The organism is Mangrovibrevibacter kandeliae (assembly GCF_024519155.1).
Classification (GTDB): Bacteria; Pseudomonadota; Alphaproteobacteria; order Rhizobiales; family Rhizobiaceae; genus Mangrovibrevibacter; species Mangrovibrevibacter kandeliae.
Genome location: NZ_JANIFJ010000009.1, coordinates 55692 through 110993, shown reverse-complemented (window position 1 = coordinate 110993; position 55302 = coordinate 55692). Strand labels below are relative to the sequence as shown.

Below are 55302 nucleotides of genomic sequence, written 5' to 3'. Positions count from 1 at the left end.
TCGCCGGGCAGGACATGGCGCGGGTCGGCCCCAACAAGCGACCGACCGCGCTGATCTTCCAGAACCTCGCGCTCTTCCCGCTGATGAGCGTCGCCGAGAACATCGCGTTTCCGCTGGAGGTGCGCGGCGTGTCGCGCAAGGGGCGGCGCAAGCGCGCCGACGCGCTGCTCGACCTGATCGCGCTGCCGGGCGTCGGGGACAAGAAGGTCTACGAGCTCTCCGGAGGCCAGCGCCAGCGCGTCGCCATCGCCCGGGCGCTCGCGGTCGAGCCGGACATCCTGCTCCTCGACGAGCCGCTGTCGGCGCTCGACCTCAAGCTGCGCCAGCACATGCGCACCGAGCTGAGGGCGATCCAGCAGCGGGTGGGGCTGACCTTCATCTACATCACCCACGACCAGGGCGAGGCGCTGACGATGTCGGACCGCGTCGCGGTGATGAACCGCGGCGTGATCGAGCAGGTGGACGCGCCGACGGCGATCTACGAGACGCCGCGCACCGCCTTCGTCGCCGCCTTCGTCGGCGAGACCAACGTCATCCCCGGCACCGTCCTCGCCCAGTCCGGCGTGCAGGTGCGGCTCGGCACGCCGCTCGGCCCGCTCGTCGGCACCGCGGCGGGCGGCCGGCGCTACCAGGCGGGGGAGGCGGTGCAGCTCTTCGTGCGGCCGGAGCAGCTGGTGATGGATGCCGAGGGGCCGATCGCGGCCACGGTGGAGAAGGAGGAGTTCGAGGGCGCCACCCGCCACGTCTTCGCCCGCGCTGGTCTGCAAGCCCTGCGCCTGTCGCGGGTGAACGCCGGCGCGGCAGGCGCGCTCGGGCCGGGCGCGCCGCTGCGCCTCGGCTACGACGCGGCCCGCGCGAGCGTGCTGCCGGCCAGCGACGGCGGCGGGGCGATCGACGCGGGGCTGACGGCATGAGCGCGCTCGCCGCGGGCCTGAAGGGCTTTGCCGGGCGCTATGGCCCGGGCGTCGCGCTCTTCGTCGGGATCGCGGTCACGGTGTGGGTGGTGCTCCTCATCACCCTGCCGCAACTCGCGATGATCGACATCTCGCTGCGCGGCAGCGGCGCGCTGCACGGCGGCACCGGGGCCGGCCACACCCTGTCGAACTACGCCTATTTCCTCTTCGGGCCGAACGGCCAGGGCAATCTCTTCGACGTCGCGATCCTCTTGCGCACCATCGTCGCGGCGGTCGCGGTGACGCTGATCGACGTCGTGATCTGCTACCCCGTCGCCTACATCCTCGCGCATGTGGCGAGCGGCGTCGGCGCGCGTCTGATGGTGCTCGGGCTGATCGTGCCGTTCTGGATCAACGAGATCCTGCGCGCCTTCGCCTTCCGCATCATCTTCGGCTCGACCGGGCTGATCAACGGGCTCGGCACCAGCCTCGGCTTCCTGGCGCATCCGGTGGACTTCATCGGCGCCGACGTCGCCCTCTATTCGAGCCTCGCCTATTCCTACATCCTCCTGATGATCTTCCCGATCTACAACGCGGTGGAGGCGCTCGACCGCAACCAGATCGAGGCGGCGCGGGACATGGGCGCGAGCTGGCCGCGCATCCACTGGCGGATCGTTCTGCCGGTCGCCAAGCCGGGCATCGCGTCCGGCGCCACCATCGTCTTCATGCTGACCGCCGGCGCGCTCGCCGCGCCGCAGATCCTCGGCGGCCCGTCCAGCCTGTGGTTCACCCAGCTCGTCTATCAGTGGTTCAACGAGGCCGGGAACTGGCCGCGCGGCGCGGCCTACGCGACCGTCCTCCTCGTCACCTGCCTCGGCTTCGTGCTCCTGATGATGAAGGTCTTCCGGGTGCCGATCGGGGCGATCGGCCGATGAGCGCGGCGAGCGCTGGCGGCGGCGGGCGCTGGGCCTCGACCGGCTACGGCGCGCTGTTCTACCTCTTCCTGTTCGGCCCGCTCCTGATCATGACGGGCACGGCCTTCAACTCGTCGAGCTTCCCGCGCCTCAGCCCCTGGGAGTGCTTCACCACCGACTGGTTCGGCGTCCTCCTGAACGACCGCCGGCTGATGGACGGGCTGTGGACCAGCGCCGGCATCGGCCTCGGCGTCGTGCTCATCGCCGTGCCGATGGGACTCGCCGGCGCGCTGGCGCTGAGCGAGATCGCGCCACGGCTGCGGGCCGCGCTCTACACGGTGCTGATCACGCCGGTGCTGGTGCCGGGCGTCGTGCTCGGCATCTCGACCATCGTCTTCTGGGGCCAGGTCGGGCGCGCCCTCGGCATGCCCACCACCGGGCTCTTCTTCGACGGGGTGTTCCTGACCATCGCGGGGCAGGTGACCTTCGTCTCGGCCTATGCGATGCTGATCTTCTCGGCCCGGCTGCAGCGCTTCGACCCGACGCTGACCGAGGCGGCGCTCGACCTCGGCGCGAGCCCCGGCCAGGCCTTCCGCAAGATCCTGCTGCCGTTCCTGCGCCCGGCCATCGCCTCGGCCGCCTTCCTGACACTGCTCGCCTCCTTCGAGAACTACAACACCACCGTCTTCACCATCCTCGCCGACGCCACCTTCACGACCGCGCTCGCCTCCAAGGTGCGCTACGGCATCGACCCCTCGCTGTCGGCGCTGGCGGTGATCATCATCGCGCTGACGCTGATCGGCGCCATCACCCACGAGGCGGTGATGCGCCGGCGGGCCGCGATCCTCTCAGGCCGGGCGGCGCGCTCGCGCCTCTACGGCCATCCGGCCGGCCGGCTGGCCGTGCATCCGGCGACGATCCTCGCGCTCCTCGTCGCGCTGGCCGGCCTCGCGGTCTGGCAGGGCAGCCGCTACGACTCATCGGCCTGCCGGGCCGGCGTGCTGGAGGAGCGGCGGGCGCTGCAGGAGAAGCTGATGCAGGAGCAGCGCGCGCGCATGCGCCAGACCGCGCCGGCGCCGGCCGTCCCGACCGAACCCCCGGCGCCCGGTGGCAACGGCTCGGGGTTCGGCGGCGCCTTCGGCTCGGGCCTGAGGCCAGGCGGTTCGAGCGCTGCCCCGGCGCCGACACCGGCCGCGCCATCTCCTGCGGCTCCGGGGTCTCCGCCGCCGGCGCCCGGTTCGAATCCTGCGCCGGCCACGCCCTTCGGTGGCGCCTTCCAGGGCATCCGGCCGCCCGGCGGCTGAGCGGGCGACGCCCGAACGCGACGTCGATGCGACCGCCTTGATCCGGCCGGGCCGGCGGGGCAGGGTGCCGCTCCCATGGCGCCCGCTGCAGCCGTTGCAGCCGTGCCCCACCGCTCAGGACCTCCTGCCGATGAAATTCACCGCCGCCCTCACGCTCCTCGCCGTCCTTGCCGGCTGCGCCGAGATCAACAAGCCGATCCGCCCGAACGACCCGTGGGGTGCCCAGGCCGAGATGCAGAACAACCCGGCGCTGCCGCAATAGGCCCGGGCGGGACGAACCGCTCCTGCCGCCGTGGAGGCGAGCGGCCGGGCGCGTGCTGCAACCGCGGGAGCCGGCGGCCGTTCTCCTCGCAAGCCCTTCGAGGAGACCGCCATGTTCCGCCCCGCCACCCTCGCTCTCGTCGCGCTCGCCGCCGCCAGCCTCGCGCCCTCCGCGGCGCTTGCCGGACGTTGCGGCGGCCAGAACAGCTCGACGCGCGAGGGCCAGGTGATCCTGTCGCCGCGCGAGGCCGCCCGCGCCCGGCCGGTGCAGCTCGCCGACGGCACGGTGGTGCGCCGGCCCGACAACCAGGGCATCCCGTTCCTGTTCGGCCTCGGCGATGCCGACGGGGTGCCCTCCGGCGCGCCGCTGATGGCCGGCGCGACGCCGAGTGTCGAAGCCTCGACGCCCTCCTGCGGCCTCGTGCCGGGCCAGGCGCCGGAGTAGGGGGCGCTGCCCGGTCGCAGCCGTCATCCTCGCGCTTCCACGGGATGAGATCTCGACCGTCTCCAGACAGCGAGACAGAGTCGGTCGATGCAGACGCAAGCCCGGTTCGACGTCGAGAAGAACGAGGCCGTGATCCGCCGGGCGAACGTGCTTTCGATGCCCCGGATCATCGGCTTCACCGCGGCTCTGGCGGGCCTCGTCTGCGTCGCCGGGCTGGTCGATGGCGGCGAGATCGCCCGCTATGCGCGCGCGGCCTTCTGGGTTGGCGTCCTGGTTCCGCTCGTTCTGCTCCCGCTCCATCTGATGGAACGCGACCCGCGGATCAACGCGTCGATCGGCATCGGTCCGACGGGGATGGCGCAGTCCGACCTCTGGTCGGCGACCTTTGTCGAATGGACCGACGTGCGGGTGCTGATCCTCCAGCCGCCGATGCTATACGGCCGGTATGGCCCCGCCCTCAGCGCGCTCGTCGCCTTCACAAGGGACGGCCGCAGGCAGAAGATCGTCCTTCCGCCGCTGGACGGGCAGGGGCCGAGACAGCTCCTGACCATCCTTCAGGCCATCACCGCGCGTCACGGCATCGAATTCGTGATGGCGCACACCGACGAGGGCGACCGGCGCGCGCGTCAGCTGGGCCTGTGAGGGGCTCGAGGTCGGGCTGCCGAGGCGGGACGCGTCGCGTCCGTGCGGACATGCGTCGGCGCTCTCGCGCTCGTCGAGCCGGGTTGTGATGTTCTCCTGCCGTCCAGATCCGTCGTCATCCCGACCGTGAGCCGGGATCCACGCCTCAGCGGTTCGGACGGCCGCATCGGACGCACTCGTAGGGGTGACAGTCGACCGACTTCGGGCTCCGCCGGCTTGGCATGGATCCCGGCTCAAGGCCGGGATGACGAGTCGGGAGGTTTCCGCCGGTCAGACACAACGGGGCGATCTCGCGCTCGTCGAGCCGGGTTGTGATGTTCTCCTGCCGTCCAGATCCTTCGTCATCCCGGCCGTGAGCCGGGATCCCCGCCTCAGCGGTTCGGACGGCCGCATCGGTGGCGGACGCACTCGTAGGAGCAACAGTCGCCCGACTTCGGGCTCCGCCGGCTTGGCATGGATCCCGGCTCGAGGCCGGGATGACGAGACCGGAGGGTTTCCGCCGGTCGGACACAACGGGGCGCTCTCGCGCTCGATGAGCCGAGGTGTGGTTTTCTGCCCCGCCCTTAGGCTTCGCCTTGCGGCTCGCTGGCGGGGCGGTTCTCTGCCCCGCCCTTAAGCGTCGCCTGACGGCTCGCTGGCGGGGCCCCGGGGGGCCGCCCGAGTGACGGGCGGCGGAACGCCGGAGGCAGACCCTCCGATATTGTTTTATGTTCGGTCCGCCTCCGGCGTTCCGCGCGGCGTTTTCCAAGACGCGCGCGAGGTCTCGTGTCCCGCGCTTCACCCGGCCTTCGCCGCGGGCCTTGCGGCCCGGGCTTCGGATCGCCGCCGGGAGGAGAACGACCTCCGAAGCCGGCGTTGCAACGTTGTCCGCCCTCCCCGCAGAACGGAGGGCAGGCCTGGTCCGTCCCGACCGCGCGCCGCTCCTCCGGACGGAGCGCCACACGGCCACCGCCCGCCGACCCCCGAATGATCCCGGTGATCAATCGTGCCCTTCGCAGGCCGGCGGTGAGGGGAGTATGGGGCGGCCGGAGCGGGCGGGGATAAAGTCTTGCAGACAAAGCGTGGAGCGCCAGTTTCTCATCCTAGATTACGCAACAGCACGATATCCACCACGTCTATGACGATGTCTGTAGTTAGGGCTATAATACCGATTCGTGGCTTTCTGGCTCCGACCTCTCCTTTCTGAGTCCTCTATGTTCTGAAAATTCCTGCCAATCGAGAATTCGATAGTCCAGCGCCAGAGTTATATGGTCATGGAAAATCTAAGGGGGCGCGCCTTTGAGAATATCATCAATTTCAATCTCTAACTTCCGCGGAATCCATTTTCTTGAGACAGGCAATCTAGGCGACACAATCATTATCGCCGGACAGAACGGATCAGGAAAATCATGTATATTTGATGCTATAAGGCTACTTAAGAGCGTTTACGGCGGCTATCAACAAAATGAGTGGCAACATTTTTTCAATGAATTTCAGATCCAGCTACATGGTGGTTCGAAGTACCTCCGGGGGTTGTTTAATGACTCTCTCTACCCTGTTGTAATAAAAGCTGAATTTCAGCTTAGGGACAGAGAGAAGAAATTTATCAGTAATAATGCTCCTCTACTGTTAGAAGAGACGGTATGGCAGTCGGTTCTTCCGGAGGCCTTTCAATACGGCGGATACCATAAGGCGATGTTCGCATCGCAATTCAGAGATCGACAGCCGGAGGTAAACGAGAAAGTTGCTTATATGCTTCCGGAGCTATTTAGCGATCTTTCTACAGAGAAGATAGTTGCTAAAGTCACAATAAATCCGCACGGCGATGTCGAAATTTCCCGATCTCAGTTGATTTCAGTAGTCTTCACAAACTACCGCCCGCGAGAGCTGGGGGTCATAGATTTTCATGGTGCGCAGCGTCACTACGGCCGAGAAAATGTCCAAGGTACAAACTTAAGTCTCGATCAAATAGATCAGAATAGAAGTCAAAGTTCCTTGTATAATTATAAGGCGAAATACAATAATGTTAAGAGCGAGATGGCCGGTAATTATGTTAAGGAGATATTGGCTGAGAAAGCCGGACCAATATCGGATGATGATCAGTACTCGTTATCTAATACGCTGAAGGAGTTGTTCACAGCATTTTTCCCTGACAAGGAATTCCTTGGGCCAAGGCCGACGACAGACGGAAGCCTGGCTTTTCCCGTCCGTACTCAAAACGGAACCGAACACGATTTGGATGAGCTTAGCTCGGGCGAAAAAGAGATTCTTTATGGGTATCTAAGGATTAGAAGCTCGGCTCCGAAAGACTCCATAATACTTTTAGATGAGCCTGAGCTTCATCTTAATCCGCGCCTTATTCGTGGTTTGCCTGAGTTTTATCGTACTCATTTGGGCGAAGCGCTAGAGAATCAGTTATGGCTGGTAACCCATTCGGACGCGTTGATCAGAGAGGCCGTAGGTAAGCCTGGCTTCAACGTTTTCCACATGTTGCCCTGTGGTGCTGAAGCGAAAGGCACGTCGCAGCTACGTTCACTTGCCACTAAAGATTTGGATCTTGTTCTTGCAGACTTGGTAGGGGATCTTGCCGCGTATAGGCCTGGCGGTAAAGGCGTTATATTTGAAGGTGGCGGCGACTCGGATTTCGATAAAACGTTGGCTAGCATTCTCTTCTCTGAGGAGGTCAGAGGCATTAATCTTATTTCTGGTTCTAATAAATCTAAGGTCAGGGCGCTCCATGAAGTTCTAAGGCGGGCACATTCGAAGGGCGATCTTCCAACTAAGTTTTATGCTGTAGTTGACAGGGATAGCGATAAGGAAATTGCAAATGCGGATGGGGTGACAGAATTTCAGTGGGATGTCTATCATATTGAAAATTATCTCCTACATCCCGGCTTTGTAGCTGAAACAGTGAATTCATTCACGCTGGGAGAGGCTATAACGCCTGACCAAGCTCATGCGAAATTAGCGTCCGCAGCACGTAACGTTGTGCCAGCCATTATACGTAAGCAGTTGCAGGAGTACGCTAATGATAAACTTGTCGGATCAATAAATCTCAAGTTTGATCCTTCTTCCGATAACGTCCCGTTCGAATTGCGGCAGGCTCTGGAGCGATCTTTCGATAAGGTGAGCGCATCACTATCCGACAGCCTGACGGAGTCCAATCTGCGTCAGAAGGAGGAAGAGTTTAAGAAGGATATAGAGGCGAGTTTCGGGAATGGATCATGGCTTTCTAAGCTGCCGGGGCGTGAGATACTTAAGCAATTTGTTAGTGTGGAGGGGGTTCCAACGAACTATGAAGCGTTTCGGAATCAGATCGCATCTCGGATGGCTGCAGCCGGTCACAAACCGGCAGGAATGGCTGCCATTCTGGATAAGATAAAGGCTGACTAATCCGCGGATATGTTCGGATAGCCTCTGCTAGATGCGTTGGCGTTGCGTGCTTCGGCTTAGAGTCAGCGTCTCTTGCGGCGCTTCATGAAGGGCGTTTAGGAGGCTTTTTGGGAGGGGCGATCCCTCAACGCGTCGTGATCCTCGTGCGCAGCACCGGGATTCATGCCGCTGCGGTGGCGTGACAGAGGCGGTGGAGGTCTGCGGGCGGCACGATCCGACGCGGGCGGGACGCGCGTCCGGCACTGGAGCGGCGGTGGAACGGGAGAGGCATGGATCCTCGACCTTGAGAGCGGGCCGCATCGTCAACACCTCGTCGGTCTCCGGCTTCGGCGGCGACTGGAACCACAGCTTCTATTGCGCGGCCAAGGGCGCGGTGACCCACTTCACCCGCGCGCTGGCGCTGGACGAGGCGGAGGCGGGGGTGCGCGTGAACGCGGTGAACCCGACGCTGGTTTATACGCCCTTCACCGCCGGCATGCAGGACCAGCCGGAGCTGGTGAAGGCCTTCGAGGAGCGCGTCCCGATGGGGCGCGGCGCCCAGCCGGAGGACATCACCGGCGCGATCCTGTTTCTCGCCAGCGAGGATGCGCATTTCGTCACCGGCGTGAACCTGCCGGTGGATGGCGGCCTTTCCGCCTCCAACGGCCAGCCAAAGCTGAGCTGAGGGCGGGCGTGCCTAAGGCGCGGCGGACGTAGGGCGGCTTACCGCCCCGGCGGTGACGATGGCTCGATTTCCTGGGTCATTCGCCTCTTGCGTCGCTTCGCCCGCCGGATGAGACGACCGATGCTGGCCAGGAGCAGGGTAACAGGAAGAAAGCTTGCCGCCATGCCCAGAAGAAAGAACCAGGCGACGGAGAGGTAGAAGCGAGGCTTCAGCGTGCATGCGTCCGGCGGCGCGCTGTCTCCATAGGCGCAGAACTCGCCCTGCGGATTGTGCTGGAGCATCATGATGCCGAAGAAGCAGGCGGTGCCCACGCCGATGACGACGGCGACGCCGAAGGCGAAGAGCGCGACGCGCCGCACCTACCGCCCCGGCCGTCCCGTCTTGGTCGGCCGGCGCTTGCGCTTGGCGTCGGACGGATCCTCGTAGGAGCCGAGGCCGATGCGCTCGCGCCGCACCGGGCGGGCGTCGTCGCCGTCGTCCCCGGTCCCCCTCATCCCCCTTCCGGGACCTTCTCCCCGCGGGGGAGAAGACGCAGCGTCGGACGTCGTGCCCGTGCCGGTCCCGTGGGGTTCGACAGGCTCACCCTGAGGGGCCCGAGCCTCACCCTTGGGGGCTTGAGGTCCACCCTGCGGAGCTTGAGGCTCGCTGCGAGGAGGCGTGCTCGACGTGGCGGCCGCTCCCTTGGCCGAGGCGTGGTCCGGCTTCTGTGGCAGCGGGCCGGCATGGCGTGGCTTTTCCGTGCGCCCGACCGTCATCTCGTCCAGGCTGTTCTTGCGGAAATAACTCGGTCCTTCCTGCCCGGACCCGCTGATCTCGCTCGGCGGGTCACCGCCTTCGGCGTCCGGGGCGGCGGTCGTGCGGACGGGCAAGCGCTCCCCTCGTTCTGCGAGGCCCGGTCCGGGCACCTCAGGATGAGTGGACGGGGCCGCGCTCTTTCGCGCCGGTACGGCCGTGTCGGTGCCGGGGCCCATGTCGTCGAGCGAGGGCTTGGCGAAGTAGGAGCTGCCGGCGCGGTCGTCTCCGGCGCTCGCGGCATTGCCGTTGTCCGGCCGCCCGAGGCGCGGCGCGCCGCGCCCGGCATCGCCGCCATCGGCGCCGCGCGGCTTCAGCGGTTCGCCGAGGGCGGAGAAGCGGGCATTGCCGCCGTCGCTGGCGCCGCGCCCGGCCTTGCCGCGCGCGCCGGCCCGGCCCTGGTTCGACCCGCCGCGCGCACCCGCGCTGCGACCGGTCGCCGGCCCCTCGGCGTCGGCCTCGGCGGCCAGCGCGTCGGCGCCGTATTCGAGCTCCTTGGCCTGCAGCTTCTTGATCTCGTCGCGCAGCCGCGCGGCGGTCTCGAAGTCGAGATCGGCGGCGGCGTCGCGCATCTGCTTCTCCAGATGCTCGAGATGGGCCTTGAGGTTGTTGCCGACCAGCGCGCCGGAATCGCCGGCGATGCTCTTCACGTCGACCCGGACGTGGTCCTTCTCGTAGTAGCTGTCGAGGATGTCGGCGATCTTGGCCTTCACCGAAGCCGGCGTGATGCCGTGCTCGGCATTGTAGGCCTCCTGCTTCTCGCGGCGCCGGTTGGTCTCGGCGATCGCCCGCTCCATCGAGCCGGTGACCTGGTCGGCATAGAGGAGGACGCGGCCGTCGACGTTGCGCGCGGCGCGGCCGATGGTCTGGATCAGCGAGGTCTCCGAGCGCAGGAACCCCTCCTTGTCGGCGTCGAGGATGGCGACGAGCCCGCATTCGGGGATGTCGAGGCCCTCGCGCAACAGGTTGATGCCGACCAGGACATCGAAGGCGCCGAGCCGGAGGTCGCGGATGATCTCGATGCGCTCCAGGGTGTCGATGTCGGAGTGCATGTAGCGCACGCGGATGCCCTGCTCGTGCAGGTATTCGGTGAGGTCCTCGGCCATGCGCTTGGTGAGCACGGTGGCGAGCACGCGGTAGCCGGCCGCGGTGGTCTCGCGGATCTCGCCGAGGAGGTCGTCGACCTGGGTCTTGGCCGGCCGGATCTCGACCGGGGGATCGGTGAGGCCGGTCGGGCGGATCACCTGCTCGGCGAAGACGCCGTTCGCCTGCTCCATCTCCCACGGGCCGGGGGTGGCCGAGACCGCGACGGTCTGCGGACGCATGGCGTTCCACTCCTCGAAGCGCAGCGGCCGGTTGTCCATGCAGGAGGGCAGGCGGAAGCCGTATTCGGCGAGCGTCGCCTTGCGGCGGAAGTCGCCGCGATACATCGCGCCGATCTGCGGCACGGTGACGTGGCTCTCGTCGATGAAGACGAGCGCGTTGTCGGGCAGGTACTCGAACAGGGTCGGCGGCGGGTGGCCGGGCTGGCGGCCGGTGAGGTAGCGCGAATAGTTCTCGATGCCGTTGCAGGCGCCGGTCGCCTCGATCATCTCGATGTCGTAGCGGGTGCGCTGCTCCAGCCGCTGGGCTTCGAGAAGGCGGCCTGCCTTTTCAAGCTCCTGCAGGCGCCACTTCAGCTCCTCCTTGATCGACTTGACGGCCTGGTTGAGGGTCGGACGCGGCGTCACGTAGTGCGAGTTGGCGTAGATCTTCACCGACTTCAGGTCGTCGGTCTTCTTGCCGGTGAGCGGGTCGAACTCGGTGATCGACTCGATCTCGTCGCCGAACAGCGAGATGCGCCAGGCGCGGTCTTCGAGGTGGGCGGGGAACAGCTCGATGGTGTCGCCGCGCACCCGGAAGGAGCCACGGGTGAAGTCCATGTCGCGGCGCTTGTACTGCTGGGCGACGAGGTCGGCGAGGAGCTGGCGCTGGTCGAGCCGGTCGCCGACCGTCATCTGGAAGGTCATCGCCGTGTAGGTCTCGACCGAGCCGATACCGTAGATGCAGGAGACCGAGGCGACGATGATGACGTCGTCGCGCTCGAGCAGCGCGCGGGTGGCGGCGTGGCGCATCCGGTCGATCTGCTCGTTGATCGAGGATTCCTTCTCGATGTAGGTGTCCGAGCGCGGGACGTAGGCCTCCGGCTGGTAGTAGTCGTAGTAGGAGACGAAATACTCGACCGCGTTGTCCGGGAAGAAGTTCTTGAACTCGCCGTAGAGCTGGGCGGCGAGCGTCTTGTTCGGGGCGAGGATCAGCGCCGGGCGCTGGGTCTGCTCGATGACGTTGGCGACGGTGAAGGTCTTGCCCGAGCCGGTGACGCCGAGGAGCACCTGCGTCTGGTCGTCGTCGGAGATGCCGGAGACGAGGTCGGCGATGGCGGTCGGCTGGTCGCCCCTTGGCGTGTAGTCGGAGGCGATGCGGAACGGCACGCCGCCTTCGGACTTCTCCGGCCGGGCCGGGCGGTGGGGGATCCACAGCTCGCCGTTCTTGTGCAGCGGATTGCCGGAGGAGATGAGGTCGGCGAGCGCCTGCACGGTGGCGGTGACCGCGCCTTCCGGCAGCGACTGCGCGTCCTCCAGGCTGACATCGAGGCCGGCGACCGGGTTGAGGCCCGCCGCGGCGCGCTGCTTCGGCGAGGCGCTGCCGCCCATCGAGGTGCCGCGCGCGGTCTTGCCAGGCTTCTCCGCCTTGTCCTTTGCGGCCTTCGCCTTGCCGGCGGCCGGGCGGCGCGGCGCGGGATCGCTCTCGGTGTCGGCGCCGAGCCGGCCGTCGCGAGCCGAAACCCGCGAGGCGGGCGTCGACGGGCCATCGCCCGCGTCCGCGACGCGCTCGGCCTTCACCTCCGCCGCCTGCGCGATCTCGTCGGCCCAGCCGGCGATCGAGCCGGAATAGGGGGCGCCTTGGAAGGGTGCCTGTGGTGCCTCGCCGAAGCCGTCGGGCGGTGTTTCGGCCTCCGGCGCGACGCGGCGGCCGTCCAGCCGCTCCGAAGCGTCCTGATAGTCGGTGAGGGGGCTGCGGCGGGAGGGGGTGCGGGGAGCCATGCCGGAACATATAGAGACCATGGCCGCGGCTTGGAAGGTGCCGGCGCCGGCATTCCGCAGCGCCTGCAGCAGTCCGCACGGGTCGGCTGACACCGAGCCGTGTCCGCCTGGCAGCGCACGCTGGAAACGTCTGCGTTCGCCTCTGCCTCAGGCGGCGAGATCGCCGCCGTCCGTGCGCCCGTGCTCGCCCGCCGCCGGGCCCTTCGAATGGCTGACATGGCCGTCGGCGTAGCGGATCAGCCGGTCGCCGCGTGCCGGGATCGACCGCAGGAAGAATCCCTCCTGCACGCGCAGCGTGGCCGCTCGGCCGGCGCGGTCCAGCCAGCCGACCGTCCGGCCGACGATGTCGATCATCGTGATCCGGCCGAGCTCGACGATCCCGTGCCGGCGAAATCCGCTGCGCGGCTTCGTTCTGAAGGAGAGAATGGACATGCCGTACCTCCCATGGATGTCTCTAGGGGAACGACGCCGGGCCTGCTGGAGTTCGATGACCGGCCGAAGCGTCCTCGCCCCGACCGTCACGTAACTCGGAGCCGGGTCAGCGGGCGACGATCCGCTGCTTGCGCTCGGCCTCCTCCTTGGCCTTCGGGTCGCCCTCGATCTCGCGCGAGGCCTGCGCCCAGAATTCGTGCTCACGACCGGACGGACGTCCGGCCTGCTCCCACAGAAAGTAGGCGCGGTCGCGTACGGCTGCGTCATTGTCGACTGTCGGCATCCAAATCCTCCCTGAGTCGCGTCGCACCGCAGCATGCCACGCAAAGCAGGAGAAATAGCGCCGAACCGTTCGCCGTCTACCGTCACCCTCGCACAAGCTCGCCGTCGAAAGCTGAGGATTGCTGCGTGACGGGGATGCCACGCTTGCGAAAGAACCGGATCGGGCACGTTGCGCTCGATCGATGGGAAGACTTAAAAAAAGGCGGGGGAGACGAAAATGAAGAGGACTGCCATGCCGACGATTGGTTGGGTGGACGTGGACTGCACCGAGCGCGAGGGACAGGTGGCCTACCGCGACATGATGATCTCGATCCGTCGCAGCGAGATCGACACATGGCGGGACGATCCGGATGGTCGCTTCAAGCTCGCGGTGCGCGCGGACGGTGAGGGGCGCAAGATCGCCGAGCCGGTGAAGTTCTATCCGAGTCTCTGACGGCGCGACCGCGTCGTCGACGGGCCAGCTGCCGCTCGGAAGCGACAGCTGGGACAAGCATCCGGTGAGAAGCACGCAGCGCTCTCAGACGTGCTCGATGTTGGGAAGGTTGTTGCGTCCTTCCTCCGGGTCGGGCGTGACCGGCGGGACGTCGGCGCCCGGTTCGCGGATGTCGTCGGACCCCGTGCCGTCCGGTGACGGGTCTTCCAGCGGTGGAGCACCACCGGGTGGCGGGCGGTTGCCCGGCGGAATGATGGCATCGTCGATGTTCGACATGGCTGCGGCTCCCGTTGCTTGCCGATCTTCGTTCAAGCCATTGACGGCGCTAGGGTTCCACGCGTCGGCGCAGGTCGCCGCGCCCGCGGGTGGGATGCCGCGCATCCGCGACACTCGGTCCCGGCGCGTCGAGCGACCGTGAGACGACCGAAGGGAGCCGAGGCGGTACAACAGGGGGCCGCACCGAACCCGCGGCCTTGCTCGCCGGAGTGTCCCGATGCCGCCCTTTCCGCTCTGCCGCGCGCTCGCGGTCGTCGTCATGATGCTGTTCGCGGAGCACGGGACGCCGGCACGAGCGGTCGAGGCGGCGCCCGTTGCAGGCTACACCGTCTCGCAGCAGGACGTCCGCTCGCAGGTGATGGACCGCACCTACCGGATCTTCCTCGCGGTGCCCCAGGGGCCGGCGCCGGCGGGCGGCTGGCCTGCCGTCTATCTCCTCGACGGCAACATCGCCTTTCCGATGATGCTCGACGCGCTGCGGGCGCAGAGCGGCGCTCGCCGGCACCATCCGGTGGTGGTGATCGGCGTCGGCTACGTCACCGATGGTCCCTATGATCCGGCGCGCGAATACGACTACACCCCGCCGGTCTACAACGGTCCGAGCCAGGACAACGGCCTGCCGATCGGCGGCGCCGACCGCTTCATCCGCTACCTCACGCGCGAGTTGAAGCCGGCGATCGAGCGCGAGCAGCCGATCGACCGGCACCGCGAGGTGCTGTTCGGGCACTCCTATGGCGGGCTCCTCGCCCTGCATCTCCTGTTCACCCACCCGAGTGCCTTTCGCGCCTACGCCGCGGCCAGCCCGTCCTTCGGGTTCGGCAACCGCACGCTCTTCGCAGAGGCCAAGGGCTTCGAGAACGAGCGGCATGCCGGACCGATCGACGTGATGATCACCGCCGCGGAGTATGAGCAGACGCTCAGTCCGGACCAGGCGAGCGCGCCGGACGCAGCCGAACGGCGCACGCGCATGGCGCGCCGCCACCCGGTCGATACCGCCCGCAGCGTTGCCGGCGACCTCGACCGCCTGCCGAGCGTGCGTGCCCGGTTTCACGAGTTCATGGGTGCGACGCACAGTTCGGAGCTTCCCTTGGCCGTGGCGCGCACGCTGCGCTTCGTGCAGGCGCGGCTCGGCAAGGCCGGAGACGTCGTCGAGAGCCGCGAGCGGCACGTCGCGCGATAGCCTTCGCGTTGAGCGACGGCGGTCCGGCGCGGGCCCCGTGCCCCGGGCCGGCCATGGGGCAGGGGCCCGCGTGAAGCCCCTCGTTCACCAGTCCCTAACCACGTGCCTTTACCTTGTCCCCGTCCGCTCGAGTCACGCGGGGAACGAGAGGCCGTCCGATGGGTGTGCGTAATAACGGATGGCATGAAGTCGTGCTCGCCGCTGCGTGTGCCGCGGTGGCGGGCATGCCCGAGGGGGCCTGCGCGCAGTATCTGCGCCTTCCCGATGCCCCTGCGGTGACCACGGGTTCGGTTGCCGGAATGGCACCCTCGACTCCCGGTCGGCCGCGGCTCGTCTGGGGCGGGCCGGTGCCGGATCTTCCAGCACAGGCCTACGCGCCGGCGGACGCCCGGCCGCCGCAGCCGATGCCCCGGACGACGGCCTCCGGCGACGCCGCACCGCTGCCGGCGCAAGCCGCCTTTGCACCGACCCCAGCATCGTCCGGCCGGCTCGCACCTGCAGATGACGGTCTGCCGGACGAGGCCTCCGACACGGAAGAGCTGCCGGACGGGGCCGTGAACCTCGCCGACCTGCCGCCGCCGGTGAGCATCGAGGATCTGATGGTGAAGGAAGGGGCGGACGACGGTCGTCCCGCCGTCGATCCGTGGGACGGGATGAAGGCGGTGACGCCGGGTGCGCTGCCGCCGCGGCGCAGCTTCGCCTCGCTACTGCCGTCGTCGCGCCCGGAGCGCTTGGGTGACCCGGTGCGCCGCCAGCGCGACTTCGACGAAGACCTGCCCGGGGGCTATGCCGCGCTGCCGCGGGGCGAGGCGATGTGCCGTCGGGCCCTTGCAGATCTCGGCGTCGCCTATGTGGACACCGCTTCGATCTCGCGCAGCCGCAGCTGCGGCATCGACTATCCGGTCAAGGTGACGCAGATCGCACCGGGCGTCGCGATGCAGCCGGCCGCGACGCTGAACTGCGAGACGGCGCTTCGGGCCGCCCGCTGGATGCACGACGCGGTCAAGCCGGCCGCCCGGTCGAACCTGTGGTCCTCACCGGTGGCGGTGCTGAACGCCTCGTCCTACCGCTGCAGCCGGATCGCCGGCTCGCGGACGATCAGCGAGCATGCGAGCGGCAACGCGCTCGACGTGCGGGGTTTCAAGCTGTCCGACGGGTCGGTGATGGAGATCGAGAAGAAGGGCTTCTTCTCGGTCCGCGAGAAGGGCTTCCAGAAGTCGGTGCGCACGGCCGCCTGCCGCTATTTCGGCACGGTGCTCGGGCCGGGGTACAACCGCGATCACGCCGACCACCTGCATCTCGACGCCAAGCAGCGACGCCGCGGGGTCTGCAAATAGGTGAGGGAGGGGGGCCGCGCAGACGCCGTCAGGCGGCCGCGCTCTCTTCCTCCAGCGCGATCTCGCGCATGATGCGGAAGATCCGCTCGCTCTCGAGGCTGTCGGGCCGGAACCCGCTGTCGGCGGCGATGGAGCCGAACAAGTTCTCGGCTTCACGCGAACGGCCGAGATAGGCCATCGACCAGTTCGGAAAGCTCGGAGCAGAGGTCTGCTCGAACCCGAGGACGTGCACGTCACCGTGGCGCGGGTCGCGCTGGATCCGCTCGAAGGTCGCGCTGATCGAGTCCTGCCGACCTTCGAGAACCTGGGCGAAGATGCCGGCATTGAACAGGAGCGCTCCGGTGACGCCGACCTCGAAGTTGTTGCGCTGCGAGGCGCGCAGGATGCCCTGCACGGTCTGAGCCACATCGCCCGGCGCGCCGGCGATGCGGTTGCGGCTGTAATAGACCAGCCGGTACAACGGTCGGGTCACAGGCTGTCTCCTCCTTGCGTGTCGTTCGTCTTTCGCGGCGGCTCGCTCGGCTGCGCGCGATTGTTCAAGATGACATCGGCGATCTTCTCCGGCGGCAGCGGGCGCGAGAACAGGAAGCCCTGCACGTCGGTGCAGCCATAGGCGGCGACGCGCGACAGCTGCTGCTCGGTCTCGACGCCCTCGGCCGTGGTGGTCATGCCGAGACTGCGGCCGAGCGCGGCGATGGCCTGCACGATGGCGCTGCCGCCGGGTCCTTCCGCCTCATGGCCGCGGATGAAGGACTGGTCGATCTTGATCTTGTCGAAGGGGAAGCGCCGCAGATAGGACAGGGACGAATAGCCCGTGCCGAAATCGTCCATCGACACGCGCACGCCGAGCTGGCGCAGGCTGTGGAGAATGTCGATGACGCTCTGCGTGTCGTCCATCAGGACGCTCTCGGTGATCTCCAGCTCGAGCCGCTCCGGCGCGAGGCCGCTCTCGGCGAGCGCCGATACCACGGTCCCGATCAGGGTCGCGCTGGCGAACTGGCTGGCGGACACGTTCACCGCGATGGTGAGGGGCTCGCTCCAGCCGGCCGCCTCGCGGCAGGCGTTGCGGATCACCCATTCGCCGATCGGATTGATCAGGCCGATCTCCTCGGCGAGCGGGATGAAGTCGCTCGGCGCCACCGTGGCGCCGCCGGCCCGGTGCCAGCGCAGCAGGGCTTCGAAGCCGGTGATGCGGCTGGTGTCGAGATTGACCTGCGGCTGATAGACCAGCGAGAATTCACGCAGCGCCAGCGCCCGGCGGAGATCGATCTCCATCGTGTGGCGGGCCTGCATCTCCTCGTCCATCGCCATCTCGAAGAAGCGATAGGTGCCGCGGCCGGCGCTCTTGGCGCGATACAATGCGAGATCGGCGTATTTGAGGATCTGGTCGCCGTCGGCGCAATCGCCCGGCAGCAGGGCGACGCCGACGCTGGCGCCGATATTCAGGAGGTTGCCGTCGACGATGTAGGAGCGGCCGAGCAGGTCGACGAGGCGAGCGGCCAGCGACTCGGCGGCCTTCGGCTGCTGGGGATCGACCTGCAGGATCGCGAACTCGTCGCCGCCGAGCCGGGCGACGACGTCGCCGCGTCCGAGCTGCGAGCGGATGCGGTCGGCGACGACGCGCAGCAGGGCGTCTCCGACGGGGTGGCCGAGCGTGTCGTTGACGGCCTTGAAGCGGTCGAGATCGATCGTCAGGACGGCCGCCGCCGACGGATGCAGCGTGAGATCGCTCATCAGCTCCGCCAACTGCTCGCGCAGGAGCAGTCGGTTGCCGAGCCCGGTCAGCGGATCGGTGCGTGCTTCGTCGTTGACCCGCTTGCGCTCTGCCATCTCGGCCGAGACGTCGGACGCGGTGACGAGAACGCCATGCGACAGGGGCACGGTCTCGATCTGGTAGACGCGCCGCTCACCGAGGCTGAGAGGTGTGTCCTCGCTTCGCACGGAGTGCAGGGCGAGCGTGCGCTCGAACAGCGCGGCCAGTCCGCTCGCGAAGGCCGGCTGCCGCAAGAGGGCGTCGAAGGCGCCGTTGCTGAACTGGACGGCCCCGTCGCGCGAGTAGACGGCGACGGCGCGGTTCAGACGGCGCAGAGCTTCTTCGGCGAGTGAAGCCTGGCCGACTGGATCCGGGCCGGATGAAGCGGTGTTCATGGCAAGTTCGATCGGCACGGGCGATGTCTCGATGGCTGACACGAGCCGGTCCTCGGCACGATCGTTCGGTATCGGGCAAATCTAGCCAGAGAGCTCTTGCCATATTCTAAAGACGGGAAGGCCTTTCATCAGCCAGACATACATTTCCCGGTGGCGGGGTTAACGCAAGTTCATCGCAACGGCAGCCGGCAGCGCGCGTTCAGACCTCAGGCGCCTCGGCGCTCAACAGGAGAATCAAATGCTTATCCGCCTGACCCTTGCCGCCGGCGCGCTCGTCGCAGCGACCGGTATCACCGCCGCGCAGACGCCGACGCCACCGTCCGCCGATACCCCGTCCCAGACCATGCCGGCGCCCGGTGCCGCAGCCCCCGGCACGACGTCTCCCGATGCCTCTCGCCCCGCGCCCGGCGGTCACGTGCCGATGGCGCGGTCGCAGGAAAGCAACCAGGATGGCGGCCCCGAAGCCGACCGCACCGATCGGGGCGATGTATCCGCCGACGATGGCGATCGTGACGGTCGTCACTGGCGCGACGGCCGTCACCACGGCTGGCGCGACCGCGCCGGCCGGCACGGGCCGCGCGGCCGGTTCGCCGGCATGGGACGCGGGCCGCACATGGGCGGTGGCGCCAGCTTCCATGTCATCCTCGGGCCCGGGCGGATGGTGGTCGTCGACTGCGGCCGCGACGGCATCAAGGCCTGCGTCGATGCCAGCGGCCCGCTGCTGGATGCGATCGGCGGCGACGATGCGAGCGACGACGAGGGCTATGACGGCCAGGACTTCCTGCAGCCGTCGAGCGGCAGCCCGGCCAGCGACGAGCAGAACTGACCGCACGTCTCTGAAATCGAAGATCCCGGCCGCCGGCGCTTCAGCCGGCGGGCGGAGCCGGCGGAATCGGCGTCGGTGCGCCGGTGCCGTCGAGCGCCACCATCACGAACACCGCTTCGGTCACCTTGACCTCCTCGCGTGTCAGATACCGCTCGGCGAAGGCCTCCACGGTGAGCGTGATCGAACTGCGGCCGATGCGATCGATCTCGGTGTAGACGCAGAGCGTGTCGCCGACCTTCACCGGCTTGCGGAACACCAGCGAGTTGACCGCGACCGTCGCCACCCGGCCATGGGCGCGCTCGGCCGCGCGGATGCCGGCGGCGAGATCCATCTGCGACATCACCCAGCCGCCGAAGACGTCGCCGGCAGCGTTGGCATCCTTGGGCATGGCGGGCACGCGCATCGTCAGCTCGCCCTTCGGGCCGGTCGCCTCGCTCATACGGTCTCCCCGGCCAGTTCGGGTTGAGGTCCTGCCGGCGGCTCGCGGCGCCCGCGCCGGCGCATCGGGACGAGTTCGACCGCCAGCATCGCGACGAAGATCAGGGCGCAGCCGGCATAGCCGAGGACGCCGATTCGCTCCGTAAGGAACACTGCGCCGAAGACGGCGGCAAAGAGCGCCTCGGAGGACAGGAAGATCGCCGCCTGGGCGGCCGTCGTGTGGCGCTGTGCGACGGTCTGCAGCGTGAAGGCGAGGCCGGCGGCGATGATGCCGGCAAATAGGAGTTCCGGCGTCGCCCGCAGGATCGTGGCGCTCGAAAACGGCTCGGTCGCACTCCACCCGAGCCCGCCCAGCGCGGCCGCGACGAAGAACTGCACCGCCGAGAGGGTGAAGGGGCGGCCGCTGTTGCCGGCGAACCGGCCGGTGGCGAGGATCTGCAGCGACCAGAACACGGCGCAGAGAACCACCAGCCCGTCGCCCGAACCGAGCCGGGTGAGTGTCCCGCCGCCGACAAGCAGGATGCCGAGCGCGCAGGCCGAGGCCGCTGGCCAGACCACCCAGTGCGGCCACTCGCGCCAGAGGAGAAGACCGATCAGCGGCGTCAGCACGACGTAGAGGCCGGTGAGGAAGCCGGCATTGGTCACGCTCGTCGAGAGGAGACCGTATTGCTGCAGGATCGAGCCGCCGAACAAGCACAGCCCCACCGTCACGAAGCCGATCCGCTCGCGTCGCGTCAGAGCGCGCGGCGCACGCCGGCTCTCCCAAAGCGCCAGCGGCAGCAGCGTCAGTCCGGCGAGGAGGTACCTGAGGGTGACGAAGGCCCACGGTCCGATCGCCGCCATCGCGCTCGACTGGGCGACGAAGCCGAGCCCCCAGACGGCGCCGACGAAGAGCAGGAGGCTGTTGGCGAGAAGACGGGACACGGCAGCTCCAAGGGGTCGACACTCGGTAGCGTCCGGCGGAGAGAGGCGCAAGCCGCCTGACCAGGCAGCCACGTCCCGAGGCAGGCGCCGCTGCGGGCCGCCTAACCGCCAGCCGCCGGATTGCCGGCAGACCCTTCGAGGGCGAGGCGCCGCAGAAGCGGGCGGCAGGCGTCGACGTCGAGACTGTCGCTCCGCCAGGCGAGATAGCCGTCCGGTCGCACGAGGAGGAGCGCCTGCGCCTCCTCGTCCGGCAGGCCGTAGGCCGCGAAGACGGCCGCAGCGGTGGTCAACTCGACGCCCCCGACCCGCCCCGCCGTCAGCCGCGCCACCACGCGCGCGGCGATGGCCGGCCCCTCGAGCATCCGAAGCCGGGCCACGAGCGCTTCTGCCTCGTCACGCTCCAGCGGCCGGCGCGACAAGGCGAGGAGGGTGAAGCGAGCGCCCGACAGGAGGTCGAAGACGTCCCGATGCCGCGTGATCGGGGCATTGGGCGCTCGCTGGCCGGGTTGCGGTCCGTGAGCGCCGGCGGACGGAGCCGGGGGCTCGACGCACGGGCTCGGCCCGTAGGCGATGTCGATCTCGGCGAGCTTGCGGAAGGCCGCCGTCTGAACCGTCGGCAGATGCGACAGGGCTGCCGCGGCGGGCCGGGCGAACAGGTCGCGAGCCGCCGCCTCCCAGCCGGTGCGCCCGGCCACCACTTCGAACATCGCGTCGGTGGTGCGCACCACGTCCCGGCCCACGGGTCGTCGCTCGCTGTCATAGGAGGCGAGCAGATCCGGCGCCGCGCCGCGCAGCACCGCCGCAAGCTTCCACGCGAGGTTCGCCGCGTCCTGCAGCCCGGTGTTCATGCCCTGGCCGCCGGCCGGCGAGTGGATGTGTGCGGCGTCGCCGGCGAGGAAGACGCGGCCGACCTGGTAGCGATCGACGCCGCGGTGCGAGGTGTGGAAGCGGGTCACCCAGCGCGGGTCGGACAGCTTGACCGGCAGCTCGCTGACGGCAGCGAAGGCCCGCTCGAGCTCGCCCAGTTCGAGCGCGGTCGCGTGTGGCAGGTCGCTCGCATCGGCCGGCCGCGGTTCGGTGACCATGACGCGCGAGCATGCGGTGCCGTCGAGCGGCAGGAACAGGCCGACCCGCTCGCCGTTCAGGAACCCGCGGAAGCCGGCGTGGTCGAGCGGCCAGTCGACGCGGCAGTCGGCGAGCAGGAAGGTCTGCGGGTACTGGGCGCCTGCAAAGGCAAGGCCCAGCGCCTTGCGCACCACGCTGTGTGCGCCGTCCGCTCCCAGGAGGTAGCGGCTGCGGATCGCGCCGCCGGCCGCGGACGCTTCGAACTGTGCGGTGACGGCGGTCGCGTCCTGGACCACGCTGCGCACCGTCCGGCCGCGCTCGACCGCGAGGCCCAGGCGGGAAAGGTCCTCGATCAGCACGCGCTCGGTGTCGGACTGCGGATGCAGCGTGATGAACGGAAAGGGCGTGTCCGGAGCCTCGACGGTGTCGAAGTCGAGGCCGCCGACCAGCCGACCGCGAACATGCATCCTGGCACGGGAATTGAGCACCGCCCGCTGCAAGATCGCGTCGGCCAGGTCGATCGACAGGAACAGCTCCATCGAGCGCGCCGCGACCGCGAAGGCCCGCGACTCGCGCGAAGGCTCCAGCCGATCGTCGACGATCCGCACGTCGACGCCCCACCGCTTCAGAAGATCGGCGGCCATCAAGCCGGTCGGCCCGGCGCCCACCACCAGCACGTCGCAATCGAAACCATCGAAACGGGTCATGTTCGCCTCCTGTGGCGGTAGAATGACCCGCGGGTCATTCTTGTCAAGAAGCTCCTGACCCGCCGGTCATGTCGTGGTAGGACAGGCGATGGCAGAGGATGCGAGAGAACCGGCCGCTCCTGCGGCTGACGGGGGCACGGCGGCGCGGCCGGATCGCACGGCAGCGACGCGGCAGGCGCTGGTGCAGGCGGCTCTGGCGCTGTTCCTGGAGCGTGGCTTCAAGGCGACACGGATGAGCGACGTCGCTGCCGCGGCCGGGCTCGCGAAGGGGACCACCTACCTGCACTTCAAGGACAAGGAGTCCCTGTTCGCCGACGTGCTGCGTGGCGTCCTGACCGAAACCGGGGGGCGCCGCCGGATCGGCCGGCCGCGGCCGGACGAGCCGACCCGGGCTTTCCTCCTGCGCACGGTGCCGCCGATCCTGCGCGAGCTGCAGGCGAGCGGCCGCTTCGGCATCCTCTATCTGATGGCGCGTGAGGGGCCGCAGTTTCCCGCGGTGGCCGATACCTACCACGAGACCGTCATCGTGCCTGTCCTGCGCCTGGTGCGTATCTACGCGCGTCGCGCCGAGCGGCGCGGCGAGGTGCGGTCGGACGCGCTGTCGCGGCTGCCGATCATCTTCGTCGCTCCGGCAATCCTGTCAGCGCTCTGGAACAACCTCTTCGGTCGAGCCTCTCCGTTGGACGTCGCAGCCGTGTTCGAAGGCTATCTCGACCTCTTGTTCGGTCCTGCGCCTGCTGGATCGGACGGGCCGCAGCAGACGTGACGGCCGGCACAAGGTGGACCGGCGTCACGGCCTCGTGACGCAACGGCATCCGGTGAGGTGACGTTGGCGCGAGAGAACCCGCCTCACCGGGCGAGGCGGCAGTCCCAGCCGAACTGGAGGCCTTCATGAACCAATTCGCTCTCTCTGCCCTCGCTCTCCTGCTCGCGAGCCCCGCTCTCGCGCAGAACCCGGCAAGCGAAGGCGTCACCGTCGACATGAAGATGCAGGACGGCTCAAGCGCCGGTACGGCGACGCTGACGCAGACCCCGCACGGCGTCCTCGTGCGCAACGACCTGTCCGGGCTGCCAGACGGCGAACACGCCATCCACTTCCACCAGACGGGTCGCTGCGACGGCAACTTCGAGTCGGCAGGCGGTCACTACAACCCCACCGAACACGCACACGGCTACATGTCGGCGGACGGCATTCACGCTGGCGACATGCCGAACTTCGCGGCTGTCGACGGCCGGGCGAAGTTCGATCACGTGAACATGCAGATCGCCCTCACCGGCGGCGAGGCGCCCCTCGACGACGCCGACGGTACGGCGCTGGTCATCCATGCCGGAGCTGACGACTACGGCTCGCAGCCCTCCGGCGCGTCCGGCGACCGCATCGCCTGTGGCGTGGTCTACGCCGCGCCCTAAGTCACCCGACGTTGTTGCAGCAGCAGATCGACGGCCGCCGCGTTCCGGCGGCCGTTTTGCGTTCTCCGAGAGAAGCATTGAATGGCCACCGCCCTTGCACAGACCGCGACGTCCGCACCGGATGCCGTCACTCCGCCGCCGGGTGCCCCCGACACGGTCAGCGAAGCGGTGAAGATCGACCCGGCCTTCGCGCTGGGCAAGCTCGAGAGCTGGATCGTCGGCTTCCAGAAGCTTCTGCCGAACATCGTGGTCGCCCTCGTGGTGCTCGTCATCTTCTGCCTGATCGGCTGGCTGCTCGGACGCGGTTTCGAGCGCTGGGCCAAGCGGCGCGAGCGCGACAATCTCGGCGACGTGCTCGGCTCCTTCCTGACCTGGATCGTGATCCTGTTTGGAACCCTGCTGGCGCTGACGATCGTCATACCCTCGCTCAATCCGGGCGACCTGCTCGCCGGGCTCGGCGTCGGGTCGGTGGCGATCGGCTTCGCCTTCAAGGACATCCTGCAGAACTGGCTCGCCGGGCTGCTGCTCCTGATCCGCCAGCCCTTCAAGGTCGGCGACCAGATCGTGGTCAAAGGGTTCGAGGGCAAGGTCGAATGGATCGAGACGCGGGCGACGATCATCACCACCTATGACGGGCGGCAGGTGATCATCCCCAATGCCGACGTCTATTCGAACGCGGTCACCGTCAACACGGCGCACGAGAAGCGGCGGTCGCAGTACGATGTCGGGATCGGCTATGGCGACGACATCGAGACGGCGCGGCAGGTCATCCTCACGGCGATCGAAAACCTGCAGGGCGTCGAAGCCGAGCCGAAGCCGGAGGTGCTGGTCTGGGATCTCGCCACGTCGACCGTGAACCTGCGGGTGCGCTGGTGGACGCATTCGGTGCGCACCGACGTGGTGCACACCCAGGCGCGGGTGCTGGAGGCGATCAAGCACGCGCTCGATGCGGCCGGCATCGACATGCCCTTCGACACGCAGGTGCTGCTGTTCCACGACCAGACCGAGGAGACGGACGGCGTGCGCGGCCGCCAGCGCGAGGGCTGGCCGCGGCCGGCCGACCGGGAGCCGCCGCGCCCGGCGCGCCGCGGCATGGACGCACGGGAGCCGAGAGGCGAGACGAGCACTGACGGCTAGACGAGGGGCGGCGAGAGGCGCGCGAAGCCCTCCTGCTGGCGATAAGGAAAATGCGGATACGGCGCCGGCTTGGCACTGACCCGATCGAGGCGGGTCATCTGCTCGGGCGTCAGGCGCACATCGAGCGCGCCGAGATTGTCGCGCAGCTGCGTCTCGTTTCGAGCCCCCATCACCACCGTCGAGACGGTCGGGCGCGCGAGGAGCCAGGCGAGCGCGAGCTGCGGCACGCTGTGACCGGTCTCGTCGGCGATCGCCACCAGAACGTCGACGACGTCGAAGAGATGCTCCCGCTCGACCGGCGGCGCGAAGCCTTCGGTCGCATGCAGCCGGCTGCCTTCGGGAAGCGGCCGGTCGCGTCGGATCTTGCCGGTGAGGCGGCCCCATCCGAGCGGGCTCCAGACCATCGCGCCGAGGCCTTCGGCCGCGCCGAGCGGCATCAGCTCCCATTCGTAGTCGCGGCCGACGAGGGAGTAGTAGACCTGATCCACCACGTGACGCGCATAGCCGCGGCGGTCGGCCACCGCGAGCTGGCGCATGATCTGCCAGCCGGCGAAATTGGAGACGCCGGTGTAGCGGACCTTTCCCGAGCGCACGAGCGTGTCGAGCGTCTGCATGACCTCTTCGGCGGGCGTTGCGGCGTCGTGGGCATGCAGGATCAGGATGTCGAGGTGATCGGTGCCGAGCCGGCGCAGCTGCGCCTCGACCGCGCGGATCAGGCGATGCCGCGAAGCGCCGGCCTCGTTCGGCCCGGCCCCGGTGGGCAGCGAAGTCTTCGAGCACAGGAGCACGTCGTCGCGCCGGCCCTGGATCGCCGCGCCGAGAACCTCCTCCGAACGGCCGTCGGAATAGACGTCGGCGGTGTCGAAGAGGTTGACCCCCGCGTCGAGGCAGACGTCGACCAGCCGCCGCGCCTCGTCCGCCTCCGTGCGGCCCCAGGCGGAGAAGAGCGGACCGGTGCCGCCGAAGGTGCCGGCGCCGAAGCTGAGAGCGGGAACGCGAAGGCCGGAGGCGCCGAGAAGGCGGTACTGCATGATGGGACCTATGGAAGAGGCAGGGATCGTCATTGCAGGGTAGAGGCGATCGCGCCTGTGCCGTAGACTGCGAGCCGGAATAGGATCTGTGACGGCATGGCACAAGTGAGCCGCTCCGACCGGCTGCGCGAGCTCGAGGTCTTCGCGCGCGTGGTGGCGGAGGGCGGGTTTTCGCCGGCGGCGCGCACGCTCGGCCTCACCCCGTCCGCCGTCAGCAAGCTCGTCGCCCGCCTCGAGCAGCGGCTCGATTCCCGCCTCGTGATGCGCTCGACGCGACGGACGACGATCACCGCGGAGGGTGCGGCGCTGCACGAGCGCACGGTGCGGATCCTGCAGGACCTGCAGGAGGCCGAGGAGATCGCGTCCGGAGGTGGGACGCCGTCGGGCCGGGTGCGCATCAGCACGAGCGCCTCCTACATGACGCACGTGATGGCGCCGCTCCTCGCGGGTCTCCTGGCGGCCTACCCGCGCATCCAGATCGAGATCGACCAGACGGACCGGGTGGTGGATCTCGTCGCGGACCGGACCGACATCGCCATCCGGGCGGGCGGTCTCGACGATTCCAGCCTCTTCTCCCGTGCTCTCGGCAGCTCGCCGCTCTGCCTCGTCGCCTCACCCGGTTACCTGGCGCGGGCCGGAATGCCCGGCAGTCTCGCCGAGCTTGCCGGGCACGAACGGCTCGGCTTCGCCTATCGGCGGCGGGTGGAAGGCTGGAGCACGTCCTCGAAAGGCGACACGATCGCGGCCGGTGGCCGGCTGCGGATCAGCGACGGCGAAGGCTTGCGGCATTTGGCGCTGGCCGGGATCGGTGTCGCGCGTCTGGCGGCGTTCACCGTGCGCGCGGACATGGAGGCCGGCCGCCTCGTTCCCCTGTTCCCCGATCTGCGGACCAGCGAGCCCGAGGCTTTCTCGGCGGTCTATGTCGGGCGCGGTGGCATCCTGCCTATCCGTGTCCGTGCGGTCATCGACTATCTCGCCCGCCATGGCCGCGTGGACTGAGGCCTAGTCCTGCGGCCGCCAGCTCTTCGGCTGGTAGCCGGGCAGCGCCTCGATCCGTGCGAGCCAGCTGCGCACCGCCGGCAGCGGGCCGAGGTCGAAGCCGCCCTCATGCGCGCTGCTGGTGTAAGGATAGAGCGCGATGTCGGCGAGGCTCGGCCGCTCGCCGCCGAAGAAGGCCTGCGCGGCCAGATGGCGCTCCATCACCGCGAGTGCGGCGCGGCCGCCTTCCAGTGTCAGGCGCAGCCGCTCCTCGCTCGCCGCCGCCCGGCGGTGCGGGTAGACGTGGAGGGAGCGGCGCACGGCCACGGTCACCTCGTGCGCGTTCTGCTCGAAGAACATCCAGCGCAGCATCGTCGCCCGCTCGAACGGATCGCCGGGCACGAAGGCCGTGCCCTCGCCGAGGAAGCAGAGGATGGCGTTCGATTCCGGCAGCAGCCGGCCATCCTCCAGCTCGAGCAGCGGCGCCTGGCCGGCCGGGTTCTTGGCGAGCCACGCCTCGGTGCGGGTCGAGCCGTCGAGCGTCGAGATCCCGCGGTGCCGAAACGGGCGACCGGTCAGCGCCATCAGGAGGCGCGGCTTGTAGCAGTTGCCCGAGTCCTGCATGCCCCAGATGGTGATCATCGCCGCCTCCGTCATCTCGATCCCCCGATGGTGCCGGAGGCCCTGCGACGCCGTCCAATTCATTCGGCTGACCCCATCCATCAGGCTCGCTCATGCCAGTGCGCGCTCGCGGCTGACCGCCGTCTCGGATACGCGGTCCGGAACGTGCCCCCTGTCCTATCGTCACCCGCCGTGGCACTATGGAATGGTCGGGTGAGGGACGTGTGCATGCTTCTCGTTCTGGCATTTTTCATGGGCATCATTGCAGGCCTGCGGTCGATGACGGCGCCTGCCGCCGTCAGCTGGGGCGCCGCGCTGGGGCACATCGCCGTCGGCGACAGCTGGGCGTCCTTCCTGGGAGCGACGATCACCCCCTGGATCTTCACCGTCCTCGCGCTCGGCGAGTTCGTCACCGACCAGCTGCCGCAGACGCCGAGCCGAAAGGTGCCGGTGCAGTTCGGCGGTCGCATCGTCTCGGGTGCCTTCTGCGGCGCGGTTCTCGGCACGGCGGGCGGCAGCCTCGTCGGCGGTCTCGTGGCCGGGGCGCTGGGTGCGATCATCGGGACGCTCGGCGGGGCCGCGGCGCGCGGATGGCTCGCGGCGCGCTTCCACAACGACCGGCCGGCGGCCCTGATCGAGGATGCCGTCGCGATCGTCGGCGCCGCCTTGATCGTCTCTGCAGCCGGATGAGCGGCGACTTCGACGCGATCGTCATCGGCGCGGGGCAGGCGGGCATTCCGCTCGCCGGGCGCCTGTCGGCCGCCGGCGGGCGGGTGGCGCTGATCGAGCGCGCCGCGCTCGGCGGAACCTGCGTCAACACCGGCTGCACGCCGACCAAGGCGATGGTGGCGAGCGCCCATGCCGCGCATCTCGCCCGTCGTGGCGCCGACTTCGGCGTGGCGATCGACGGCCCTGTCGGCATCGACTTCGCGGCCGTGCAGGCCCGGCAGCGCCGGATCTCCGGCGATTCCCGCGCCGGCGTCGAGAGCTGGGTCGCCGGAATGGCGAACTGCACGCTGATCCGCGGCCACGCGCGGTTTCGCTCGGCGCACGAGGTGGAGGTCGACGGCGACGTCCTCGCCGCGCCGCAGATCTTCCTGAACGTCGGCACGCGGGCGGCGGTGCCCGAGCTTCCCGGCATCGGCGACGTGACGGTGCTGACGAACGTCGAGCTGCTGGCGCTAAACGTGCTGCCCGAGCACCTCATCGTCGTCGGCGGCAGCTATATCGGCCTGGAATTCGGCCAGATCTTCCGCCGCCTCGGCAGCGCCGTCACCATCGTCGAAAAGGCGCCGCGGCTGGTCGCCCGGGAGGACGAGGACGTGTCCGCAGCGATCGAGGGGGTCCTGGCGGCCGAGGGCGTCGCGATCCGCACCGGCGCCGAGTGCATCCGCTTCGCGCGCGGCGGTGGCGGGATCCGGGTCGGGGTCGACTGCACGCAGGGTGAGCCCGAAGTCGTCGGCTCGCACGTCCTCCTGGCGGTGGGGCGGCGGCCGAACACCGAAGATCTCGGTCTCGACCGGGCGGGGGTCGCGGTGGACGCGCGCGGCTACGTCACCGTCGACGACGGGCTGCGCACGAGTGTCGACGGCATCTTCGCCCTCGGCGACTGCAACGGGCGGGGCGCCTTCACGCACACCTCCTATAACGACTTCGAGATCGTCGCGGCCAACCTCCTGGACGGCGGCGATCGCCGCGTCACGGACCGGCTGCCGGCCTACGCCCTCTACACCGACCCGCCGCTCGGCCGCGTCGGGATGACCGAGCGCGAGGCGCGCGAGCAGGGGCGGTCCGTCCGCGTCGGGCAGCGGCCGATGACCCGAGTGGGGCGCGCCGTCGAGAAGGGCGAGACGCAAGGCTTGATGAAGGTCGTGGTCGACGCCGCGACGCAGGAAATCCTCGGCGCGGCGATCCTCGGGCCGGGCGGCGACGAGGCGGTGCACGGCGTTCTCGACATGATGAGCGTCGGCGGCTCGGCGGAGGCGATGCGGCTGGCGGTGCCGATCCATCCGACCGTCTCCGAGCTGATCCCGACGATCTTCGGCGAACTCGGACCACCCGGCTGAGGCGCGGCGAAGCGGAGGAGAGAGGCATGGTGCAGCACTGGCCCGAGCTCGACACGCCGAGCTGGCGCGACAGCTGCGCGGCGCTGCATCTCTATCTGCAGGTTGCCGGCAAGTACCGGCTGGCGCGGACCCCGTGGGTCAATCACTCCTGGCACGCGACGTTTCAGGTCGGCCCGCGCGGCTGGCGCACGCCCTTGATCCCGGACGGGCCGGGGATCGACATCGAGTTCGATCTCCTCGCGCACAGGGTGATCGGCCGCAGCGGCGACGGCGGCGAGGCCACGATCCCGCTGCGCCCGATGAGCGTCGCCGGCTTTTACGGCGAGTTCCGCGCGATGATCGCCCGGCTCGGGGGCAATGCCCGCTTCGACGGAATGCCGAACGAGCGGCCGGATCCGGTGCCCTTCGCCGACGATCATGCGCCCCGCCCGTATGATGCCGAGGCGGTGACGCGCTTTTTCCGCGCGACGGTCTGCGCCAGCCGCGTCTTCGAGACCTACCGCACCGGCTTTCTCGGCAAGTCGAGCCCGGTGCACCTGTTCTGGGGCAGCTTCGATCTCGCCGTCACGCGCTTTTCCGGTCGCGCCGCACCGCGCCATCCGGGCGGCGTGCCGGCGCTGCCGGATGCGGTGGCGGTGGAGGCCTATGATCGCGAGGTCGCTTCGGTCGGCTTCTGGCCGGGCGGCGGCGGCGTCGACGAGCCGGCGTTCTACGCCTATGCCTATCCGGCACCGGCGGGCTATGAGGCGGCTCGGCTGGCGCCGGAGGCCGCGTTCTTCCATGCGGAGCTGCGGGAATGGATCCTGCCCTATGGCGCCGTGCGGAACGCGCCGGATCCCGACGCCGCACTTCTCGCCTTCCTCAACAGCGCCTACCGTGCTGCGGCCGACCTCGGTGGCTGGGACAGGGCGCTGATCGAGTGCGAGCGTGGCCTCCCCGGGCGGCCGCGCCGGGCGACACCGCTGGCCTCGTCCTGACGCCTCTCCACCGGCCGTGCAGCCGTCCGGATTCACGCAGCCGCGGTCGAACCGGTCAGCGCGCTCACCAGCAACACAAGGGCCCGACGCTCCCGTTCATGGTCGACCGCGGCCAGGCGGCCGTCGAGCGACAGCGTCGCGAGGCCGTGCACCAGCGACCAGCAGGCGAGCGTCGCGGCCGGAATCCCGGCGGGCGCCAGCGAGGCGACCCGGTTCGCGAGGATGTCGAAGGCGCCGGGGTCGGCGACGGCCGTCTTGCCGGGGGGCCGGGCGTCGCCGGCAAACATCAGCCGGAACAGCGAGGGGTGCGCGCGGGCGAAGGCCACATAGGCAAGACCCTGCGCGACCAGCGCCTCCGCCGGAACGGGGGCGGCATCGGCCGCGAGGAGGCTTTTGCGCAGGAGCGCGAAGCCTCGCGCGGCGACAGCGTCGAGCAGGCTCGCCTTGTCCGGAAAGTGGCGATAGGGCGCCATCGCCGAGACACCTGCCGCGCGCGCGACCGCGCGCAGGGAGAGATCGGAGGTCCCGTCCTCGAGCAGTTCGAGGGCCGTCTCCAACAGCCGTTCGCGCAGATCGCTGGGGCTCGTCGCCATTCTGTTTACACCGTACACAAAACGAGCGATGTTTACGGCATAAACACGTCGCGAGGTGCGTCATGCAAGACCGCGTCAACCGTCAGTCCGTCGATCTCACCGCGTACCCCGATCTCGTCGTGGTCATCCTCGGCCTGAAGGTCCGCACGCTGCGCGGCCTCGTCTCGATGCTCGGCATCGGCAGGGGCCTCGCACAGATCCAGGGCGCGCCGCCCGACGGACTCCTCGGCCACGAGCAACTGCTGTTCGGCTGGAACCACCTCGGGATGCGGCAGTACTGGCGCGACCTCGACAGCCTCGAGCGCTTCACCCGCAGCGAACCTCATGCCGCCTGGTGGCGCGACTTCCTGCGCGACAGCGGCGGCGCCGGGTTCTGGCACGAGACCTATTCGGCCCGGCGCGGCATCGAGGCCGTGTATGTCGACATGCCGAGCCCCGTCGGGCTTGCCCGCTTCGCGCCGGAGCGCCGTCCGGTCGGCCCCTTCCTGTCGGCGCGTGGCCGACTGCGGGGCGGGATGGAGCGCGAGGTGGCCTGACGGCAGCCATGCCGCTTCGGCCTGGCCCGCGACCTTGCGCCCCGGCGGGGAGGGGACTACCGTCCCGCGCGCTTTGCGGCAGTGGGCCGCCAAGCGCCCACTACCACCGGAGTCTGATCCAATGGCATTCCTTGCCGCCGCCCTCGACCGCGTGAAGCCGTCCGCCACCATCGCCGTCTCCCAGAAGGCGCGCGATCTGAAGGCGAAGGGCCGCGACGTCATCGGGCTCGGCGCCGGCGAGCCGGATTTCGACACGCCGGAGAACATCAAGCAGGCGGCGATCGCCGCGATCAACCGCGGCGAGACCAAGTACACGCCAATCTCCGGCATTCCGCAGCTGCGCGAGGCGATCGCCCAGAAGTTCAAGCGCGAGAACGGCCTCGACTACACCGCAGCGCAGACGATCGTCGGCACCGGTGGCAAGCAGGTTCTGTTCAACGCCTTCATGGCGACCCTGAACCCCGGCGACGAGGTGATCATCCCCGCACCCTACTGGGTCAGCTACCCGGAGATGGTGGCGATCTGCAACGGCACCTCGGTGTTCATCGAGGCGCGGATCGAGGACGACTTCAAGGTGACGGCGGCGGCGCTGGAGGCGGCGATCACGCCGCGCACCAAGTGGTTCCTGTTCAACTCCCCGTCCAACCCGACCGGCGCGGCCTACACCTATGAGGAGTTGAAGGCGCTGACCGACGTGCTGGTGCGCCACCCGCACGTGTGGGTGCTGACCGACGACATGTACGAGCACCTCGTCTATGGCGACTTCACCTTCACCACGCCCGCCCAGGTCGAGCCGGCGCTCTACGACCGCACGCTGACGGTCAACGGCGTCTCCAAGGCCTACGCGATGACCGGCTGGCGCATCGGCTATGCCGCGGGCCCGCTGAACCTCATCAAGGCGATGGACATGATCCAGGGCCAGCAGACCTCCGGCGCCTGCTCGATCGCGCAGTGGGCGGCCGTCGAGGCCCTGACCGGCACGCAGGACTTCATCCCGAGGAACCGCGAGATCTTCCAGGGCCGCCGTGACCTCGTGGTCTCGATGCTGAACCAGGCGAGCGGCATCAAGTGCCCGACGCCGGAGGGCGCCTTCTACGTCTATCCGTCCTGCGAGGGGCTGATCGGCAAGCGCACCGAGGCCGGCAAGGTGATCGAGACCGACGAGGACTTCGTCACCGAACTGCTCGAAGCCGAGGGCGTGGCGGTGGTGCACGGCTCGGCCTTCGGCCTCGGCCCGAACTTCCGCATCTCCTACGCCACCTCGGACGCGCTTCTGGAGGAAGCCTGCACCCGCATCCAGCGGTTCTGCGGCAGCCTGAGGTAATCGCGTGACGGGGGCGGCGGCATCGCTGCCGTCCTCCGGCGCGCCTCGGCAACCGCTGCGAGGGGCGCGAAAAAAAAGCCGGGCACGTGGCCCGGCTCAGTGAAGAATTTGCATTAGCAAACCCTTGGGAGGAAACAGTCGGCCAGGACAGTGGGAGGAGGTACGTCCACGACCGACTAAGATCGATTTATAAGGCTGCCCTGCGAGGAGGACAGAGCATGGAGGTCATGCCAGCCATGCATGCCATGCATGCAACCTTCGCGGATCATCGCCATGCTCGTATACAGCCGCCGCTCGTCAGGCCGTCAGCGCCTGAAGCGTCCGCCACAGCGCGATCCGTTCCGCCTCACCGACCGCCGCACTGCGCGCGTCGATATTGCCCCGGTTGATTCCCCGGCCGATGCGGATGAAGGCGCCGGCATCGGCGAGGGCGTTGCAGCCGAGCCGCTGCCAGGCAGCGCAGGCGGCGGGGAGAGAGACGTACGGGTCCTCGATGGTGGCCGGATGCGCCTCGAGATCGACGCCGGCATCGCCCGAGGCCCTGCGATAACCGTCGCGGCCGGTGATCTGGAAGACGCCGCCGCCGCGGAAGTCGTACCCGTCGCTGGTGCCTTTGCGGTTGCCCATCCGCCCGCCATAGGCGAAGTCGCCGAGCGCCACCGGATTGCGCAGAAGCGTCCGGCGGATGGTCGTGTCGGAGAGGGCGCGCGTGCGGCTCGGCCAGACCGCGCGAAGGCGCGCGACGCTGGTGTAGGTCAGCGACTCCCGCAGGACGGTGAAGCCGCCCGTCTCGTGCGCCGCCTGCGCGACGAAGGCGACGAGGCGGGGCAGGGCGTCGGACAAGCCATAGCGAGCGAGGATCGCGCACCCGCGTTCGGAGGTGAACGCGTCGAGATAGGCGGCATGCACCGCCCGGCGCGCAGCGCCGGACGGACGTGGCGCGAGCTTGGCGAGGGTGTCGCGGGACAGCGTGGCGTGTGACGCGGGACGGGTCTGCATGGCGGGATCTCCGCTTCGGATCCGTCCATGAGAACAGAGCCGGGGCTGGCGGGGATAACCGTCACCCCCTATCCGCCGGCTGGGAGCCTCAGTCTCGATCCGGCGCGCCGAGCGGGAACAGCGAGCGGAACGGCCGGGCGTCCTCGACGCAGCGGGCGACCGAGGGCCGTGCGAGCAATCGCCGACGATAGTCCCGCAGCAGCGCCAGTTCCGGCGGGATCGCGCAGACCCAATCGGCGTAGAACAGGGCCGGTGCGGCGGCACAGTCGGCAAGCGTGAAGCTTTCGCCGCAAGCCCAGACGCCCGCCTGCAGCCGGCCCTCGATCCACGCATAGGCGGTTGCCAGCGTCGCCTTGGCCTGGGCGGTCCCAAGAGCGTCACGTGATCCCTCCGGGCGCAGTGCATCGGCGACGATCGCCTGCATCGGAGCGTGAATGTAAGTGTCGAAGATCCGGTCCATCAGGCGGATGTCGAGCGCAACAGCCGCATCGGCCGGCAGCAGCCGACGCTCGGCGGCGTGATGCAGTTCGAGGTGCTCGATGATGATGGTCGACTCGACCACCGTCCGCCCCGCATCGACGAGGATGGGCATCTTGCGCAGCGGCCAGCGCTCGGCGAATTCCTCTCCGGTCGGCGCATCGCTGCCGTCGAGCAGCCGGACCTCGAACTTCAGCCCCTGCTCGTTCAGCGCGATGAGCACCTTCCAGCAGTAGGAGGCGAAGGGGTGAATGAAGAGCTGCAGACTCAAGGGGACCTCCCTGCCACCAGATGGCCAGCCCGATCGGACGGCGCAGGTCACGCAGGGCCGGTGCCCCAGAAGTGGCGTGCAGCATCGGTTCGGTGCCGGTAATGGACCAGCGCCAAGCTAGAGGTCTTCACAAGGGGGCGAAAGCCGGCGCGCCACCTCGAATGCGTTCGATCCGGCGCTGCGACGCAGGCCTCAGAACGACCAGGTGCGGGCCTTGGAGATCAGGAAGTCGCGGAAGACCTTGAGCTTGGCCGCGTTGCGCAACTGCTCGGGGTAGACGAGGTAGGTGTCGAAGGTCGGCATGTCGATCTCCGGCAGCACCTTCACGAGCTTCGACTGGCTGTCGATCATGTAGTCCGGCAGCAGCGCGAGGCCGATGCCGCTCTCGATCGCCGACTTGATCGACATCAGGTTGTTGATCTGCAGGATCGGGCTGCGCGCCTGGCCCTCGGGCGAGCCGATCGTCTCGAGGACGTTGAGGTTGCGCAGATAGGGCGGGGCCGGCTCGCCGAAGGTGATGATCCGGTGCTGGGCGAGGTCGCCGATCGTCTCGGGCTGGCCGTAGCGCTGCAGGTAGGACGGCGCGGCGTAAACGTGCAGATGCACCGTGAACAGCCGGCGCTGGATGAGATCGGGCTGCTGCGGCTGGCGCAGGCGGATTGCCGCGTCCGCCTTGCGCATCGTCAGGTCGATCTCCTCGTTGTCGAAGACGAGCTGCAGTTCGACCTCGGGATAGAGCTCGAGAAACTCCTTGGCGCGCTCGGTCAGCCAGCCGGAGCCGAGGCCGACCGTGGTGGTGACGCGCAGCTTGCCGCTCGGCTTCTCACGGGTCTCCGAGAGCTGCAGCCGCACGGTCTCCAGCCGCTTCACCACATCGCTGGTCGTCTGGTAGAGAAGCTCCCCCTGCTCGGAGAGCACGAGGCCCCGGGCGTGGCGGTGGAAGAGCGGCGCTCCGATTTCCTGCTCCAGCGCCGCGACCTGACGGCTGATCGCCGACTGCGACAGGTTCAGTTCGTCCGCCGCATGGGTGAAGGAGCCGGCCTCGGCCGCCGCATGGAAGATTCGCAGCTTGTCCCAGTCGAGCGCCATACGTGCCTTAGGGTCCGCGCCGCCGCTGCCGGTCCGGACCCTACCTCCCTCGCTGCACAAGGCGCCACCCCCGGGGCGGCGCCGATCGGATCGCGCTTTGCCTATTCGGCGGCTTCGCGTTGCCCCTCGTCCTGTCGCGTCAGCACCAGCCAGCGCTCGGCCTCCAGCGCCGCCATGCAGCCCATGCCCGCGGCGGTGACGGCCTGGCGGTAGACGTCGTCGGCGACGTCGCCCGCCGCGAAGACGCCCGGCACCGAGGTGCGCGTCGAGCCCGGCTCGACCCAGAGGTAGCCGGACGGCTTCATGTCGAGCTGCCCATGGAAGAGCTCGACCGCCGGTGCGTGGCCGATCGCGACGAAGACGCCGTCGGCGCTGCGCTCGGAGACCTCGCCGGTGACGCGGTCGCGCAGCTTCACGCCCGTGACCGACTTCAGCGGCTTCTCCACGCCGACGACCTCGGCGACCTCCGCGTTCCAGATGACCTCGACGTTGTCCTTTTCCATCAGCCGGTTGCGCAGGATGCGCTCGGCCCGGAACTCCTCGCGCCGATGCACCACGGTCACCGTGCGGGCGATGTGGGAGAGGTAGAGCGCCTCTTCGACCGCGGTGTTGCCGCCGCCGACCACGACCACGTCCTTGCCGCGGTAGAAGAAGCCGTCGCAGGTGGCGCAGGCCGAGACGCCGAAGCCCTGGAAGGCGGCCTCGCTCTCGAGGCCGAGCCACTTCGCCTGCGCACCGGTCGCCACCACCAGCGCGTCGCAGGTGTAGAGGTCGCCGCCGTCGCCCTTCAGGCGGAACGGGCGCACCGACAGATCGGCCTCGACGATCAGGTCCGACACCATTTCGGTGCCGACATGGATCGCCTGCGCCTTCATCTGCTCCATCAGCCAGGGGCCCTGGATGGGATCGGCAAAGCCCGGATAGTTCTCGACGTCCGAGGTGATGGTGAGCTGGCCGCCCTCCTGCAGGCCGGCGACGAGCATCGGCTTCATCATCGCGCGGGCAGCGTAGATCGCGGCGGTATAGCCGGCCGGTCCGGAGCCCAGAATCAGGATTTCTGCGTGGCGATGGGTCATGTCGATACTCGTCTTCGCGCATTCGGACGGCAGATGGCGACCGGCCCGATCCTCTTCAATAGAGCATGGCCGTCGGCGACTGAACCCTTCCGGACCCTAATCCGGCTGGCGATCCACATCAAAGCGCGGGACGGCGAACCGGCGGGACGGGCCTTTGCGCGATGACGCGCGCGCACCGGCTGTTCACCACGCACCGACATTCGGCTAGAGAGGGTGTCCATGCGCCGCCGGTCTCGGGGCGTTCGCCGATGAGCGGCGAGCGCGTCGCACGCGCCTGCGGCTCGACAAGGGCGTTGACCGGCCGCTCCGGCCCGGGGGATCGGCATTCTTAGGACCGTCTTCAATATCTGCTCGCTGTTCGGCCTGGTGCTCGCGGGCGGCATGCTGATTCCCGCGCTGATCGACGCGGCGAGCGCCAATCCCGACTGGAGCGTGTTCGTCGGCTCGAGCGCGATCACCGCGGCGGTCTGCCTCCTGATCGCCGTCGGCACGCGCGGCGAGCGGCCGAAGTTCACCCCGCGGCTCGGCTTCCTGCTCGTCACCGGCGTCTGGATCACCGCCGCCGGTGTCGGCGGGCTGCCGCTCTATCTCTCCTCGGCCAACATCACCTATGCCGCCGCGTTCTTCGAGGCGATGTCGGGCCTCACCACCACGGGCTCGACCGTGCTCGTCGGTCTCGACACCATGCCGCGCGGCCTCCTGATGTGGCGCTCGATGCTGCAGGGCATCGGCGGCATCGGGATCGTCGGGATGGGCCTCCTGATCCTTCCGTCGCTGAAGGCGGGCGGCCTGTCCCTCTTCCAGATGGAAAGCTCCGACAAGTCGGACAAGCTCTTGCCGCGCGCCAGCCAGCTCGCGGCTGGGCTGAGCGCCGCCTACGTGGCGCTGACGGCCTCCTGCGCCGTCGCCTATTTCCTCTGCGGGATGACCCCGTTCGACGCGATCAACCACGCGCTCGCGACGATCTCGACCGGCGGCTTCTCCACCCGCGACGCCTCGATGGGCTACTTCAACAGCGACCGGATCCTCGTCGTCTCGACGGTCTTCATGATCCTCGGCTCGATGCCCTTCGTGGTCTATGTCCGCGCCTTCCTGCCGCGCCGCTTCCAGCGCTGGAGCGATCCGCAGATCGGCCTGTTCCTGCTGATCTGCCTGACGTTCAGCCTCGCCATCGCGGTGTCCCGGCGCCTGACCAACGACACCCCCTTTGGCGAGGCGCTCATCTCCTCGGCCTTCAATCTCGTCTCGGTGATCAGCACGACCGGCTTCGTCTCGGACGACTACTCGACCTGGTCGACCGGCGCCGTGGGGGTCTTCTTCGTGGCGATGTTCCTCGGCGGCTGCGCCGGCTCGACCACCGGCGGCATCAAGGCGAACCGGCTGGTGATGCTGTACCTCCTCGTCGAGTCGAACTTCCGCCGGCTGATCCGTCCGCATGCCGTGCGCCGCATCCGCTACGGCCGGCAGGAGGTCTCGGTCGAGGTCCTGCAGAACGTCACGATCTTCTTCTTCCTCTATTTCGGGACGCTGCTGCTCGGCACCATGGTGCTCGGCATGATCGGGCTCGACTTCGTCACCGCCTTCACCGGCACGCTGACGACCCTCTCCAATGTCGGCCCAGGTCTCGGCCAGGTGATCGGCCCGTCCGGCAATTTCGCGACCATGCCGAACTCGGCCCTCTGGGTGCTCTCGGCGGTCATGCTTATGGGGCGGCTGGAACTCGTGACGGTCGTGATCCTCCTGTTCCCGGCGGTCTGGCGCGACTGATGGTCGGCATCGTCTTCATCAATCTGGATCGCGCGGTGGAGCGGCGCCGCTTCATGGAGCGCCAGGGGGAGCGCCTCGGCCTGCGGCTGGAGCGGGCGCGGGCCCTGGAGCCGGGCGACATCGAGCCGGCGCTCATGCAACGGCTCTCCGGCCAGTGGGAGCGGCCGCTCGATCCGGCCGAGGTCGCGGCCTTCCTGTCGCATCGCGCCCAATGGGCGCGCGCGCTGGCGGATGACGAAGGCCTTCTCATCCTGGAGGACGACGCGGTGCTGTCGCCGCGCCTGCCGGAGGTCTTGGCCCGCCTGCCCCGGGACTATGATGCGATCACGCTCGAGCACTTCGAACGGCGCAAGTTCTTCCGGCGCAAGGGCGCAGCGGTCGCGGCGGGCCCGGCCGTCGTGCGGCCGCTGCTGCGCGACAAGGCGGGTGCGGCGGCCTACCTCCTGAGCCCGCACGGTGCGGCGCGGCTGCTGGCGATCGCCGACACGCATGCGGCGCCGGCCGACGCCTTTCTCTGGGGTGTGGCACAGCTCAAGGTCGGCCAGGCCGAGCCGGCGCTCGTCATGCAGGCCGACAAGCTGGCGGCGCGCGGCATCGATCCCGGCATCGTCGTGTCGACCCAGATCCAGGCGTTTCGCGGCAGCACGATGCGGGAAGCCGAAGGCGCTCGCTTCGCAGCGCGCCGCCTGGCGGCGCAGCTGCCGCTGGCCAGCCTGCATCTGCGCCGCCTCCTCGATGCCGAGTTCCGGATGCCGGCCTTTGACGAAGACGAGTTCAGGCGGGCCCTGCCGATCCGCGACGCAGCCGCCCCGGCGCCGCCTGCCGGTCAGCCGGCGCCCTCGGCCCAGACGCGTTCGTAGACCGCACGGATGCCCTCGGCCTCCCGTTGCAGCGGGAAGGTCGCACGGGCATGCGCGAGCGCCGCCTCGGCCGCCCGCTGGCGCAGGTCGTCGTCGGCAAGATAGGGCTCGATCGCTGCCGTCAGCGCGGCGACGTCGTCGACGGGAACCACGCGGCCGGTGACGCCCTCGACGATCAGCTCGGCAAAGGCGCCGGCATCGCTCGCCACCACCGGCGCGCCCGAGGCCATCGCCTCCAGCGGGGTGAGGCCGAAGCCCTCGTTGCGCGGCGGGGCGACGTAGAGATCGAAGCGGCGGAACCAGGCGGCGACGTCGTCGACCTCGCCGAGGAAGCGGATGCGCTCGGACAGGCCGGCCCGCTCGATCTCCGCGCGCAGTCCCGCTTCGAAGCCGGCATGCTCGGGCGTGGTCCGGCCGGTCAGCACCGCCGTCCAGCAGGGATGGTGCGGCAGGAGCGCGATCATGGCGCGGACAAAGAGGTCGGTGCCCTTCTGGTGCCGGATCCGTCCGGAGCAGCCGACCATATGCTCGCCGCCTGCTGTCGCAGCGCTGCGCTCACCGGGCGCCGCGGGACGAAAGCGGTCGAGGTCGATGCCGTGAAGGTTTACCGTGTGCGGCACCTTCAGGAACGCGCCGCTGCGGGCCGAGGTCGCGATCACAGCGTCCATGCGGCGGATCAGGAAGCGCGTCCAGGCCGTGTGCCGGCGTTGCGCCGCAGAGGTAAAGACAAGCCGCAGCGGCATGCGCAGGACGTCGCGCAAGACGATGCCGGCCAGCATCTCGGTGTTGCGTCGGGCATGCCAGATCCGGAAAGGCCGATGGCGCGGGCGGCGCCACAGGCCGGGAAGCTGGCGCCAGCGCAGCTTCGGCAGATCGGCGGGCAGGCCAGGTCCGAGCGTCGCGATGCCGAGGCTCTTGGCCTGCAGCGGCACGAGCTGGACGACGGTGGAGGTGACGCCCGAGAGCCGGCGCTTGAAGTTCGGCGCGATCACCTCGATGTCGCGAAGCTGCATCGCGTCGAAACCGGCTCAACAGTAGGGAGGCACGGGCCTCGCAGGTCCGCGCTCGGAAAGGCGAAGGTGAGCCGGGCTCAGCCCCAGCGCAGCTCGAGCACCTCGTAGGAGCGCGAGCCGCCGGGCGTCGTCACTTCGACCACGTCGCCCTCGGACTTGCCGATCAGTGCGCGGGCGATCGGCGAGCTGACGGAGATCCGGCCGGACTTCACGTCGGCTTCCTGCTCGCCGACGATCTGGTAGACCCGCTCCTCCTCGGTGTCCTCGTCGACGAGCTTCACCGTGGCACCGAACTTGATCTTCGAGCCCGAGAGCTTCGACACGTCGATCACCTCGGCACGGGCCGTCAGGTCCTCGAGCTCGGCGATGCGGCCCTCGTTGAGGCTCTGCGACTCCTTGGCAGCGTGATACTCCGCGTTCTCCGAGAGGTCGCCATGGGCACGGGCTTCGGAGATCGCCTGGATGATGCGCGGGCGCTCTTCCTGCTGACGACGGCGCAGCTCCTCGCGCAGGGTGTCGAACCCGTTGCTCGTCATCGGAACCTTTTCCATGCCTTCACCTCTAGCCGCCGGCCGATGCCGGCAGTCCTTTCGCGCGTTCCCGATGAGCTCGGGGTAAAAACAAACCGGCCCCGGACGCGGTGGCCCGGAACCAGTCGATCACGTCAGCGCCCGACCCGTCGACGAATCCAGGCCGTCGGCACCCGTTCAAGCGGCCGTGAAGTAGGACTGGAGCGATCGCACTTCAAGGCTGCCGTCCCGCAGCGCCGCGATGGCCTCCGCCGCGGCCACCATGCCCGCCAGTGTCGTGTAGTACGGCACCTTGTGGTTCAGCGCGGCGCGCCGGATCGAGCGAGAATCGGACAGGGCCTTGGCGCCCTCGGTGGTGTTGAGGACGAGCTGGACCTGCCGATTGCGGATAGCATCCTCGATATGTGGCCGGCCTTCAAGCACCTTGTTGATCTTGTCGGCGGCAATCCCCTGATCGACAAGGAAGCGCTGCGTGCCGCCGGTTGCGATCACCCGGAAGCCGAGCTCGGCCAGCCGGCGCACCGGCTCGAGCACCCGCCGCTTGTCGCTGTCCTTGACCGAGACGAAGACGGTGCCCTCGCGCGGCAACTCGACGCCGGCGCCCAGCTGCGACTTGGCAAAGGCGACGGCATAGCTCGTGTCGAGGCCGATGACCTCGCCGGTCGAGCGCATCTCGGGCCCGAGCAGCGTGTCGACGCCCGGAAAACGAGCGAAGGGGAAGACCGCCTCCTTCACCGCCACATGCTTGAGGTTGCGCGGCTCGGGCCGGCCGCCATAGGCCGCAAAGGCGTCGTCGAGCCGCTCGCCGGCCATCACGCGCGCCGCCACCTTGGCGATCGGCGAGCCGACCGTCTTGGCGACGAACGGCACCGTGCGCGAAGCGCGCGGGTTGACCTCGAGCACGTAGATGTCCGCGTCCTTGATGGCGAACTGGACGTTCATCAGGCCGCCGACCTTCAGTGCCAGCGCCATCTCGCGCGTCTGACGCTCGAGCTCGTCGACCACCGCTTCCGAAAGGGAGTGCACCGGCAGCGAGCAGGCCGAGTCGCCCGAATGGATGCCGGCCTCCTCGATGTGCTCCATGATGCCGGCGACGAAGCTGGTCTCGCCGTCGCTGAGGCAGTCCACGTCCACCTCGATCGCGTCCGACAGGTAGGAGTCGATCAGCACCGGCGACTTGCCGGAGACGACGACGGCCTCCTTGATGTAGCGCTCGAACTGGGTCTCGTTGCGCACGATCTCCATCGCCCGGCCGCCAAGCACGTAGGACGGGCGGATGACGACCGGGTAGCCGATCGAGGCGACGATGGCGCGGGCCTCGTCGACCGAGCGGGCGATGCCGTTGTTCGGCTGCTTCAGGGTCAGCTGGTTGAGGAGCTTCTGGAATCGGTCGCGGTCCTCGGCAAGGTCGATCGCGTCCGGCGACGTGCCGAGGATCGGAATGCCCGCCTCCTGCAGGCCCGCGGCGAGCTTCAGCGGCGTCTGCCCGCCGAACTGGACGATGACCCCGTGCAGCGTGCCGTTCGACTGCTCGGCGCGCAGGATCTCGAGCACGTCCTCGACCGTCAGCGGCTCGAAGTAGAGCCGGTCCGAGGTGTCGTAGTCGGTCGAGACGGTCTCCGGGTTGCAGTTGACCATCACCGCCTCGAACCCTGCGTCCTGCAGGGCAAAGGCGGCGTGGCAGCAGCAATAGTCGAACTCGATGCCCTGGCCGATCCGGTTCGGCCCGCCGCCGAGGATCACCACCTTGCGGCGGTCCGAGACCTCCGCCTCCGAGCGCAGCGCGCCGGCGAAGGGCGCTTCGTAGGTCGAGTACATGTAGGGCGTCGGCGAGGCGAATTCGGCCGCGCAGGTGTCGATGCGCTTGTAGACCGGGTGGATGTCGAGCCGGTCGCGCAGCGCCCGCACCTCGGCCTCCTCGCACCCGACCAGCCTGGCGAGCCGTGCGTCGGAGAAGCCGAGCGACTTCAGGAGGCGCAGGTTCTCGCCGTCCTGCGGCAGGCCGTGCTCGCGCACCCGTTCCTCCATCGCGATGATCGAGGCGATGCGCGAGATGAACCAAGGATCGATCTTGCAGGACTGATGCACCTGATCCTGCGGGAAGCCCATGCGCAGCGCCTGCGCCACCATGCGCAGCCGGTCCGGCGTCGGCGTGCCGAGCGCGGCGCGGATCGCGTTCTTGTCGTCGTCCTCGCCAAGGCCCGGAATCTCGATCTCGTCGAGTCCGTCGAGCCCGGTCTCGAGCCCGCGCAGCGCCTTCTGCAGCGACTCCTCGAAGGTGCGTCCGATCGCCATGACCTCGCCGACCGACTTCATCGCCGTGGTCAGCACCGGCTCGGCGCCGGGGAACTTCTCGAAGGCGAAGCGGGGGATCTTGGTGACGACGTAGTCGATCGTCGGCTCGAAGGAGGCCGGCGTCGCACCGCCGGTGATGTCGTTGTCGAGTTCGTCCAGCGTGTAACCGACCGCGAGCTTGGCGGCGATCTTGGCGATCGGAAAGCCGGTCGCCTTGGACGCGAGCGCCGAGGACCGCGACACGCGCGGGTTCATCTCGATGACGACGAGCCGCCCGTCCTCGGGATTGACCGCGAACTGCACGTTGGAGCCGCCCGTTTCGACGCCGATCTCGCGCAACACCGCGATCGAGGCGTTGCGCATCACCTGGTATTCCTTGTCGGTGAGCGTCAGGGCCGGGGCGACGGTGATCGAATCGCCGGTGTGGACGCCCATCGGGTCGATGTTCTCGATCGAGCAGACGATGATGCAGTTGTCCGCCTTGTCGCGGACGACCTCCATCTCGTACTCCTTCCAGCCCAGCACCGACTCCTCGATCAGCACCTCGGTGGTCGGCGAGGCATCGAGGCCCCGCTCGACGATCTCGAAAAACTCCGAGCGGTTGTAGGCGATGCCGCCGCCGGTGCCGCCGAGCGTGAAGGACGGGCGGATGATCGCCGGCAGGCCGACGCTTTCCAGTCCCTCCGCCGCCGCGGCCAGCGCGCGGGTCATGTAGCGCTGCTTGCGATCGACCTCGCCGAGGTTCCACTCCTGCTCCAGCGCAGCGAGCTTCGCCTCGCGCTCGCCGTCGTCCTGCAGCGTCCGGATCAGCTCGGCCCGCCGGTCTTCGTGGGCCCGCTTGTCGACGGCCTTGGCGTCGCTGGCATTGGCGAGCTGCGAGCGCGGCGTGGCGAGCCCGATCTTGGCCATGGCGGCACGGAACAGGGCCCGATCCTCGGCCTTGTCGATCGCCTCGGCGTCGGCACCGATCATCTCGACGCCGTAGCGGTCGAGGACGCCCATGCGCTTCAGCGACAGCGCGGTGTTGAGCGCCGTCTGGCCGCCCATCGTCGGCAGGATCGCGTCCGGCCGCTCCTTGGCGATGATCTTGGCGACGACCTCCGGCGTGATCGGCTCGACATAGGTTGCGTCGGCGAGATCGGGATCGGTCATGATCGTCGCCGGGTTGGAGTTGACGAGAACGATCCGGTAGCCCTCGGCCTTCAGCGCCTTGCAGGCCTGGGTGCCGGAATAGTCGAACTCGCAGGCCTGGCCGATGATGATCGGCCCCGCACCGATGATCAGGATCGTGTGCAGGTCGGTGCGTTTGGGCATGGCTCAGATTCCGCTCGGCGCTGCCCGCACGACAAACCGGCCGCATGTGCTGCGTCCGGCGGTTGGCAGGCTGTTTTCAGGCTGAGGCCGGCTTATAGGGAAAGACATCGCGTCCCGAAAGTCCCGCGGACGGGAATCTGCAGCCGCATCACATCGCGGCCGGGCCGGAGGGGGCGCACATGCCGGTCGACCCGCCCCGTCACCGGCCGCAGGGCCGGCTATTCGGCCGCCTCCGCATCCGACTTCGCGCCCGCTGATTCCGATGCGGCCGCCTCCGGCGCCGGTTCGCTCGAGGCGGCCAGCGCATTGCGCGGCACCGGCTGGCCGTCATAGCTGTCGAGGCCGAGCGCCAGCGCCAGGCACGCGAGTTCCACCGTTTTCGGGATCTCGACCGTCTTCCCGTCGCGGTTGCCCTTCTCGTAGTACTGGATCACACGCTTCTTCAGGCCCAGCTTCTCGGCCGCGTCTTTCTGCTTCCAGCCGAGCGACTTGCGCCAGGCGCGAAAACTTTCGGGCGTCATATCCACTCCCTGCACATGCATTTCGCGGCGGGCCGCCGCGCCGCGGTCCAACAGGCGGACCGCGCTTGCCGATGGCTTTTCCAGACCTTCGTTAGCCAGGCAAGAGTTGCACAGCCGTGCAGGTGAAATAGGCGTCGCCGGCGGCTCGCCGGGCCCGGAGCGCGTCGATCCGGCGGGCGGGCCCGTCCGCTGCCGTTGTGAGCAGGGGACAGTAGAACACGCTGAAGGCAGGCGTGCCCGTGGCGCGCCGGGCGCCGGACTCAGGCGGCCTTGCGCTTGCTCTCGTCGATCAGATCGAAAAAGCGCTGGAAGAGGTAGTGCGAGTCCTGCGGCCCGGGCGACGCTTCGGGGTGGTGCTGCACCGAGAAGACCGGCGCATCCTTCACCCGCAGCCCGCAGTTGGAGCCGTCGAACAGCGAGACGTGGGTCTCCTCCACGCCGTCCGGCAGCGAATTGGCCGCTACGGCGAAGCCATGGTTCATCGACACGATCTCGACCTTGCCGGTGGTGAAGTCCTTCACCGGGTGGTTCGCGCCATGATGGCCCTGGTGCATCTTCTGCGTCTCGCCGCCGAGCGCGAGGGCCAGCATCTGATGACCGAGGCAGATGCCGAACATCGGCACGCCGGTTTCGAGCAAGGCCCGGATCGTCGGCACGGCGTATTCGCCGGTCGCCGCCGGATCACCGGGGCCGTTCGACAGGAAGACCCCGTCCGGCTGGTGGGCAAGAATCTCCTCGGCGCTCGCCGTCGGCGGCACCACGACGACCCGCGCGCCGAGGCCGGCCATCAGCCGCAGGATGTTGCGCTTGGTGCCGTAGTCGACGGCGACCACGGTATAGCGCGGATTGCCGGCCTTGCCGTACCCGGCGTTCCACGCCCAGGGCCGCTCGTCCCACTCGGTCACGTCCTGACCCGCCGCGTCCTTGGCGAGATCGAGGCCGACGATGCCGGGCCAGGCCTTGGCGCGCGCCTTCAGGGCTTCCACGTCGAAGACGCCGTCCTCGGCATGGGCGATCACCGCATTCGGCATGCCGTTCTCGCGGATGTGCACGGTCAGCGCTCGCGTGTCGATGCCGCACAGCGCGATGACGCCGCGCGCCTTCAGCCAGTCGTTCAGTCCGCCGGCCGCGCGGTAGTTTGAGTGCTCCGAGATGTCGGCCTTGAAGATCGCGCCGACCGCGCCCGTGGACTTCTCCGGAAGGAGGTCTTCCAGGTCCTCGGCATTGGCGCCGACATTGCCGATATGAGGAAAGGTGAAGGTGACGATCTGCCGGGCGTAGGAGGGATCGGTGAGGATCTCCTGGTAGCCGGTGAGGGCGGTGTTGAAGCAGACCTCGCCCTCGATCGCGCCGGTGGCGCCGAGACCCTGGCCCTCGATCACCGTGCCGTCGGCCAGCACCAGGAGCGCCGTCGGTTTGCGGGTCGTCCAAGCTTGGGTCATCTCGTCACCTGTCGTCGTCGTGCGGGGCCGTGCGCGTGCCACCGGTCGCGTGATGGTGATATCGCGGCGCCGGCCGGCCGGCGCAAGTGGCTTGCGTGTGAATGAGCGAACCCTTACATGGCCGGCTCGTTGCGCTGCAAGAGGGCGCATCGCGGAGATCACCGTCGCCTCGTCCGGCAGCATCAGGGCTTGCTCCAGGGTGAAGGCGTGCAAGCCGGCCGATTTCCAGCGATCGAAATTACAGCTAGTCTGATGTGCGCAGTCGTCCGGTCGCCGCAGGGTGTCGGACGGCTCGGCATTGCGGGAAGCACGACATGCGCGAAGTACTCGCGGACGCATTGAGTGAGGCGAGCAAGGGCGAGGACAGGTGCCGGCTCTCGATGCTCCGCCTGATCCACGCCGCCATCAAGGACCGCGATCTCGCCAATCGCAGCGCCGGGCGCGATCCGCTCGGCGAGGACGAGATCCTGCAGGTCCTCTTCAAGATGATCGCACAGCGCAAGGAGTCCGCAGCCGCCTACGAGGCGGAGGGGCGCAGCGAACTTGCGGCCGAGGAGCGGGACGAGATCGAGGTGATCCGCAGCTTCCTGCCGCCGCAGCTCGATGCCGGCGAGGTGGAGGCGGCCTGTCGTCAGGTGGTCGAGGACACCGACGCCAAGGGCCTGCGCGACGTCGGCCGCTGCATCAACGCCCTGAAGGAGCGCTATCCCGGCCAGATGGACTTCGGCAAGGCCAGCACCGTGGTGAAGACGCTCCTGACGTGATCCTGCGCGGCCGCCAGCATTGAAGACGCCGATGGTGTTCGCATTGCAGGGGGTGAGGGGGCGAGCGCACGACGCGACGCCGGGCGAAGCTGCGCCTTCCGCCGCGTAACCCGTTTCTCAGAACAGGAACGCCCAGATCAGTGGCAGCAGAATCGCCGTCACGAGAGCGTTCAGCCCCATCGCCAGTCCCGCGAAGGCGCCGCCGGCCTCCGACTCGCCGAGCGCGCGCGCGGTGCCCAGACCGTGCGCGGCGGTGCCGAGGCCGAAGCCGCGCGCCCGCTCGTCGGTGACGCCGGCCAGCGTCAGCACGACCGGGCCGACGGTGGCGCCGAGAACGCCGGTGATGAGCACGAAGGCGGCGGCGAGCGAAGGCAGACCGCCGAGCTTCTCCACGATGCCCATCGCGACCGGCGTCGTCACCGACTTCGGCGCAAGGCTCGTCAGCACCTCGTGGTCGGCGCCGAGGAGCTCGGCGCAGGTGAGCGTCGTGGCGATGCCGGTCAGCGATCCGGCGACGACGCCGACGGCGATCGCCAGGGCCCGCCGGCGGATGCGATCCCACTGGCGATAGAGCGGCACCGCGAGCGCCACCGTCGCCGGGCCGAGCAGGAAGTGGATGAACTTCGCGCCCTCGAAGTAGGTGTCGTAGGTCGTGCCGGTCGCCACGAGAACGCCGACGACGATCGCGAGCGAGACGATCAGCGGATGCAGGACCGCGAGCTGCCCGCTGCGCCGGTAGACGGCGAGGGCGACGAGATAGGCCGCGAGGGTGAGCGTCAGCGCCAGCAGCGGACTGGCGGCGAGGTAGGCCCAGATGTCGCCGAGCCCGGCGAGAGGTTCGCTCACGGCTGCGCCTCCACCGCGGCATCGGCGGGTGGCTTGCGGCTGCCGCGGGTCAGCGCCTGCAGCGTCCAGCCGGCGGCGATCATGGTGGCGAAGGTGGAGACGACGATTGCGGCGAGGATGACCACGATGTCCTTCTCGATCCGGCCGACATGCACCATGACGCCGACGCTCGCCGGCACGAAGAGCAGCGTCAGATGCGAGAGAAGACTCGAGGAGGCTCGCTCCAGCGCCTCCGGCACCGCACTGCGCAGGACCAGGAAGGCAAAGAGGAACACCATGCCGAGCACCGGTCCCGGCAGCGGCAGGCCGAGCGCTGCGGCGATCGACTCGCCGGCGAGCTGGCAGGCGAAGATGGCGGTGACGGCGGCGAGCATGGCGTGTCATCCGGTCTGCAAGGGGGGAGAAGCGGGGGCCGAGCTTAAAGCGGATCGGCGGCCGGCTGGTATGCGCGCGGCGCAGGGCAGGGTCGCGGCGCTCCGGGCCGTGACGCGGTGGCTGTGCGGCACTGTGGAAAACCGCTTTTCGGATCGCCGGCTTGCGCGCCGTGCTAGAGAGGCCCGATGAAGTTCCCGCCGACCTTTCTCGACGACATCCGCCAGCGGGTTCCGATCTCCGAGGTGATCGGCCGGCGCGTGACCTTCGACCGGCGCAAGTCGCAGCCCGCGCGCGGCGACTTCTGGGCCTGCTGCCCCTTCCATTCGGAAAAGTCGCCCTCCTTCCACTGCGAGGACGCCAAGGGCCGCTACCACTGTTTCGGCTGCGGCGTCTCGGGCGACCACTTCCGTTTCCTCACCGAGGCGGAGGGCCTGTCCTTTCCCGAGGCGGTGGAACGGCTCGCAGCGGACGCGGGGCTGGCGATGCCGGCGCGCGACCCGGATGCGGAGCGGCGCGAGAAGCAGCGTGCCACGGTGATGGACGCGCTGCGGCTCGCCGCCGAGTTCTTCCAGGCGCAGCTGCAGGAAGCGGACGGCTCGAAGGCGCGCGCCTATCTGCGCGACCGTGGTCTCAACCCGGCGACCCAGAAGGCGTTCGGGATGGGATTTGCGCCCGACAGCCGCAACCGGCTGAAGGAGTTTCTCGCCGGAAGGGGCGTCGGCAAGGCCGAGATGGAGGCGGCCGGCCTCGTCGTGCACGGGCCGGACATTCCGGTGTCCTACGACCGCTTCCGCGACCGGGTGATGTTCCCGATCCGCGACCTTCACGACAAGGCGATCGCCTTCGGCGGCCGCGCGCTGCAGCCGGGCGTGCCGGCGAAATACCTGAACTCGCCGGAGACGGAGGTCTTCAGCAAGGGCTCCACCCTCTTCAACCTCGCCAACGCGCGCCGCGCCGCGAAGGCGGCCGGCACGCTGCTCGTCGTCGAGGGCTACATGGACGTCATCGCGCTGGCGCAGGCGGGCTTCGGCCATGCCGTCGCCCCGCTCGGCACCGCGCTGACGGAGCGCCAGCTCGAGCTTCTCTGGCGCAGCACCGGGGAGCCGGTGCTCTGCTTCGACGGCGATGCCGCCGGCACGAAGGCGGCCTATCGCGCCGCCGAGATCGCTCTGCGGAAGCTCGCCCCCGGCCGCTCGCTGCGCTTTGCGCTGCTGCCGGGCGGGCAGGATCCGGACGATCTCGTGCGCGCCGGAGGGCCCGACGCCTTCGCGGCGGTCCTGCAGGCGGCGCGACCGCTCGCCGACCTCCTGTGGATGCGCGAGACGGCGAGCGGCGTCTTCGACACGCCGGAGCGTCGCGCCGACCTCGAACGCCGCCTCAAGGATCTGGTGCGGCAGGTGGGCGACGAGAGCGTGCGCCGCCACTACCTGCAGGATGTCGAGGAGCGACTGCGCGGCTTCTTCGGCACCGGACCGTCCGAGCCGCGCCGGCGTGGCGATGGCGGAGAGCGCGGTGAGCGCGGCCGCTTCAACGGGGGAGGGCGGCCACGCGGCGGCGCAGCGGGACGGCGTGCGATGGCCTCCGACCGGCTTGTCCGCTCGCCGTTGATGCAGCGGGGCGGAGCGGGTGCGCCCTCGCTGCGCGAGACCGCCATCGTGATCGGCTTCATCAACCATCCGACGCTGTTCGACGAAGCCTTCGATTACTTCGCCGACGTCGAGCTCCCGCACGGCGAGCTCGACCAGCTGCGCTCGCTGGTGTTGGACATCTACGCCGACAGCCATCCGGCCGACCGCGACGAACTGCTCGAGACGCTTGAACGGCGCGGCGGCGGCACCATCTTCGAGAAAATGGAAGCCAAGGTCCGCCTGGTTCGGCTCTGGCCGTTCCTGCCGGAGGCCGCGCCCGAGGACGCCCGCGAGGCCGTGCGTCAGGCGCTTCACTTGCATCACCGCTTCCTCGCCCTACATAGGGAACTCCGAATGGCGGAAGAGGCGCTGGGACAGGATCCGACCGAAGCCGTCTATGCCCACATGATCGAGGTCAAACGCGAGATCGAAAGTCTGAGCGGCATGGAAGCTCTGGTGGACGGTTTCGGAGTTCTCTCGGGTCGGCCGGCAAAGTCGATTTGAGCGCCCGTGGCCGGCTCAACTGAGCACTGAGCAAGCCTCGGGTAGGCTTCCGGATGTATACTATTTCCGCCGATGAGGGCTTGACTCGCCGTTCGGATATACCAAACACCACAAACCGAGAGTCTCGCGGGTCCAGAATGGCGTTGCCTTCGATCCTCGACGAGCGCGGTCGCGATAAACCCGTTCGGCTGAACCGACCCTATTATGGTTAAGCGGACGTTTACAGGTCTCGGGGTATGTCCGGCAGGTGGCGATTCGCGCCGGACGATCGTCGGTCGCAACGACCGGCACCCGGCGTGAACTGGAGAAGACACAGTATGGCGACAAAGGCCAACGAAAGCGAAGCGGCTGTCGAGGAGCGTCCGGAGACGCCCGACAGCCCTCTGCTCGACCTGTCCGACGATGCCGTCAAGAAGATGATCAAGGCCGCCAAGAAGCGCGGCTTCGTGACGATGGACACGCTGAACTCGGTGCTGACGGCCGACGAGCTGACCTCCGAGCAGATCGAAGACACGATGGCCATGCTCAACGACATGGGCATCAACGTCGTCGAGGAGGGCGAAGAGGACGACTCCCAGTCGGACGACTCGGAGGAGTCGTCCTCGACCGACGTCGCGGAGATCGGCGGGACCGCGGTCCAGACGACGACCAAGAAGGAAGCGACCGACCGCACCGACGATCCGGTGCGCATGTATCTGCGCGAGATGGGCTCGGTCGAGCTTCTCTCCCGCGAGGGCGAGATCGCGATCGCCAAGCGGATCGAGGCTGGCCGCGAGACGATGATCGCGGGGCTGTGCGAGAGCCCGCTGACCTTCCAGGCGATCATCATCTGGCGCGACGAGCTCAACGAAGGCAACATCATGCTGCGCGAGGTCGTCGACCTCGAGGCGACCTATGCCGGTCCGGAGGCGAAGGCGCCGCCGGCCGCCGAGGGGGGTGAAGCCCAGCCGGAAGCGGCGGCCGCTCCGGCCAATGGTGCCGCGCCGGCGCGGGAGAACGGCGAACTTCCGGCCGAGGAAGAGGACGACGAGGACGATTTCGAGAACGCGCTGTCGCTGGCGGCGATGGAGGCCGAGATCCGTCCGCAGGTGATGGCCACCTTCGACCTCATCGCCGACGCCTACAAGCGGCTGCGCAAGCTGCAGGATCAGCAGGTGGAGAACCGCCTCGCGGCACAAGGCACCCTGTCGCCGAGCCAGGAGCGCTCCTACCGCAAGCTGAAGGACGACCTCATCACCGCGGTGAAGAGCCTGTCGCTCAACCAGAACCGCATCGACGCGCTGGTGGCCCAGCTCTACGACATCAACAAGCGGCTGGTGACCAACGAGGGCAAGCTCCTGCGTCTCGCCGAGAGCTATGGCGTCAAGCGCGAGGAGTTCCTCAAGAGCTACCAGGGCTCCGAGCTCGACCCGAACTGGACCCGGCACATCGCCAACCTTTCGGGCAAGGGCTGGCTGAAGTTCGTCCAGAGCGAGAAGGACGGCATCAAGAACCTGCGCGGCGAGATCCAGAGTCTCGCTACCGAGACGGGCCTGGAGATCACCGAATTCCGGCGCATCGTCTCGATGGTGCAGAAGGGCGAACGCGAGGCGCGGATCGCCAAGAAGGAGATGGTGGAGGCGAACCTGCGCCTCGTGATCTCCATCGCCAAGAAGTACACCAATCGCGGGCTGCAGTTCCTGGACCTCATCCAGGAGGGCAACATCGGCCTGATGAAGGCGGTGGACAAGTTCGAGTACCGCCGCGGCTACAAGTTCTCGACCTACGCCACCTGGTGGATCCGGCAGGCGATCACCCGCTCGATCGCCGACCAGGCCCGCACGATCCGCATCCCGGTGCACATGATCGAGACGATCAACAAGATCGTGCGGACCTCGCGCCAGATGCTGCACGAGATCGGCCGCGAGCCGACCCCCGAAGAGCTGGCCGAGAAGCTGGCGATGCCGCTTGAAAAGGTCCGCAAGGTCCTCAAGATCGCCAAGGAGCCGATCTCTCTCGAGACGCCGGTCGGCGACGAGGAGGACAGCCATCTCGGCGACTTCATCGAGGACAAGAACGCGGTCCTGCCGATCGATGCGGCGATCCAGGCGAACCTGCGCGAGACGACGACGCGGGTGCTGGCCTCGCTGACGCCGCGCGAGGAGCGCGTGCTGCGCATGCGCTTCGGCATCGGCATGAACACCGATCACACGCTCGAGGAGGTCGGCCAGCAGTTCTCGGTGACGCGCGAGCGTATCCGCCAGATCGAGGCGAAGGCGCTGAGGAAGCTCAAGCATCCGAGCCGCTCGCGCAAGCTGCGGAGCTTCCTCGACAGCTGACCCTCCGCACGACGATGCCGAAGCCGATGAGGCACGGCATCGTCCTGCAGCGGACTTCCGGAGCCGGAAGCCTGCGCGGTTCCGCATTGGGAGGGTCGAGAGGCGACGGGGTCACGGCATGGCCTGCGACTTGAACACCGGCGGGCTGGAGGGGAGCGGCATCCTGGTGCTAGGCTGAGCGCATGAACGCTCCGTTCCGCATGACCCTGGACAAGGCACCGCCGCAGCCGAAGACGACCCAGGCGGCCGAAGGCCTGCGCCGTCGGCCCTTCAGCGTTGCTGAAATTCGGGCGATGGTCGAAGCTGGGATCATGGACGAGGACGAGCGCGTCGAATTGATCGGCGGAGAGCTCGTACCGATGGCGTCCAAAGGCATCCGGCACGAGCGGATGAAGACCTGGGTTATGATGCAACTGGCGACCAAGCTGCCGGCGACCATCGCCTTCACACCGGAAACCACGTTCACCCTGTCGGTCGACACCTTTCTCGAGCCGGATTTCGTGCTTTACGAGAAAGCCCTCGGGCTCGAGCGACTCGACGGCGAAACCTGCCTCCTCGCGATCGAGATCTCCGACACCAGCCTTGCCTACGACCAAGGCCGCAAGGCGAGCCTCTTCTCCGTCTTTGGCGTGCGCGAGCTCTGGGTGATCGACGTCAACGCGATGTCCGTGCGCATCCACCGCGAACCGACGCCGACCGGTTATCGCCTCGTTGCCGACCATGGCGCGGAGGTTCTGGTGCAGCCGATGGCGGCGCAGGACTTCGAACTGCGGCTCGCCGAGTTCGATTGACGCCCCATCTTCCGGCGTCCAACAACCTGACGAGCGCCCATGTCCTTCCTGAAAAAGCTCTTCGGCGGTGGTGATCGCGATCGCCAGACCGCTCCCGAAGCCCGCGCCGCGGCGGGCGAAGTCTACGAGGGCTTCACCATCACGCCGACGCCGATCAAGGACGGCAGCCAGTATCGGCTGGCGGCCGAGATCACCAAGGCGGTCGACGGTGAAGTGCGCAGTCACCGCCTGGTGCGGGCCGACATGTTTCCGACCGAGGACGAGGCCGTGCAGTACGCGCTGCGCAAGGCGCGGCAGGTGATCGACGAACAGGGCGACGCGCTGCTGGCATCCTGAGCCGCGGCTTCGGGTGACAGCGACGGGCAGGGAGAAACCGTTGAGTGATATCGAATTTGCCGTCCGACGCTTCGTCGAGGCCTTCAATGCGAGCGACTGGAGCGGTCTCGCCGGCTTGCTTGCCGAGGACGTCGCCTACGACCCGGCAGGCGGGGAGCGCCTGATCGGCCGGCAGGCGGTGCATGAGCATCTTGCGCTGCAGGCGCGCAAAGGGCGCCGCACCCTCGAGGATCTCGCCGTGTTCCGCACCGAGGATGCGCCGCGGGCCGCGCTTGAATGCACGCTGCGCCTCGATGCAGCGCCGGACGGTGCGCGCACCCGCCGTGCGGCGGCCTTGTTCTTCGACATCGACGACGGTTGGATCAGCCGCATCACCGCCTACGAGCGACCGGCGGGCTGATGAATTCACCATGAACGGCGCCTTCCGTTCCCGTTCAATCGCCTCGCGCTAGAACACGGCACATCACGTCGCCCGAGGGGCGCGGACAGGGGAGGAAGGCCATGATGCGCAGGACGATGACCAGGCTGACGACCGCGATGCTGCTTCTGATGGTCGGCTCGGCCCAGCTGGCGACCGACGCTCTTGCGGAAGGCTCGCCCAAGCCTCTCTCCAACAACGCCCCGGTGATCCGGCCGCCCGCTGCGGCGCCGGCGGACCAGCCGGACGACCGTCGCGACTCACGGGACAATCGGCACGACGACCGTTCGGGCCGCCACGACGATCGGAACGATCGTCGGGACGACCGTGCCGACCGGCACGATGACCGCGACGACCATCGCGACGACAGGGCCGACCGACGCGACGGCAGACGCGACGATCGTCACGAGCGACGCGACGATCGCTGGGATCGTCGCTACGATCGGTATCTCGACCGGATGAGCTGCTCGCCCCGCGAGGCGCTGCGCAAGGCCGACTACATGGGAATGCACCGCCAGCGCCTCGTCGATCAGGATCGGCGCAGCGTGACCGTCGGGGGCGTGCGCCGGGGCCGTTA

At 68.5% G+C, this 55302-nt stretch carries 54 protein-coding genes (2 of these 54 running past the window's edge); 30 read left to right on the top strand and 24 right to left on the bottom strand.

The genetic code is table 11. From position 1 onward, the window contains the following. From NPA30_RS18475 to NPA30_RS18440, 8 genes are all read left to right on the top strand, one after another. A protein-coding gene (locus NPA30_RS18475; protein WP_256804279.1) for an ABC transporter ATP-binding protein crosses the window boundary here: on the top strand, nt 1-914 show its 3' portion. The gene continues 187 nt to the left of window position 1, outside the view; 914 of the gene's 1101 nt are visible here — the last part of the coding sequence; the start codon falls outside the window, past its left edge; it ends in the stop codon at nt 912-914. Next, nucleotides 911-1828 (top strand): ABC transporter permease, encoded by a 918-nt coding sequence (locus NPA30_RS18470; RefSeq protein ID WP_256804278.1) that lies wholly within the window; start codon nt 911-913, stop codon nt 1826-1828. The genes NPA30_RS18475 and NPA30_RS18470 overlap by 4 nt, the downstream gene beginning before the upstream one ends. After that, the gene (locus NPA30_RS18465; RefSeq protein WP_256804277.1) at nt 1825-3111 is read left to right on the top strand and encodes an ABC transporter permease; all 1287 of its coding nucleotides are present in this window, start codon (nt 1825-1827) and stop codon (nt 3109-3111) included. The genes NPA30_RS18470 and NPA30_RS18465 overlap by 4 nt, the downstream gene beginning before the upstream one ends. Nucleotides 3112-3241: 130 nt before the next feature. Next, entirely contained in the window at nt 3242-3373 is a 132-nt protein-coding gene (locus NPA30_RS18460) for a hypothetical protein (RefSeq protein WP_256804276.1), read from the top strand. Nucleotides 3374-3484: 111 nt separating this feature from the next. Beyond that, nucleotides 3485-3817, top strand: a complete 333-nt coding sequence (locus tag NPA30_RS18455) for a hypothetical protein (RefSeq protein WP_256804275.1) — start codon at nt 3485-3487, stop codon at nt 3815-3817. Between the two features lie 87 nt (nt 3818-3904). Then, on the top strand, nt 3905-4459 hold the full coding sequence (locus NPA30_RS18450; RefSeq protein ID WP_256804273.1) for a hypothetical protein: 555 nt from the start codon (nt 3905-3907) through the stop codon (nt 4457-4459). A 1278-nt stretch (nt 4460-5737) separates the two neighbouring features. Beyond that, nucleotides 5738-7831: an AAA family ATPase gene (locus NPA30_RS18445; RefSeq protein WP_256804272.1), complete on the top strand. Its 2094-nt coding sequence runs from the start codon at nt 5738-5740 to the stop codon at nt 7829-7831. Nucleotides 7832-8114: 283 nt separating this feature from the next. Continuing rightward, nucleotides 8115-8495, top strand: a complete 381-nt coding sequence (locus tag NPA30_RS18440) for an SDR family NAD(P)-dependent oxidoreductase (RefSeq protein ID WP_256804271.1) — start codon at nt 8115-8117, stop codon at nt 8493-8495. Nucleotides 8496-8533: 38 nt separating this feature from the next. Here NPA30_RS18440 and NPA30_RS18435 read toward each other — a convergent pair whose 3' ends face one another. From NPA30_RS18435 to NPA30_RS18420, 4 genes are all read right to left on the bottom strand, one after another. Next, nucleotides 8534-8854 carry a hypothetical protein gene (locus tag NPA30_RS18435; protein ID WP_256804270.1) on the bottom strand — a complete coding sequence of 107 codons (321 nt, stop codon included), beginning with the start codon at nt 8852-8854 and terminating at the stop codon, nt 8534-8536. Continuing rightward, nucleotides 8855-12370 (bottom strand): excinuclease ABC subunit UvrB, encoded by a 3516-nt coding sequence (uvrB, locus tag NPA30_RS18430; protein ID WP_256804301.1) that lies wholly within the window; start codon nt 12368-12370, stop codon nt 8855-8857. 147 nt (nt 12371-12517) lie between these two features. After that, the gene (locus tag NPA30_RS18425; RefSeq protein WP_256804269.1) at nt 12518-12802 is read right to left on the bottom strand and encodes a hypothetical protein; all 285 of its coding nucleotides are present in this window, start codon (nt 12800-12802) and stop codon (nt 12518-12520) included. A 106-nt stretch (nt 12803-12908) separates the two neighbouring features. Next, nucleotides 12909-13085 carry a DUF2934 domain-containing protein gene (locus NPA30_RS18420; protein WP_256804268.1) on the bottom strand — a complete coding sequence of 59 codons (177 nt, stop codon included), beginning with the start codon at nt 13083-13085 and terminating at the stop codon, nt 12909-12911. 231 nt (nt 13086-13316) lie between these two features. On the opposite strand from NPA30_RS18420, the gene NPA30_RS18415 reads away from it, so the two are divergent. Beyond that, the gene (locus NPA30_RS18415) at nt 13317-13517 is read left to right on the top strand and encodes a hypothetical protein (RefSeq protein ID WP_256804267.1); all 201 of its coding nucleotides are present in this window, start codon (nt 13317-13319) and stop codon (nt 13515-13517) included. 84 nt (nt 13518-13601) lie between these two features. On the opposite strand, the gene NPA30_RS18410 is transcribed toward NPA30_RS18415, so the two are convergent. After that, nucleotides 13602-13793 (bottom strand): hypothetical protein, encoded by a 192-nt coding sequence (locus NPA30_RS18410; protein ID WP_256804266.1) that lies wholly within the window; start codon nt 13791-13793, stop codon nt 13602-13604. 217 nt (nt 13794-14010) lie between these two features. On the opposite strand from NPA30_RS18410, the gene NPA30_RS18405 reads away from it, so the two are divergent. After that, nucleotides 14011-14973, top strand: coding sequence for an alpha/beta hydrolase (locus tag NPA30_RS18405; RefSeq protein WP_256804265.1), 963 nt, complete (start codon nt 14011-14013; stop codon nt 14971-14973). A 224-nt stretch (nt 14974-15197) separates the two neighbouring features. Continuing rightward, on the top strand, nt 15198-16310 hold the full coding sequence (locus tag NPA30_RS18400; RefSeq protein ID WP_256804264.1) for an extensin-like domain-containing protein: 1113 nt from the start codon (nt 15198-15200) through the stop codon (nt 16308-16310). 28 nt (nt 16311-16338) lie between these two features. Here the strand turns inward: NPA30_RS18400 and NPA30_RS18395 are convergent, their stop codons facing one another. Both NPA30_RS18395 and NPA30_RS18390 read right to left on the bottom strand, forming a co-directional pair. Beyond that, nucleotides 16339-16782, bottom strand: a complete 444-nt coding sequence (locus tag NPA30_RS18395) for a BLUF domain-containing protein (RefSeq protein ID WP_256804263.1) — start codon at nt 16780-16782, stop codon at nt 16339-16341. Next, on the bottom strand, nt 16779-18458 hold the full coding sequence (locus NPA30_RS18390) for a putative bifunctional diguanylate cyclase/phosphodiesterase (RefSeq protein WP_256804262.1): 1680 nt from the start codon (nt 18456-18458) through the stop codon (nt 16779-16781). The genes NPA30_RS18395 and NPA30_RS18390 overlap by 4 nt, the downstream gene beginning before the upstream one ends. A gap of 238 nt (nt 18459-18696) precedes the next feature. On the opposite strand from NPA30_RS18390, the gene NPA30_RS18385 reads away from it, so the two are divergent. Further along, on the top strand, nt 18697-19284 hold the full coding sequence (locus NPA30_RS18385) for a hypothetical protein (RefSeq protein ID WP_256804260.1): 588 nt from the start codon (nt 18697-18699) through the stop codon (nt 19282-19284). A gap of 40 nt (nt 19285-19324) precedes the next feature. Here NPA30_RS18385 and NPA30_RS18380 read toward each other — a convergent pair whose 3' ends face one another. From NPA30_RS18380 to NPA30_RS18370, 3 genes are all read right to left on the bottom strand, one after another. Next, entirely contained in the window at nt 19325-19723 is a 399-nt protein-coding gene (locus NPA30_RS18380) for an acyl-CoA thioesterase (protein WP_256804259.1), read from the bottom strand. Continuing rightward, nucleotides 19720-20646 carry a DMT family transporter gene (locus NPA30_RS18375; RefSeq protein ID WP_256804258.1) on the bottom strand — a complete coding sequence of 309 codons (927 nt, stop codon included), beginning with the start codon at nt 20644-20646 and terminating at the stop codon, nt 19720-19722. The genes NPA30_RS18380 and NPA30_RS18375 overlap by 4 nt, the downstream gene beginning before the upstream one ends. A gap of 101 nt (nt 20647-20747) precedes the next feature. After that, nucleotides 20748-22418, bottom strand: coding sequence for an FAD-dependent monooxygenase (locus tag NPA30_RS18370; RefSeq protein WP_256804257.1), 1671 nt, complete (start codon nt 22416-22418; stop codon nt 20748-20750). A gap of 88 nt (nt 22419-22506) precedes the next feature. On the opposite strand from NPA30_RS18370, the gene NPA30_RS18365 reads away from it, so the two are divergent. The 3 genes from NPA30_RS18365 (at nt 22507) to NPA30_RS18355 (ending at nt 24965) form a co-directional block, all read left to right on the top strand. Further along, complete coding sequence (locus NPA30_RS18365; protein ID WP_256804256.1) at nt 22507-23184, top strand: TetR/AcrR family transcriptional regulator; 678 nt, start codon at nt 22507-22509, stop codon at nt 23182-23184. 125 nt (nt 23185-23309) lie between these two features. Continuing rightward, nucleotides 23310-23828: a superoxide dismutase family protein gene (locus tag NPA30_RS18360; RefSeq protein WP_256804255.1), complete on the top strand. Its 519-nt coding sequence runs from the start codon at nt 23310-23312 to the stop codon at nt 23826-23828. An 81-nt stretch (nt 23829-23909) separates the two neighbouring features. Then, nucleotides 23910-24965 (top strand): mechanosensitive ion channel family protein, encoded by a 1056-nt coding sequence (locus NPA30_RS18355; RefSeq protein ID WP_256804254.1) that lies wholly within the window; start codon nt 23910-23912, stop codon nt 24963-24965. Here the strand turns inward: NPA30_RS18355 and NPA30_RS18350 are convergent. Beyond that, entirely contained in the window at nt 24962-25996 is a 1035-nt protein-coding gene (locus NPA30_RS18350) for an aldo/keto reductase (protein ID WP_256804253.1), read from the bottom strand. The two genes, NPA30_RS18355 and NPA30_RS18350, sit on opposite strands and share 4 nt — an antisense overlap. Before the next feature lie 96 nt (nt 25997-26092). Between NPA30_RS18350 and NPA30_RS18345 the strand changes: the two genes are divergently transcribed. Beyond that, entirely contained in the window at nt 26093-26995 is a 903-nt protein-coding gene (locus NPA30_RS18345; protein ID WP_306228998.1) for a LysR family transcriptional regulator, read from the top strand. Between the two features lie 3 nt (nt 26996-26998). On the opposite strand, the gene NPA30_RS18340 is transcribed toward NPA30_RS18345, so the two are convergent. Next, nucleotides 26999-27616, bottom strand: a complete 618-nt coding sequence (locus NPA30_RS18340) for a glutathione S-transferase family protein (protein WP_256804252.1) — start codon at nt 27614-27616, stop codon at nt 26999-27001. Between the two features lie 207 nt (nt 27617-27823). Here NPA30_RS18340 and NPA30_RS18335 point away from each other — a divergent pair, with 207 nt between their 5' ends. The 3 genes from NPA30_RS18335 to NPA30_RS18325 are packed head-to-tail and all read left to right on the top strand — an operon-like array spanning nt 27824 to nt 30638. Further along, a complete protein-coding gene (locus NPA30_RS18335) occupies nt 27824-28285 on the top strand; it encodes a DUF4126 domain-containing protein (protein WP_256804251.1) in 462 nt (153 codons plus the stop codon). Next, nucleotides 28282-29661 (top strand): FAD-containing oxidoreductase, encoded by a 1380-nt coding sequence (locus NPA30_RS18330; RefSeq protein ID WP_256804250.1) that lies wholly within the window; start codon nt 28282-28284, stop codon nt 29659-29661. Before NPA30_RS18335 ends, NPA30_RS18330 begins: the two co-directional genes overlap by 4 nt. 26 nt (nt 29662-29687) lie before the next feature. Beyond that, a complete protein-coding gene (locus NPA30_RS18325) occupies nt 29688-30638 on the top strand; it encodes a DUF5996 family protein (RefSeq protein WP_256804249.1) in 951 nt (316 codons plus the stop codon). 32 nt (nt 30639-30670) lie between these two features. Here NPA30_RS18325 and NPA30_RS18320 read toward each other — a convergent pair whose 3' ends face one another. After that, nucleotides 30671-31231, bottom strand: a complete 561-nt coding sequence (locus NPA30_RS18320; RefSeq protein WP_256804248.1) for a TetR/AcrR family transcriptional regulator — start codon at nt 31229-31231, stop codon at nt 30671-30673. A gap of 62 nt (nt 31232-31293) precedes the next feature. On the opposite strand from NPA30_RS18320, the gene NPA30_RS18315 reads away from it, so the two are divergent. Next, complete coding sequence (locus NPA30_RS18315) at nt 31294-31767, top strand: monooxygenase family protein (protein ID WP_256804247.1); 474 nt, start codon at nt 31294-31296, stop codon at nt 31765-31767. Between the two features lie 121 nt (nt 31768-31888). Continuing rightward, a complete protein-coding gene (locus NPA30_RS18310; protein WP_256804246.1) occupies nt 31889-33091 on the top strand; it encodes a pyridoxal phosphate-dependent aminotransferase in 1203 nt (400 codons plus the stop codon). Nucleotides 33092-33388: 297 nt separating this feature from the next. Here the strand turns inward: NPA30_RS18310 and NPA30_RS18305 are convergent, their stop codons facing one another. The 4 genes from NPA30_RS18305 to trxB all read right to left on the bottom strand — a co-directional run bounded on the left by NPA30_RS18305 (nt 33389) and on the right by trxB (nt 37003). Then, entirely contained in the window at nt 33389-34090 is a 702-nt protein-coding gene (locus tag NPA30_RS18305; protein WP_256804245.1) for a glycoside hydrolase family 19 protein, read from the bottom strand. A gap of 88 nt (nt 34091-34178) precedes the next feature. Continuing rightward, complete coding sequence (locus NPA30_RS18300) at nt 34179-34838, bottom strand: glutathione S-transferase family protein (RefSeq protein ID WP_256804244.1); 660 nt, start codon at nt 34836-34838, stop codon at nt 34179-34181. Nucleotides 34839-35030: 192 nt separating this feature from the next. Further along, nucleotides 35031-35927, bottom strand: a complete 897-nt coding sequence (locus NPA30_RS18295; RefSeq protein WP_256804243.1) for a LysR family transcriptional regulator — start codon at nt 35925-35927, stop codon at nt 35031-35033. A gap of 101 nt (nt 35928-36028) precedes the next feature. Then, complete coding sequence (trxB, locus tag NPA30_RS18290; protein ID WP_256804242.1) at nt 36029-37003, bottom strand: thioredoxin-disulfide reductase; 975 nt, start codon at nt 37001-37003, stop codon at nt 36029-36031. 381 nt (nt 37004-37384) lie between these two features. On the opposite strand from trxB, the gene NPA30_RS18285 reads away from it, so the two are divergent. Continuing rightward, nucleotides 37385-38770, top strand: coding sequence for a TrkH family potassium uptake protein (locus NPA30_RS18285; RefSeq protein ID WP_256804241.1), 1386 nt, complete (start codon nt 37385-37387; stop codon nt 38768-38770). After that, nucleotides 38770-39630 carry a glycosyltransferase family 25 protein gene (locus NPA30_RS18280; protein ID WP_256804240.1) on the top strand — a complete coding sequence of 287 codons (861 nt, stop codon included), beginning with the start codon at nt 38770-38772 and terminating at the stop codon, nt 39628-39630. Before NPA30_RS18285 ends, NPA30_RS18280 begins: the two co-directional genes overlap by 1 nt. On the opposite strand, the gene NPA30_RS18275 is transcribed toward NPA30_RS18280, so the two are convergent. The 5 genes from NPA30_RS18275 to carA form a co-directional block, all read right to left on the bottom strand. Further along, nucleotides 39597-40643, bottom strand: coding sequence for a glycosyltransferase family 4 protein (locus NPA30_RS18275; protein ID WP_256804239.1), 1047 nt, complete (start codon nt 40641-40643; stop codon nt 39597-39599). The genes NPA30_RS18280 and NPA30_RS18275 overlap by 34 nt on opposite strands. 77 nt (nt 40644-40720) lie before the next feature. Then, nucleotides 40721-41194: a transcription elongation factor GreA gene (gene greA, locus NPA30_RS18270; protein WP_256804238.1), complete on the bottom strand. Its 474-nt coding sequence runs from the start codon at nt 41192-41194 to the stop codon at nt 40721-40723. Between the two features lie 156 nt (nt 41195-41350). Continuing rightward, nucleotides 41351-44782: a carbamoyl-phosphate synthase large subunit gene (carB, locus tag NPA30_RS18265; protein ID WP_256804237.1), complete on the bottom strand. Its 3432-nt coding sequence runs from the start codon at nt 44780-44782 to the stop codon at nt 41351-41353. A 218-nt stretch (nt 44783-45000) separates the two neighbouring features. Beyond that, entirely contained in the window at nt 45001-45354 is a 354-nt protein-coding gene (locus NPA30_RS18260) for a helix-turn-helix domain-containing protein (protein WP_256804236.1), read from the bottom strand. 209 nt (nt 45355-45563) lie between these two features. Continuing rightward, nucleotides 45564-46745, bottom strand: coding sequence for a glutamine-hydrolyzing carbamoyl-phosphate synthase small subunit (gene carA / locus NPA30_RS18255; protein WP_256804235.1), 1182 nt, complete (start codon nt 46743-46745; stop codon nt 45564-45566). A 314-nt stretch (nt 46746-47059) separates the two neighbouring features. Between carA and NPA30_RS18250 the strand changes: the two genes are divergently transcribed. Beyond that, nucleotides 47060-47509, top strand: a complete 450-nt coding sequence (locus NPA30_RS18250) for a GatB/YqeY domain-containing protein (protein WP_256804233.1) — start codon at nt 47060-47062, stop codon at nt 47507-47509. 117 nt (nt 47510-47626) lie between these two features. Here NPA30_RS18250 and NPA30_RS18245 read toward each other — a convergent pair whose 3' ends face one another. Together NPA30_RS18245 and NPA30_RS18240 are read right to left on the bottom strand one after the other, a co-directional pair. Further along, complete coding sequence (locus NPA30_RS18245; protein WP_256804232.1) at nt 47627-48355, bottom strand: LrgB family protein; 729 nt, start codon at nt 48353-48355, stop codon at nt 47627-47629. Next, a complete protein-coding gene (locus NPA30_RS18240) occupies nt 48352-48729 on the bottom strand; it encodes a CidA/LrgA family protein (protein WP_256804231.1) in 378 nt (125 codons plus the stop codon). The genes NPA30_RS18245 and NPA30_RS18240 overlap by 4 nt, the downstream gene beginning before the upstream one ends. 186 nt (nt 48730-48915) lie before the next feature. On the opposite strand from NPA30_RS18240, the gene dnaG reads away from it, so the two are divergent. The 6 genes from dnaG to NPA30_RS18210 form a co-directional block, all read left to right on the top strand. Next, the gene (gene dnaG / locus NPA30_RS18235; protein WP_256804230.1) at nt 48916-50862 is read left to right on the top strand and encodes a DNA primase; all 1947 of its coding nucleotides are present in this window, start codon (nt 48916-48918) and stop codon (nt 50860-50862) included. 317 nt (nt 50863-51179) lie between these two features. Next, nucleotides 51180-53180 carry an RNA polymerase sigma factor RpoD gene (gene rpoD, locus NPA30_RS18230; protein ID WP_256804229.1) on the top strand — a complete coding sequence of 667 codons (2001 nt, stop codon included), beginning with the start codon at nt 51180-51182 and terminating at the stop codon, nt 53178-53180. A 182-nt stretch (nt 53181-53362) separates the two neighbouring features. Next, on the top strand, nt 53363-53971 hold the full coding sequence (locus NPA30_RS18225) for a Uma2 family endonuclease (RefSeq protein ID WP_256804228.1): 609 nt from the start codon (nt 53363-53365) through the stop codon (nt 53969-53971). Between the two features lie 39 nt (nt 53972-54010). Further along, nucleotides 54011-54307, top strand: a complete 297-nt coding sequence (locus NPA30_RS18220) for an HlyU family transcriptional regulator (protein WP_256804227.1) — start codon at nt 54011-54013, stop codon at nt 54305-54307. Nucleotides 54308-54347: 40 nt separating this feature from the next. Next, the gene (locus tag NPA30_RS18215) at nt 54348-54707 is read left to right on the top strand and encodes a nuclear transport factor 2 family protein (RefSeq protein WP_256804226.1); all 360 of its coding nucleotides are present in this window, start codon (nt 54348-54350) and stop codon (nt 54705-54707) included. 101 nt (nt 54708-54808) lie between these two features. Continuing rightward, nucleotides 54809-55302: the 5' portion of a hypothetical protein gene (locus NPA30_RS18210; protein WP_256804225.1), read on the top strand. Its footprint extends 64 nt past the window's final position; the window shows 494 of its 558 coding nt (coding positions 1-494); the start codon lies at nt 54809-54811; the stop codon falls past the right edge of the window.

What these genes read in the sequence shown, in the direction of transcription:
- NPA30_RS18470 (WP_256804278.1), top strand. Translation starts at nt 911, where the DNA reads ATGAGCGCGCTCGCCGCGGGCCTGAAGGGCTTTGCCGGGCGCTATGGC.
- NPA30_RS18465 (WP_256804277.1), top strand. Translation starts at nt 1,825, where the DNA reads ATGAGCGCGGCGAGCGCTGGCGGCGGCGGGCGCTGGGCCTCGACCGGC.
- NPA30_RS18460 (WP_256804276.1), top strand. Translation starts at nt 3,242, where the DNA reads ATGAAATTCACCGCCGCCCTCACGCTCCTCGCCGTCCTTGCCGGCTGC.
- NPA30_RS18455 (WP_256804275.1), top strand. Translation starts at nt 3,485, where the DNA reads ATGTTCCGCCCCGCCACCCTCGCTCTCGTCGCGCTCGCCGCCGCCAGC.
- NPA30_RS18450 (WP_256804273.1), top strand. Translation starts at nt 3,905, where the DNA reads ATGCAGACGCAAGCCCGGTTCGACGTCGAGAAGAACGAGGCCGTGATC.
- uvrB (WP_256804301.1), bottom strand. Translation starts at nt 12,370, where the DNA reads ATGGCTCCCCGCACCCCCTCCCGCCGCAGCCCCCTCACCGACTATCAG.
- NPA30_RS18425 (WP_256804269.1), bottom strand. Translation starts at nt 12,802, where the DNA reads ATGTCCATTCTCTCCTTCAGAACGAAGCCGCGCAGCGGATTTCGCCGG.
- NPA30_RS18420 (WP_256804268.1), bottom strand. Translation starts at nt 13,085, where the DNA reads ATGCCGACAGTCGACAATGACGCAGCCGTACGCGACCGCGCCTACTTT.
- NPA30_RS18415 (WP_256804267.1), top strand. Translation starts at nt 13,317, where the DNA reads ATGCCGACGATTGGTTGGGTGGACGTGGACTGCACCGAGCGCGAGGGA.
- NPA30_RS18410 (WP_256804266.1), bottom strand. Translation starts at nt 13,793, where the DNA reads ATGTCGAACATCGACGATGCCATCATTCCGCCGGGCAACCGCCCGCCA.
- NPA30_RS18405 (WP_256804265.1), top strand. Translation starts at nt 14,011, where the DNA reads ATGCCGCCCTTTCCGCTCTGCCGCGCGCTCGCGGTCGTCGTCATGATG.
- NPA30_RS18400 (WP_256804264.1), top strand. Translation starts at nt 15,198, where the DNA reads ATGCCCGAGGGGGCCTGCGCGCAGTATCTGCGCCTTCCCGATGCCCCT.
- NPA30_RS18390 (WP_256804262.1), bottom strand. Translation starts at nt 18,458, where the DNA reads ATGAACACCGCTTCATCCGGCCCGGATCCAGTCGGCCAGGCTTCACTC.
- NPA30_RS18385 (WP_256804260.1), top strand. Translation starts at nt 18,697, where the DNA reads ATGCTTATCCGCCTGACCCTTGCCGCCGGCGCGCTCGTCGCAGCGACC.
- NPA30_RS18380 (WP_256804259.1), bottom strand. Translation starts at nt 19,723, where the DNA reads ATGAGCGAGGCGACCGGCCCGAAGGGCGAGCTGACGATGCGCGTGCCC.
- NPA30_RS18370 (WP_256804257.1), bottom strand. Translation starts at nt 22,418, where the DNA reads ATGACCCGTTTCGATGGTTTCGATTGCGACGTGCTGGTGGTGGGCGCC.
- NPA30_RS18365 (WP_256804256.1), top strand. Translation starts at nt 22,507, where the DNA reads ATGGCAGAGGATGCGAGAGAACCGGCCGCTCCTGCGGCTGACGGGGGC.
- NPA30_RS18360 (WP_256804255.1), top strand. Translation starts at nt 23,310, where the DNA reads ATGAACCAATTCGCTCTCTCTGCCCTCGCTCTCCTGCTCGCGAGCCCC.
- NPA30_RS18355 (WP_256804254.1), top strand. Translation starts at nt 23,910, where the DNA reads ATGGCCACCGCCCTTGCACAGACCGCGACGTCCGCACCGGATGCCGTC.
- NPA30_RS18350 (WP_256804253.1), bottom strand. Translation starts at nt 25,996, where the DNA reads ATGCAGTACCGCCTTCTCGGCGCCTCCGGCCTTCGCGTTCCCGCTCTC.
- NPA30_RS18345 (WP_306228998.1), top strand. Translation starts at nt 26,093, where the DNA reads ATGGCACAAGTGAGCCGCTCCGACCGGCTGCGCGAGCTCGAGGTCTTC.
- NPA30_RS18340 (WP_256804252.1), bottom strand. Translation starts at nt 27,616, where the DNA reads ATGATCACCATCTGGGGCATGCAGGACTCGGGCAACTGCTACAAGCCG.
- NPA30_RS18335 (WP_256804251.1), top strand. Translation starts at nt 27,824, where the DNA reads ATGCTTCTCGTTCTGGCATTTTTCATGGGCATCATTGCAGGCCTGCGG.
- NPA30_RS18330 (WP_256804250.1), top strand. Translation starts at nt 28,282, where the DNA reads ATGAGCGGCGACTTCGACGCGATCGTCATCGGCGCGGGGCAGGCGGGC.
- NPA30_RS18325 (WP_256804249.1), top strand. Translation starts at nt 29,688, where the DNA reads ATGGTGCAGCACTGGCCCGAGCTCGACACGCCGAGCTGGCGCGACAGC.
- NPA30_RS18320 (WP_256804248.1), bottom strand. Translation starts at nt 31,231, where the DNA reads ATGGCGACGAGCCCCAGCGATCTGCGCGAACGGCTGTTGGAGACGGCC.
- NPA30_RS18315 (WP_256804247.1), top strand. Translation starts at nt 31,294, where the DNA reads ATGCAAGACCGCGTCAACCGTCAGTCCGTCGATCTCACCGCGTACCCC.
- NPA30_RS18310 (WP_256804246.1), top strand. Translation starts at nt 31,889, where the DNA reads ATGGCATTCCTTGCCGCCGCCCTCGACCGCGTGAAGCCGTCCGCCACC.
- NPA30_RS18305 (WP_256804245.1), bottom strand. Translation starts at nt 34,090, where the DNA reads ATGCAGACCCGTCCCGCGTCACACGCCACGCTGTCCCGCGACACCCTC.
- NPA30_RS18295 (WP_256804243.1), bottom strand. Translation starts at nt 35,927, where the DNA reads ATGGCGCTCGACTGGGACAAGCTGCGAATCTTCCATGCGGCGGCCGAG.
- trxB (WP_256804242.1), bottom strand. Translation starts at nt 37,003, where the DNA reads ATGACCCATCGCCACGCAGAAATCCTGATTCTGGGCTCCGGACCGGCC.
- NPA30_RS18285 (WP_256804241.1), top strand. Translation starts at nt 37,385, where the DNA reads ATGCTGATTCCCGCGCTGATCGACGCGGCGAGCGCCAATCCCGACTGG.
- NPA30_RS18280 (WP_256804240.1), top strand. Translation starts at nt 38,770, where the DNA reads ATGGTCGGCATCGTCTTCATCAATCTGGATCGCGCGGTGGAGCGGCGC.
- NPA30_RS18275 (WP_256804239.1), bottom strand. Translation starts at nt 40,643, where the DNA reads ATGCAGCTTCGCGACATCGAGGTGATCGCGCCGAACTTCAAGCGCCGG.
- greA (WP_256804238.1), bottom strand. Translation starts at nt 41,194, where the DNA reads ATGGAAAAGGTTCCGATGACGAGCAACGGGTTCGACACCCTGCGCGAG.
- carB (WP_256804237.1), bottom strand. Translation starts at nt 44,782, where the DNA reads ATGCCCAAACGCACCGACCTGCACACGATCCTGATCATCGGTGCGGGG.
- carA (WP_256804235.1), bottom strand. Translation starts at nt 46,745, where the DNA reads ATGACCCAAGCTTGGACGACCCGCAAACCGACGGCGCTCCTGGTGCTG.
- NPA30_RS18250 (WP_256804233.1), top strand. Translation starts at nt 47,060, where the DNA reads ATGCGCGAAGTACTCGCGGACGCATTGAGTGAGGCGAGCAAGGGCGAG.
- NPA30_RS18240 (WP_256804231.1), bottom strand. Translation starts at nt 48,729, where the DNA reads ATGCTCGCCGCCGTCACCGCCATCTTCGCCTGCCAGCTCGCCGGCGAG.
- dnaG (WP_256804230.1), top strand. Translation starts at nt 48,916, where the DNA reads ATGAAGTTCCCGCCGACCTTTCTCGACGACATCCGCCAGCGGGTTCCG.
- rpoD (WP_256804229.1), top strand. Translation starts at nt 51,180, where the DNA reads ATGGCGACAAAGGCCAACGAAAGCGAAGCGGCTGTCGAGGAGCGTCCG.
- NPA30_RS18225 (WP_256804228.1), top strand. Translation starts at nt 53,363, where the DNA reads ATGAACGCTCCGTTCCGCATGACCCTGGACAAGGCACCGCCGCAGCCG.
- NPA30_RS18220 (WP_256804227.1), top strand. Translation starts at nt 54,011, where the DNA reads ATGTCCTTCCTGAAAAAGCTCTTCGGCGGTGGTGATCGCGATCGCCAG.